Origin of the sequence: Trinickia terrae (genome assembly GCF_005144415.1) — a bacterium.
Classification (GTDB): Bacteria; Pseudomonadota; Gammaproteobacteria; order Burkholderiales; family Burkholderiaceae; genus Trinickia_A; species Trinickia_A terrae.
This window is the reverse complement of sequence record NZ_SWJE01000009.1, coordinates 115,343-173,013: the sequence shown is the minus strand read 5'-3', so window position 1 is coordinate 173,013 and position 57,671 is coordinate 115,343. Positions and strand designations below refer to the sequence as shown.

The following is a 57,671-nucleotide window of genomic DNA, read 5'->3' as shown; positions in this document are numbered from 1 at the left end:
CCCCGGCCTTCATGAAGCCCATGTGGGTGGCGATCAGCCAGTTGTTGTCCTGCTGGTAGTACGGGAAGCCGGCCGGCTGGTTCGCGCTCGGGTTGACCGGGTTCGTGGCGCTGTCCGTGTTCGGCAGGCTGCTGCTCGACAGCTGCTCGATGACATCCTCGGTCGACGTGAAGGTGGACGCGCCGGTGATGCCGATGCGCTGCCCCAGCACCAGCAGGAACACCTTGAAGTAGTCCTCGCTGCGCCCGGGCACCGGGGGCATGTCGGTCACGTCCTGGCCGCCCGGCTTCATCAGGTCGCCGAGCTGGTCGGAGATCGGCGACGACCCGGTGATCTCGAGCGTCACCTTGCCGTCCGTCGTGCGCAGGAAATTCAGGCTTTCGATGACGATGAAGCCGAGGTTGAGCGGACTCGACAGCTGGTAGGACGCCGACAGCCGGTTGGTCACGCCGTCTTCCAGCGACACCTTCAATTGCAGGCCGTCGAGCGAGATCTGGTTCAGCAGGTCCCACGGCGAACCGAGCGTGAAATACGGGTCGCCGAGCGTGCGCACCAGCGCTTGCAGCAGCGAGCCGAGCGTCCAGCCCTTCAGCGAGAACGTGATCTGCTTGTCCTCGCTCGTGTAGTTCGCGGTGAAGCCCTCCCAGATGAGCGTCAGCGTCTGGTTGCCGTCTTTGTCGAACGCGTAGTCGAGCTCCAGCTCCAGGTTGATGGCCGGATAGGTCCAGGTCGACGCGACCGAGCCGGAGAAGTCGCTGCCGTCGTAGGCGAGGCCGATCGTCGCATCGAGCCCGGTGATCACCTGGCCGCCGAGCTTGAGGTCCCACAGGAACGCCACGTCGACGGTGTAGCTCGTGCTGCCCGTCGAGCCCGACGGAATCTTGGCGACGATGCCGAACGACTCGATGGTCAGGTCCGGGGACAGGAAGCTCGGGAATGCGTAGGACTTGCCGTCCGAGAAGAACTGGAAGATCAGGTCGTTCAGCGACAGCGGCTGGCCCAGCGACGCGCTCAGCGTCCACAGCGCGGGCGATGCCGTCCCGTCATAGTCGAGCGACACCAGGGTCTGGAACGGCCCGACGCTCAGCTGCCCGCCGATGCTGCTCTGCCAGGCCGACTCGGTGCCGGAGCCGCTGCCGGCCGGCGTGCTCGCGCCGATGCGGACCGTCCCGTTGGACACCGACAAAATGGGTTCGCTGTCGACGGTCAGGAACGAAAGCGACAGGTCGAACTCGCTCGTGAAGTTGAAGCTTTTGCCGCTGCCGTCGACGGTCAAGGCAACGTTGGACACGCTCGCGGAAATCGACGGCGGCAGCGTCACGAGGTTGCCGCTCAGCGTGTTCAGGAAATCGGTGAGGCTGGCGGTGCCGTCGAACGACGCGTAGAAATTGAGCGCCGAGTCGAACGTGACCGTGAAGAGGCCGTCGCCCTCTCCGTCCGGCCCCTTGAAGACCTCGGGCGCCAGCGTGAACTGGGTCTGGAACTGGAACGTCTGCCGCGACGCGCCGCCGAGCGGGTCGGAGATCGACCAGGCCAGATCGAACGCCTCGATCGTGAAATCGAGCCCCGGCGGCGCATTCGGGATCGGCGTCCAGCTCGTACCGGGCGTGCTGCCGATCAAGATGCTCACCTGGCCGATCTTCGCGGGCGAGATCGTGCCCGACAGCGACAGTCCCAGCAGCCCCACGTCGGCGAGGAACTGCTGGAGCGACGCAGGCACACCCGTGAAATAGCTGCCGGAGGAGCCGCCCACGAGCGCCGCGATGGTGTCGGGCGTCAGCAGCTGGCCGTTGCCGGTCGAGTTCAGGCCGATCGCGTATTGGTTCGATCCGTCCGTCGAGGTCGGCGAGAGCATCACCTGAAGCTCGTACGGAGACTCGTCGGCGGGCGTCGAGCCGACGCTGAGCAGCGCCGACACGGACAGCGCCGCCGCCTGCCCCGACGTGTCGCCGTCGGTCTGCGGCGCGGCGGGAATCGACAGCGTGAGCTGCGGATCGGCGACATTGAGGTAGAACACCGTGAACGCGCCCTGCTCCAGCACCGCGCTCAGCTCGCCCGCCGGCAACAGGACCGTGGACGCGTTGTACTCGGCCATATCGAGCACGCCCCGCAATGCGAGCGTTTGCCCGGTCTGCACCGTCAGTCCGTCGAAGAGCGGTGTCACGGCCTGCGCCGAGGTCGGCATCGGCACACCCGCCGATACGTTCAGCTTCGCCCCGCCGCTCACCGCGAGGCCGCTGCCCGGGCTGCCCCACGGGTACACGCCGTCCGCGGTCGAATACACCATGAGCACGTTGCCCGGCGCCAGCTGGTCGAACGGCCAGCCGTTCATGAACGCGAACGAATCGGTCCAGGTCCAGTCGCTTGGCGCGCTCGCGATCTGCACCACGAGCGACGCGTCCGACACCGCGAACACGAGCGTCGCGGGCACGCTGAGCGGCGCGGTTGCGCCGGGAAACGGCACGATCGCGCTGGTGACCGTGAAGCTGTCGCCGGATACCGGCCCCACGTTGGACGGTGTTACCGAAATGACGAACTGGCTCGCCTGCGCCACCTGGAAGGCCGCGCAGAGCGTCGCGTCGTAGTCGGCGGGCACGCTGACCGAGCTGTCGTTCAGCCCGGCCGACAGGAACGCGGCATCGAGCGCGAACGGGCCGGCGCCGGCGGCGGTGACGATGGCTTGCTGCAGGTTGTCGATTGCACTCAAGACAGGCTCTCCCGATTTTCGTCAACGGTGGCGGCAAGGCGGACGGCTAGATGTCGGCCACGATGGCGAAATGATCGCTGGTGCTTTTCAGATGCCCGTAGTTCGCCCAGCTGGTCAGGTTGTTGCGGTCGCCCTGCGTGTAGCCGGCAGGGGCATTGGGCGCGGGCGGTATCGGTATCGCCACGAAATTCGGCACGGCGCCCGGCACGGGCACGATCAACGCGTTCCAGCCCGCCGGATTGGTCATGGACGACCGGAGGTTCCCGGCCGGCAGCGGACCGCCCGCCGGCGCGCCGGCAGGCGGCGGCGCGACCTCGTTGAACGGCGCGCCGGTCAGCACGTTCATGATGGTCGTGTTGTACGCGCGGTCGACTCTCGGCCAGACCAGAATGTTGTCGACGGATTCGAAATCGGGTGCGAAGTTGCTGCCGATATAGCCGTAGCCCGGGTAGGGCGAGTCCACCTCTTCGCTGGACCACAGGAACAGCGAGTCCACGGTCAAATCGCCGGCCTCGCGGATATGGGTCGCGAAATAACCCTTGAACGCCTCGAGATCGTTTTCGTCAAGGGGGGCGCCCGGCGAGGTCAGCAGCGGCTCGTACGCGTAATTGGGCGGATCGTTCAGGGGGGCGTAGGCGCCGGAGTCCGCGCCGTCCGCGGCCAGCAGCCTCAGGTTGAAATCGCCGCCGATGATCCGTGTCTCGAGCGCCCCTCGTGCGGCCACGACGTCCTGCAGATAGGTCAGATACGTCCGGAACTGCGTGGGCAGGATGCCCTGCGGCGAAGGGTGCACCGCGAAGATCGTCAGGTCGTTGCGCACGTTGCCGAACGCATCCGTCCGAGTGAACGTCACCATGTAGGGCTGCCGGTATTCGCCGAAATCCACGAAATCGTCGCCCGTCACCGCATAGGGAAACCCCGGCACAGGCCGGTAGGCGACGCGGGCCGCCAGCATGTTCTCGTACGCATTCCCGTTGTGCAATGCGTTGGGCGGCACGATTCGCTGCGGAGCGAGCAAGTTGCTGAGATCGGGCGTGACGAGGCCGGCAACCGGGTAGGGATTGATGGGGATGACGACGCCCGGCATCGGCATCACCGAGTGCCCTGCCCACGCGCCTTGCCAGCCGTTGGGACCCGTGAAGTAGAGCAGGTCGCCGTCAGCGAGCGCGCCCCGGTAGAAGACCCCCACCGTCTCGCTGCGCCCGCCCAGCCCGATGCGCAGCGGCGGCACCAGCCGCCACCCGGCGCCGGGAGCCGCGGCGCGCAACCCGTCCAGCAGGTAGAGCAGGCCTTCCATACCGCCGCTATTGCTCGCCAGCGTGTCGGGACTGGTGTCGCCCGATGCGACTTCGATCAGGACGATGATGTCGGGGTTTGCCGCAATGAGGACTCTGGCCACGACCACCCCCCGTTCGTGGCTTGCACGTTGGTCGGTCAAGCCGCCCTGGCCTGGGCTGCGTTCGGTGCTGGGGTCGTTGATCTTGTTGATGCCGAACTTCTGCAGGTTCCAGAACACCACACGGGTCATTCGCGATCTCCTGAGACGGGAGCAAGCAAGGAAGCGGAAAGTGGCAGCCTTTCGAGCGAGGCGTTCGCGTTGTCGCCGGCGCTGTCGTTCGTCACCCAGGCGGCGTACCAGCCGAGGCTGCCGGTATTGCCGGGGTCCCCGAACAGGAAGAACTGGATGGTGGCGTCGGGCGGCAGCTTGGCGATGCCGAGGATCTTGAGGCCGATATCGCTCAGGCGCAGGCAGTAGCCGTAGTCGCTGCTGCCTTCCACCTTCTGGCGGATCAGCGCGATCGAGCCGACCGCCACCTTGAACACCCCTTGCAGGCTGAACAGCTTCGCGCCGGGGCTGGCCCCCGGCAGGCTCAGGCCGATGAAGACCGAATAGGCGCTCTTGCCGGCCGCGGCCGACGCCGACCACGCGAGCAGCAGCTCGGAATCGAAGCCCGCCGCCGACGCCAGCGCGCCGGGGCCGCCCATCGTGACCCGGTACACCACCCCTTGCCAGGAATCGCCGAGCGTGGTCAGGTTCAGCGACGAGCTCGCGGGCAGGAACCCGTAGGTCGCCGGAGTTTCGTTGGGCGCGGACGAGATGAAGCTTTTCAGCTGCAAGCCGAAGTTCGGGAACAGGCTTCCGGCCCGCGCGGTGCTGGACGCGAGGTCGTAGCCGAGATTCGAGGTCGAGACGGCGAAGCTTTGGACGTTCGGCGTGGCGTTGGGCGAGCTGAGCGTGATGGTGAGATTGGAGAAGGCGAGGCCCGCCCCCAATTGCAGCGCGGGCGTGTCCGGCACACTGCCGAACGACAGCACGTCGAACGGGCTGCCGTCGTTTGCGCTCAGCGAGACGAAGTCGAACTTGCCCCAGACGATGAAGCGCGACACGGTGCTCACGCTATCGGACGACAGCGTGTTGAACTGGACGTGATTGAAGGCCACGGCCTGCAACGCGTTGCTGTTGGTCTGAAAGACGGTGGTCTGCGTCTGCTGGAACACGTAGGAGCCCGCGGTCGAATCGCCGCCGCTCTGCGCGACATAGCTGCCGTCGAGCACGATCGCGTTGACGGGCATCGGCGAGCCGCTGGCGACACCCGGGGCCGCGTTGCTGACGGTCTGCGTGACGCTGGAGCCGAACAGCTTCGACACGGACAACTGCACCCGGCTCTGGAAATTCGCGAGCCGGGAATTCACGAACAGCGACTGCAGTTGCAACACCGTGAACTGGAAGTCGCCGCTGACCGACACCGACACCGGCACCTCCGGGTTCACGCCGTTCGCAAGATTCTGCGCGTACGACGGCTGCTCGTAGTCGATCAGGCCGAAGAAGCTCGATTCGCCCTGCATGGACAGCGGCGGCACAGCGGAAGGATCGGCCAGCACGCGGCTGACGGTGAAGCCGAAGTGGTGCGCGGAGAACTCGGAGAAATCGATGCCGGCCGCGAGCCCGGCGATCTCGTCGGGCAGGTCCGATTCCGACAGCGTGGCGTTCAGCACGATCACGCCGTTCCAGCCGGGATCCTGGACCAGGTCCGCGAAGTTGCGGTAGAACGGCGCGGACGAGTCGCCGCTGTCGGCCTTTGCGATCGCAGCGTCCAAATAGGCTTGCAGCCATTGCGCCAGCCCGGCATACGCGATCGACGCGGCGCTTTCCGCAGTGCCGGCCACGAGCGAAAACGACTGCGGCTCGGTCCACAGGTTGGGATTCTTCACCCGCTCCGTCAGCGCGCCGCTGCAAAACTTCAGGATCAGCACGTTGCTGTAGCTCGATGCCGACACCCCCTGCCCCACCGGCGCGCTGAAGGTCCAGCCGGCAATCTCCGACGTGCTGTCGAACGTGCCGAGATTGGCCGGGTTGACCGCGACGAGAAACAGCTGATTGGTCTGGAACGCCGATTCGAGCGGATCGGAGATGGGCTGCGAGAACGAAAACGGCAGATAGCCGCCCGCATCGTCGAGCGATTGCCCCAGCAGCACGTTCAGGTAGGCGCCTGTCGCCGCGTCGCTGGTGACGAGGAAGCCTTGCGGCGACGTCGAGTACTGATACGGTGGCGCGTCGCCATCCTCCGCGGCGAGCCGCGCCCCGCTTCTCACGCTCGCGCGCGCCAGCAGCGTCTCCTGCGCCTGCGCCGTAATGATCTGCTTGCGGGTCGGCGCGACGATCTGGCTTTCGTAGTTCGTCATCGTCTCGGCCGCCGCGGCGGCGTCCGGCGTCAGGCTGTACGGAATGAGCGGAAACGGCGCGCCGGTGCTGCCGGTGAACGGCAGCACCGGCGGCGCGGAAGTCAGGATCGGCGGGGAGGCGTCCTGCTGCGCGCCTGCCGGCACGCCGTAGAGCGGGCTGCCTTCGGGCTCGGCCCGATAGATCGTGGCGGTGCCGCCCGGAGCCAGGACCGTTGCCCAGGCCGTCTCGTACACGCCGGTGAGACGATCGGCCTGTAGCGATCCGCTTCCCGACTGCTGCAAGCTGGCCGGCTGATAAGGAAACGACGGCGCATAGGCGGGTTGCGACGGCACGAAGCACAGCAGGCTGTTCTGCGGCGCCGCGGCCTGATAGCTTGGAAAGACGATCCCTTCCGAGCCGAACAGTCCGCCGAGCAGGCCCAGGTTTGCACCGTCCGGCACGCTCGCGGTCGATACGCCGTAGGTGCCCGCCGGCGCCATATAGACGTTGCGGGAGCCGGGCGCGGAGGCGACCGGCGACAGCGAGGCGCACGCGAAGCCGCCTGCCTGCGCCGGCGGGGTGACGTCGCCCGCGCCGGCGCCGACGGGCGTCAGCGTCACCGCATTGCCCTGCTGCGTCACGTAGCCGCCCGGCAGCGCCGGCTTGCCGCTCAAGACCATGCCGCTGCGCAGACAGCCCGCCGCCAGCGCCGCCGCGTCGAGCACGGTGTTGACCGGGTCGCTCGGGTCCATCGAGAACTGCGTCTCGAGCGTGGCCGGCATGCCTTCTATCGAGAACACGGGAAAGAACAGCGTTTGGTCGGCCGAATCCGCGAGATACGCGTATTGCAGCCCCTGCGGCAGCCCCTTCGGCGCGGCGGCAAAGAAGGTCGCCGTCGACAGCGAAGCGTTGAAGACCCCGCAGCCCGTGCTGGTTCCGGCTACCGGCACCTGCATCCGCACGTTGGTTGCTTGCGCGATGATCGTCGTGCCGGTTTGCAGATTGACGAGCGGGTTCGTGAGCACCGGATAGCTGAGCACCAGCTGGGCGTTGGCCTCGTCGACGGAAAGGTTCAGCGAGTTCTGGACGTTGAAGATCAGGTTGGCGCCAATCACCGCGTTCATATTGGTGTTGACGACCCAGCTATTGAAGTTCTGGCCGAACTGGAAGCCATAGTTGGCGAATGTGCCGAAATACGGCGCCTCGCTGCTCTGAAGCCAGAAGAATGCGCGGTTGGTCGTGATGCTGCTGCGGATGTATGTATTGAGCTGCTGCGCGAAACCGGCGGGGTCGCTGTCCAGAATCGCGGGCCGCTCGACGCAGAAGATGTAGGCGCCGTCATATGGCCCGGTCAGCGAATCCGTCAGCCCGATGGTCGGCGGCAATGAGTCGACGGCCGCGGTGACTAGGTAGCCGGCCCAGCCGACCGATCCCGCTTGCCGCGTTTCGTAGAGCGCCGTCGGGTTCCCTTCGGGGTCGGCGATTTGCAGATACAGCACTGTTGGATCGGTCATCGGGAGCGCACAGACAGAGTGAATGTGGAGTTAACCGAAGCTTCCCGTTCCAAGCTTCATGGCGATGCGCCTCTCGTCCGGGAGGGCAGATAACGCCATGCCACGAGCGTGCCGTCATATCTCACGTCATGATGGTTCGACGACGAGAAGCGTCCCTTCAGTACGATCTCGCCGGTCTGGACCGGTGTCGCGGGCCGCAGGCTCAGCACCATGTTCGGCGCGATGCGAACCGTCGCCACCGATGCGCCCTGGGCGAACCGCGTGAGGTTGGCCCCCTGGGACAGGCTGGTCGTGCGAATCAGCAGCCCGGCTGTCAGGAAATCCATTTCGACGTTCTGATCGGCAGTGAATTGCAAGGTGACCTCGGCGTTCAATTCCGGCGTGATCCAGACTGTCCAATGCTTCAGCGCAACCGGGCTGGGCCATGTCCAGTTGGCGATTTCCAGGCGGTAAGGCACGCTTTCGAGCACGCACGCGCCAGGCGCCTCCCGGCACTGGGAAACGCTGAAGCTGCCCTCCAGCGACGACACCTCGCCCGCCATGCCGAAGCGCGCAAGCAGGCTCCCCTGGACACCGGCCCGGTCGATATGCATGTCGAGCGGATAGACGTTGTCGTAAGGCGTCATGACCTGCTCCCCTACCACATGCCCGTCGAGGAACACCGATACGTTCACCGCCGCAACCTGTTTCTGAACCAGGAAGCGCAATGTCATCGCGCCATAGTGCTGCTCGACGGGAACGCCGGGCTCGACTTGCAGCGAAGCGATTTCCGCGCCGAATGCGGGTGCGCCGGGCAGCGCGATCAGGATCAGCAGGGCGGCCAGCCATGCCGGCGGCATGCCGGCCGCGGCGATCACGCGGCAAACGAGCCCTGCCGCGTAGCGCAGGCACGCATCGCCCCGTCCCTTGGATGCCTGCCGGATCGGCAAAGGCACCCCGTCACCGCAGTCGTCGGCCGTTGCCGCATTGCCGCGCAAATCATCCTCCCGCCTGCCGCGCTTATGCCCGGAGAACGAATGTCAGTCGGACGTGCATCGATCTCGGCGGCCACGCCGGAACAGGTGGCCGCCTGCCGGTCCGATCGATCAGGTTTGCTGGTAGATCACGAGGCCGTTGAAGTTCGACTCGCCCGACATCTTGTCCCTGATCTTGCCCGTCAGCGTCACGTTGTACGCAGTACCGCCCAGCGAATTGAGGTTGACGGTCAAGCCCTTGACGAAGGTGACGGTGTCGTTGCCGACATCCTGCGGCAAGACCTGCGTCGACTGGCCGTTCGCGACGGTCGGCAGCCACCAGACCGTGCTGTTGACCGGCGACATGAAGCGGATCTGCGTCTGCAGGTTCGTGTCGCCGCTGCCGCTGGCGGTGCTGTTCGAATTCACGGTGAGCGGGGTAGTTTGGGAAGCCATGGCGCGTACTCTCCTTTAAGAAACACCTAAAAAAGCCCGGCTCGTGCCGGGCAATACGGCAAGCCGATCAGGCTCGGGGAAAAGACGACGACAGTCCGCCAAGGAAGCGGAGGCAAAACCTTGCGGCCCGGCAGTTTCGGTGTGGACGGCACATATCTGATTCGTTGAATGTCATGCCATTTATCGATGCGGGCGCCGGATTTTGCATAACAGGCACGAATCCCCGTTTCCGGCGCGGTTGCAGAAATCGATCGCAAGGACACGCGATACGAGCGGACTGCATGTGGCGACGACTATGACAGCCGGACATGCCGGGCGTGAAGCTGTCGGTTCTGACAGGATAAAAAAAGCAAACGTTTGCCTTTACAGATTTATTTCCACTACGTGCCGGATTCAGGTAGTTAGTTATATTGAATGTATTTCGTTTCGTAACCCGTGGTTAAACATCAACCCCTTCACTGAGTTCCGACACTCCACACATCTGAGCCGACCGCACCGTCTGTAATTTTTTTAATAATCCAGAAAATCCCCCTTCAGTTTCCCCCCGAACGTGCCGCTTACCAATTATTACCTTTCGTTTGGGTGCCTCCGCTGCCGCGGGCAGCCAGTTCCGCCCGCCCCCCGGAACCCGAACTCGAATGCGCCCGATATGCCACGACCCGTACCACCCGATCAGCGCTCTGCGCGATCCCTGCTCCCGCCGAAGCGTGACGCCGCGCGCGCCTGCCGCGGGCGGCATGGTTCGAAGGCACGCTCGAGCGAAGGCCTCGGCGCGACCAACCCGCCAGAAAGCGGGATGCCCGGATGAATTCGGTCACCTTCCGCCGCACATATGGCGTGCACCGGTTCGGGCGGCACGCAGGATCCATCCCGCGCCTGCTGGCGTTCGCGACCTCCAGGCTGGTGCCGGTTGCCACGGATATCAGCCGGTGACACTTTTAATACGGTCTACGGATTCGGGATACCTTTACGGGAACTTCTCTTCGGTGCTCTGTTGCCACTGTGGTCCCGCCGTGGGCGGTCTCCGTGCTGCGCCTGCGTCACCTTGAGCACGAGCTAACCCTGGACCAAATGGGCGTACGGGCCATCGCTTGATTAAGCTCTCTAAATAGTTAATCGCCCCTGCAGCAATACTATTAACTTAGGGATTGCGTCAAGCAGCAAATTGAATTTCGTCCACAGTTCGACCAGTTCCAACTCTCTGTGAGACATCTCAGCGCGAACCTGAACTACGCTGGGATGAGCTCCGGAAAGTGCGGGACTGGAGACTGCAGGACTGGAGACTGCAGGACTAGAAACCGCAGGACTAGAAACCGCAGGACTAGAAACCGCAGGACTAGAAACTGCGGGACTAGAAACTGCGGGACTAGAAACTGCAGGACTAGAAACCGCGGCGCTGGGAAGTGCGGAGATAGGGTGTGCGCTGGGAAATACGCGAGCCCTATCTAAGGGCAATCCAGAGCGAACCCCAAGTGCGTGAATCACGGAACGGAGTTCTCTCTGAAGCAAACCAAGCATTTCTAGCAAATGGGAACCGCGGATCCCGAGTTGGAAATGTGCTGTATAGTCATTCACTCCGACAGCTTCGGCAGACTCTCGGTCAAATGCTGTGCATTGAGTTTGAAGAGCATCAAATCGTCCGGAGAGAAGCTCATATTGCGGCCTGAAGTCCCGTAACAACATGCCATTGCGATCGACGGTAGGCCCATGGTGCGAGTTAACCAATCGCATCTTTACCCTTTCCTCAAGCGAAAGGAACCCCGCGATCATTCTCATCGTATCAGGGTCCAATTTTCGGTCCAGCGGCATTGCGTCTCTCCCATAACTATGATGCGCCACGATTTAGTCAACTCTGCCGAACGAATCACAGACAGAGCAAAGTCGTCCGTATATACGGCATGGGGGCAATGTGATTGTATTGAGTATGTGGAGCACCGGTCTGTAGCACAAACGCGCTACGTCTTTCAGCTCCCTACGCTACTCAGTCAGGTCTGAATAATCCGGCAAAGCCTTACGTGATGAGGTTCTACGAGCCATCCAACGCGAGCAACAAGCCCGCGAACCTCAGCCCATCATCCAGCGTCGACCAGCCGCAAACGAACCACACTTCGTTTGCCAACTGCGTCTCGACATTGCTTGAGCAACATCATCACCAGCTCGTAAAAAAAGCCGCCCGAAGGCGGCTTTCTAGATATCGGTGCTTCTCACGTTATGACATATCCCACGCATGAGAATCATCATATTTCTCAAGTACAACTGCTGGAAATGCTCCCTCCTCCTGCCTGCCCTTTTCCCCGAACCAGTGACAAAATACTTTGCCGTCAGCCTCGACACGCTCATAAGAGTTTGCGAAGCGATATCCGCGAGATCTTTTTGCTTCAGCCCATGACTTTCGATCCATCTCACACCTTCCGTGCGACCAGCGTATCGAACGCATACGCGCCTTGACCATGTCTGCCAGAGTGAACTACCGAAAACCCGGCCTGCTGTAACGCAGCGACAATCTCGGCCAGCTCGCGCTCAGCAAACCAAATGTCCGTTTCCCGCTCCAAACCGCCGTCTTCCCACATGCGCAACGTAGTTCGATACTGGCGATTTTGGCCGAATACCCAGGTATAACTGTAGAAGTACGTCCGGCCATCGTGCGTCGCTCCCCCTGAATGCGCTGCACCAGCCGCATCAGCGGCTTTCAGTGCGGCCCAATCGCGCAGATTCAGGGCAAGATGCCCTCCATGCCGAAGCACCGCGCTCAGCCCTTGCAGGGAGTCGGCAAGGTAGCCGTCATAATCGCAGCCTCGCCACGGTTGCGTATAGATCGCGTAGTTGACCGTTACCGCGTCCATGCTTTCGCGCCACGCCGACACATCGGGCAGCCCCGCGAATGAAGCGGCGCGGTACCGGCTTTCAGGAATGCCTGCCTTTGTTCCGGTACGCCGCGCGTCAGCAAGCATATCCTCGCTGTAGTCCGCCCCGTACACGACGAACCGCCTTTCATTCCCGCGTGCCGGAAGACCGTTATGCAGCGCCAGCACGTCGAAACCGAGTCCACAGCCGGCATCGAGAATCGATGCGCCGCTTCCCACATTCCGTGCAATCCATTCCGACATGACCGGATCATTCATGTCCTGCCCCGCGACGGCAGCAGGACTATGCATCGAGAGGTAGAGCCGGTTCAAGCCGGCGTAAGCGTCATGCATCGCGCAAATCCTCTATTCCCGTTTTCCTACACTTTCGCGCGCTCAAGGTTACCCTTTTACCGCGCCACTGCTTGAGCGCGACGGCCAGAAAGAGTATGAAGGCAATTCGTCCGCGTTGTCTCGGACCAAGGAATCGCTTGGAGGAATGCTCATAGCGCAAGGTATGAGCGAAGCAGACTTTAAAGGCATTTGGGACCGAGTCGACGAGATTCGTTTGCAAACTCCGTGCAAACCAACGACGCAGCCAAGGCAGCCCTTCGCACGGTATTGCTTCGACCGCAAGCAAGCTAACAGGTCGAGCACTTCGCGACTTGAAACGCCTGCCCATCACTGGAACTCATCGACACGTAGGGCCAACCGGCGCGAAGCCGTGATCGCCATCGCCATGCACCGACGGCGGAAGACGGACCACCGACGCGCGCACCCCGCGCGTCTCGAGCGAGGCGGCCGTCGTTTCCGAAAGCGGATCGCGTCAAATCGCTGATTCGGCAATCGACGCCAGTTCGCTGAGCGCATCGGCAGGCAGATCGAGCGCGGCCGCGGCGAGGTTCTCCCGCAGGTGAGCGACCGACGACGTGCCGGGAATCAGCAGGATGTTGGGCGCCCGGCGCAGCAGCCAGGCGAGCGCGACCTGCATCGGCGTTGTGTCGAGGCGAGCGGCGACATCCGACAACGTCGCGGACTGCAACGGCGTGAAGCCGCCCAGCGGGAAGAACGGCACGTAGGCAATGCCCTCGCGAGCAAGATCGTCGATCAGCGTATCGTCAGCCCGATGTGCGAGGTTGTAGTGGTTCTGCACGCAGACGATCTCGCAGATCCGCTGCCCTTCCTTCACCTGCGCGGCCGTGACGTTGCTCAAGCCGATATGACGAATCAGGCCCTGCCGCTGAAGCTCGGCAAGGACCGTGAGCGGCGCCTCGATCGATCCCTCGGCGGGCCGATGCACGTCGAACATGAGCCGCAGATTGACCACATCGAGCGCGTCCACGCGAAGATTGCGCAAGTTGTCGTGGACTGCCTGGGTCAACGCCTCGGGCGAGAAAGCCGGCAACCACGAGGCGTCTTCACCGCGCCGGGCGCCGACCTTGGTGACGATGACGAGGTCGTCCGGATACGGATGCAGCGCTTCGCGGATCAATTGGTTGGTGACGTGAGGGCCGTAGAAATCGCTGGTGTCGATGTGATCGACCCCGGCCGCGACGGCCTCGCGCAATACCCTCAGCGCTTCTTCGCGATCCTTGGGGGGGCCGAATACGCCGGGGCCGGCGAGCTGCATGGCGCCATAACCGAGCCGCTTGACCGTGCGCTCGCCGAGTTTGAATGTGCCGGATTGGTGGATGCTGGACATGATCGATCTCCTCACTCAAGAAAACGCCGTGGCGTCGATAGGTTGCCAAGCTTAGGCGTTGCATCCTTGCGCGATAAGTCATCATAATTCGCACGGGTTGTACGAAAAGGCGAACAATGCAAGTCGATCTGGCGGATCTGAATGCCTTCGTAGCCGTGGCGCGCGCCAAGGGCTTCCGAGACGGCGCACGGGCCACCGGCGCCAGCGCGTCCGGGCTGAGCGAGGCCGTCCGCCGGCTGGAAACCCAGCTTGGCGTCAGGCTGCTCCACCGCACGACGCGCAGCGTCGTGCCCACCGAAGCCGGCGAGCGCCTGCTCGCACGGCTCACCCCTGCCCTCACCGAAGTGGAAATGGCGCTCGACGAGGTCAATCGCTTTCGCGACAAGCCAGCGGGCACGCTGAAGCTGAACGTGCCGGTCAGCGCGGCGCGGCTGGTGCTCCCATTCATCGTGCCGCGATTTCTCGATGCTTATCCCGAGATACGGCTGGAAGTGGTCGCCGAGGAGAGTTTCGTCGACGTGGTGGCGGCCGGATTCGACGCGGGCATCCGCTACGACGAACGGCTGGAGCAGGACATGATCGCGGTGCCGATCGGTCCCCGCATCCAGCGCTTCGCGACCGCGGCGGCCCCCGCGTATCTCGATCGTCGCGGCCGTCCCGCGCATCCGCGCGAGCTGCTGGGCCACGCCTGCCTGCGCGGCCGTTTCGTCAGCGGCTCGATGCCGCCGTGGGAGTTCGAGCACGATGGCGAAGTGGTGCGAGTCGATCCCGAAGGTCCGCTGCTCGTGCAGATCGGCGGAGCAACCGACCTCATGGTCGACGCCGCGATCGCCGGCGCCGGCATCGTGCATCTCTTCGAAGACTGGCTGCGCCCGCATCTCGAGCGCGGCGCCCTCGAACCCGTGCTCGAGCCCTGGTGGCGGCCGTTTTCGGGGCCATTCCTCTACTACTCCGGGCGACGCCTCGTGCCCGCGCCGCTGCGCGCGTTCATCGATTTCATCAAGGGACTCCGAGACGGCGCCTGATTCGATGCTCGCTTCGAACTCGCCCCTCTCCCCGGATTCGAACAAACCCGAGTCTGTTGGGGAAAGCGCGCTGCACCGCGCAATGGCGTGCTATTGTCAAAGTGTGGGCCACGGGTTCGCATCATCGCGCCCGGGCCCTCGCCCAAGGGACACCAATCACCTTCGCGAGCGTCGCCATGAGTGATGTACGCCAACACCTGAGCCCGACTGACCGTATCGAACTGCTTTGCTGGCTGACCTGCGGCAGTCTCGGGGCCTACTACCTGAACGAGGAATGGCCGCAGGCGTCGTTTCACGTGCAAGCGGCGCACAAGTGGCTCGACCGGCACATGCGCGACGCCGACTGGCTGAGCATTGCCAAGCTGTCCGCGCTTGCCATCGACATCGCCCGCCAGCATGCCGGTTTCGTCAATGCCGACTGGGCCCGTGACGCGGTCGAGGAAATACTCGACACCGATGACCTGAACTTCCAGGCCAGGCTGGTCCAGCAAGTATTGGAAGATTGCCGGCGCGCCCTCACTGACAAGCGCCCGGCAGACTGAGCACCCCTGGCCCCGCCCTCGTCTCCATGCTGCCGCGGGCAGGCCGCCCGCAGCTTTCCTCCCCGCCCGGCTGGGTTTACGCAGGATTTTGCGCTGCATGGCATCGCTCGCGGGAACAAAACGCGATGTGCCGTGGTTTACCTGCGTAAGGTCCGTTGCTTCGCGGGCCGGATGTGACCAGCGCGCTCGACGAACCAGACTGCCGACAAGAACAAGAATCCGACAGCCAGGAATAAAGCCGACGCTCCCCGTGTTCACCAGGATGTAGCAAGCGAAATTGATTCGATCCTCGATATCTACTTAGGAGTTCAAAATGAACAAGCGCCTCGTTGTTGCTCTCTCCATGGCCCTTCTCGCCTCGGCAGGCTTCGCCGTCAACGCGTCCGCTCAAGAGAAGACGCGCGCCGAAGTCCGTCAGGAGCTGATCCAGGCCGAAAACAACGGTCTGCGTCTAGTCACCGATACGTCGTATCCCGAAGTCAATCCGATCTTCGCGAAACAAGCCGCGCAACAAGCGAGCCGCACGGAGCAGGACACGAGCGGCACCGGCGCCGCCATGTCGGCCTCGAGCGCCGCGGGCAAACCGATGACCAAGTCGCACGGTGACAGTTGCGTCGGCCCGGTGAGCTATTGCACGGTCTACTTCGGCAGCTGAACGTGCAGCACAAACCGTTCGAACGAAAGCCCGCGGCGCTTGCCGAACGATGGGCTCGCACCGGAGCATCGCGCGCCCACGTTCTTCAGAGCGCCGGCTTCGCTCCGGCGACAATTTTCTGCGTGGCGCGCTTTCTCTCGCCTGCGCTTCGTACTACGCTTGACGTGTCCAACGATCGCATCCCCTTGCGTGGACATGTGTACGTTACGGAGCGAGGTCCGACATGCAACAACTGCTCACCGTATCCATCTCGAAGCCCGAAACCACTAACTTCATCCTGGGTCAATCGCACTTCATCAAGTCGGTGGAAGACCTTCACGAGGCGCTGGTCGGCACCGTGCCGGGCATCAAGTTCGGCCTGGCGTTTTGCGAAGCTTCCGGCAAGCGCCTCGTGCGGCACTCCGGCACCGACGCCGCCCTGACCGAACTGGCGTGCAAGAACGCCATCGCCATCGGCGCCGGCCACAGCTTCATCGTCGTGCTCGGCGACGGTTATTTTCCGGTGAACGTTCTCAATGCGATCAAGGCCGTACCCGAGGTCTGCCGGATCTACTGCGCGACGGCCAATCCGACGGAAGTCGTCCTCGCCGAAACAGGACAGGGCCGCGCGATCCTCGGCGTCGTCGACGGCTTCCCGCCGCTCGGGATCGAAAACGACGAAGACGTCCTGTGGCGCAAAGAGCTGCTGCGCAAGATCGGCTACAAGGCCTGACGGGAATCTGACCTGACGCGCGAACCGGTTCGCGCGGCGCGAATTGCACCGCAAGACTCGGAGTGCGAGGGCTCGGACGTGTTCGTAGACTGGGGGCATGAACGACGCACCGGACGCCCCCATGAATACCCGCCTCGCCACGCCAACCCCCGCCTCCATTGAACCGGCCGCAACGGCCGACGCAATCGCGCGACGGGTGGACTCGCTCGACTGGCTAAGCATCGAAGACGACCTGAACCGGCACGGTTGCGCCAGCGTGCCGGGTCTGCTGACGAACGCCGAATGCGCCGCTCTGGCGGCGCTCTACCCGCGCGACGACCTTTACCGAAGCCGCGTCCTGATGGCGCGTCATGGCTTCGGACGCGGCGAATACAAGTACTTCACCTATCCGTTGCCGGGCATCGTGAACGCGCTGCGCTCAGCGCTCTATCCCCATCTCGCGCCGGTGGCCAACCGCTGGAACGAGGCGCTGCGCATCGCGACGCGCTATCCGTCGACGCACGACGCGTTCATCCGGCGCTGCCATGCAGCCGGCCAGCAGCGCCCGACTCCGCTGATCCTCGAATACGGCGAGGGCGACTACAACTGTCTGCATCAGGACCTCTACGGCGAACATGTGTTTCCGCTGCAAGCCGCGATCCTGTTGTCGCAGCCGGGCCTTGATTTCACCGGTGGCGAGTTCGTACTCACCGAACAGCGTCCGCGCATGCAGTCGCGCGTCGAGGTCGTGCCGCTCGAGCGCGGCGACGCCGTGATCTTCGCGGTCAACCATCGTCCGGTTCAGGGCTCGCGCGGCGTCTACCGCGTCGCCCTGCGGCATGGCGTAAGCCGGCTGCGCTCGGGGCGGCGGCATACTGCCGGCGTGATTTTTCACGACGCGCTCTGATCGCCGTCGAGCCGGCGCAACGGCGTGGCCGGCCGTGCGCCCTGAAAGCAAGCTGGCAGCCCCGCCGCAAATCGCGCACAATCTGCGTTTTGACAGGCTCGCCGTTCGGGCACAAGAATCCAGGCGGCCCGAGCCGCCATCACGCCGCTCCCGGTCGGCGACCGTCCCTTCGCACCTCATTGGCCATCGCATCGTATGACCGTACACGGAAACACCCCGGGTCACGACATACCGAACCCGCCGCCCGCGCGGTTTGCGCTGCTGTTTCGGCTTCCCGCCTTCGCGGCCTGCGTCACCTTCGTGATTGCGCTCGCCGCCGTGCTTGGCACGTGGCGGATCGTGCACGAGCAGTTGCAGCACGGCGCTCTCGCCCGCTTCGAATGGCGCGCCGCGCAGACCACGGTCGATCTGCGCAACAAGCTCGGCGCGTGCGAGGAGATCCTGCGCGGCGCGAGCGGCCTCATTGCCGTCGCGCAAGCGATGACTCCGCCGCCCGATGCCACCGGAGCGCCGTTGTCCCGGGAAACGTGGCGCAGCTATGTCGCGCACCTCGATCTCGACGCAAAACAGCCCGCCGTGCGCGCCCTGGGCTATGCGACGGCGCAAGCGGCCAGCATGGTCCGCGTCGCGAGCGAGATCAAGGCCGACAGCATGCCGGATGCGAAAGCCGTCACTGGCGGCTCGGCGCCCGAAAGCGCATTGGCGCCGGTCACGCTGATGTACCCGCCCCGCTCCGACGCCGCGCCGCTCGCCTACGATCTCGGCCGCGACCCGTCGCGCCGCGGCGCATTGCTGCGTGCCGCCGACACCGGACAGCCGGCGCTCATCGCCCGCCCGATTGCATTCGATACCCGCGCCGACGCGAATCGCGCGCGCTTCGAGCTGTACCTGCCGGTTTACCGCAGCGCGTCATTGCCTGCGACGAAGGAGGCCCGCCGCGCCGACATCGCGGGCTTCGTCGTCGCGCATCTCGACGCCGACTGGCTGCTTAGCAGCCTGGAAGTCCACGAGCGGAATATCGACCTGCAGGCATATGCCGGATCGCCCGCGAGCTTGCTGTTCACCACCTCGGATGCCGCTGACGGCACGCCGGCGCAAGTCCTGTTCAACCGGACCGAAACGCTGCGCTTCGGCGGCGAGCCGCTCACGCTCATCTATACGACGGGCGACCGTTACCTGGGCGCCGGAGACACGCTCAGCACCTCGGTCATACTCGCGCTCGGCGTGCTCGCGTCGGCTTTCATGGCGGCCCTGGTGTTCCTGATCACGCGAGCGCGCGAGCAATCGTAGACCGCCGTTCGCGCGCGGGCGCCCTCCCCGCTCGCGCCGCTGCGCTTTCCCGCACGGCGGCTACCATAGAGAGACGAGCTTTTCGTCGCGGGGCGCACCATGCTCACTTTGTTCAGAGATCGATCCGAGGCTGGCCGCATGCTCGCGGTCCATTTGCGCAGCGCCGGCGCCGAAGCCGGCGCCGTCGTCCTTGCGCTGCCGCGCGGCGGCGTACCTGTGGGCTACGAAGTCGCGATCGCCCTCGGCGCCGAGCTCGACGTGCTGCCGGTCCGCAAGCTCGGCGTCCCCGGCGAACGCGAGCTCGCGATGGGTGCGATTGCGGAAGGAGGCGCGCTTTACGTCGACCACGGCACGATGCATATCGCACGCGTGACACAAGCGCAGTTCGAGGCGGTGCATGCGGAAGAGCAAATCGAGCTGGCGCGGCGCGCCACGCTCTATCGCGGCGACACCGCGCCGGCCAAAGTCGAAGGACGCGTCGCGATCGTCGTAGACGACGGCATGGCGACGGGCTCCTCGATGCAGGCCGCGGTTCGCGCGCTGCGCAAGCAGCAGCCGGCGCGCGTGATCGTCGGCTTGCCGGTCGCGCCGCTCGGTGCCGAGGCCGATTTCAGCGGCATCGTCGATGCATTCGTCTGCGTGTCCAACCCGCCGAACTTCTACAGCGTCGGCCAATACTACGAGGACTTCGGCGAGACGACCGACGACGAAGTCCGCGAACTCCTGGCCCGCGCACGGGCGCGCCACGCATGACGCGGCAAAGGCGGGCGACGTCCTGCCCGGCCGCCTGCCGGAAATGCCTTGCCGGCTTTACGGCTCGTGCCGCAGATACCCCTCGCGGCTCGGATCGCGCATGCGCCACGACACGAAGCAGGAAATCGCACACATCACCGTGACATACCAATAGAACGCCGATTCATTCCCGATCGATTTCGTCCACAGCGCCACATATTCGGCCGAGCCGCCGAAGACGGCATTCGCCACCGCATAGGAAAGCCCGACGCCCAGCGCGCGCACTTCCGGCGGGAACATTTCGGCTTTGATCAATCCGCTGATCGAGGTGTAGAAGCTGATGATCGCGAGCGCCACGACGACCAGGCCAAACGCCGCATACGGACTCGACACGTCTTTCAACGCATGCATGAGCGGCACCGTGAAGGCCGTGGCGAGCGTGCCGAACCAGAGCATCGACTTGCGCCGCCCGATCTTGTCGGACAGCGTGCCGAACACGGGTTGCAACAGCATGTAGACGAAGAGCGCCGCCGTCATCACGTTGCTTGCCGTCTTCGCATGCATGCCCGCCGTGTTGACGAGGTACTTCTGCATGTAGGTCGTGAACGTATAGAAGATCAGCGAGCCGCCCGCCGTGAAGCCGAGCACGGTCAGGAACGCGCCTTTGTGCTGGAGCAGCCCGCGGATCGTGCCGGCTTCCTTTCTGCTGCGGGTTTCGGCCGTGGCCGTCTCGTCGAGCGACTTGCGCAGATACAGCGAAACGAGCGCCGCCAGCGCGCCAACGACGAACGGGACGCGCCAGCCCCACGCCTTCAGGTCCTCAGTCGAGAGCAGCTGCTGCAGGATGACGAGCACGAGCAGCGCGCACAGCTGGCCGCCGATCAGCGTCACGTACTGGAACGACGCGAAGAAACCGCGCCGCCCTTTGAGCGCGACCTCGCTCATATAGGTCGCGCTCGTCCCGTATTCACCGCCGACCGACAAGCCCTGAAAGAGGCGCGCGATCAACAGCAGCGCGGGCGCAAGCGCACCGATCTGCGCATACGTGGGCAGCGCGGCAATGACGAGCGAGCCGCCGCACATCATCAGCACCGAGATCATCATCGCGGTGCGGCGCCCATGCTTGTCGGCGATGCGGCCGAAGAACCAGCCGCCGATCGGGCGCATCAGGAAGCCGGCTGCGAACACGCCCGCCGTGTTGAGGAGCTGCGTGGTCGGATTTCCGTTTGGAAAGAAAGCGGGTGCGAAATACAGCGCACAAAACGAATAAACGTAGAAATCGAACCACTCGACGAGATTGCCGGACGACGCGCCGACAATCGCCATGACCCGGCGGCGCGTGTCGTTCTGGCTGAGGACGGGGTGATCGGTGGTGACATCGGTCATGTCGTGGCGGCTCCTTGTCGGTCTCTGATGGGTGGGAACGAAAGGCGTGCGATACGTACGCCCTTGCTCTTACGTGTTTATTTCGCGAGGCCACGAATTTTATACAAACGAAAGAATGTGCGTCTGCAAAACGTCAGAATTCTTTCACACGGCGCGCGCAGCAAAACTCGCAGACAAAAAAAGCCAGCCCGAAGGCTGGCTTTGTCGCACATCGATGCCTCGCTGTTGCGCTAGCGCATCAGAGCCGAATCGCCGGCGCCGCGTAGCGGCATTCATAGCGTTTCCTCACCGTGCCGTTCTCGTCGACGCTTTCCAGGTACACGTCGAACTGCCACAGCCGCGCCATATGCTTGAGGACTTCCTCGCTGTCGTTTGCCAGATGGCGGTTGTCGCTCATGAAATGCCGCAGCGTCAGGCTCCGGTCGCCGCGCGTGTTCACCGACCACACTTGAATGTTCGGCTCCCGGTGATGCATGTCGTATTGGCGGGACAGCGCCTGCCGCACGTACTGGTAGCCGCTCTCGTCGTGAATTGCGGAGACTTCGAGCGCATCGCGCATGTCGTCGTCGAGCACCGAGAACAGGCGCATGTCGCGAATCAGATGCGGCGACAAGTATTGCGCGATGAAGCTTTCGTCCTTGAAGTTGCGCATCGCATAGTGCAGTGTCTGCAGCCATGGCGTGCCGGCGATGTCCGGGAACCACTTGCGGTCCTCCTCCGTCGGCGCCTCGCAGATGCGGCGAATGTCGCTCATCATCGAAAAGCCGAGCGCGTACGGATTGATCCCGCTGTAGTACTGCTTCGTCACGGGCGGCTGATAGACGACGTTGCTGTGCGAATGGAGGAACTCCATCATGAAGCCGTCTTCGAGCAGGCCCTGGTGGTAGAGCGTGTTGAGCAGCGTGTAGTGCCAGAACGTCGCCCAGCCTTCGTTCATCACCTGCGTCTGCCGCTGCGGGTAGAAGTATTGCCCGATCTTGCGGACGATGCGAATGACTTCGCGCTCCCACGGTTCGAGCAGCGGTGCGTTCTTCTCCGCGAAATACAGCAGGTTTTCTTGCGGCTCGGGCGGGTAGCGCTCTTCCTCTTCTTCAGCCTCGAACGCTTTCTTGGCCGGCAGCGTGCGCCACAGCTCGTTGACCTGCGACTGCAAGTACGCCTCGCGCTCGCGCCGCATCGCCGATTCCTTGGCGAGCGAAAGCTTTTGCGGCCGCTTGTAGCGGTCGACGCCGTAGTTCATCAGCGCGTGGCACGAATCGAGCAGCTCTTCGACGCGATCGAGGCCGTATCGCTCCTCGCACTCGGCGATGTAGTTCTTGCCGTAGACGAGGTAATCGATGATCGCGTGCGCGTCGGTCCACAAGCGGAACAGGTAGTTGCCCTTGAAGAACGAGTTGTGCCCATAGGCCGCGTGCGCGATCACGAGCGCCTGCATCGTCATCGTGTTCTCTTCCATCAGATACGCGATGCAGGGGTTCGAATTGATGACGATCTCGTACGCGAGGCCCATCTGACCGCGCCGGTAGCTCTTCTCGGTTGAAAGGAAATGCTTGCCGAACGACCAGTGCCGGTAGTTGACCGGCATGCCGACGGACGCATACGCGTCCATCATCTGTTCGGCGCTGATGACTTCGAGCTGGATCGGATACACATCGAGTTCATATTGCTCCGCAACATGGGCGATGTGCGTGTCGTACTCCTCGATGAGTTCGAAGGTCCAGTCGGACGGGCACGGCAGAGGCCGTCGGTCGGCAACGTTCATACGGACTTCCCTTTGCCCCATTTCGGGCGCTTCGGTGTGCCCTCGCGTGTCGGCGCGGGTGCCTGGCTCGCGCTGCGCATGAGAATCACGATGCCCATGCGTCCCTTTTTTGTGGCGATCCGGCTGATAGCCGCGCGCCTCGTTATGCAGGTGCTTCGTCATGCCGCCGCCGCCTGCTTTTCAAACAACTCTCTGAATACCGGATAAATGTCAGCCGCGGTCTCGACTTTCTTCATCGCGAGGTGCGGCTGCGTCCCGGCAAGCTGCGCATATTCAAGCCATAGGTTCTGCTCCTCCGGAGCCACTTGAATATAGGCAAAATAACGGGTCTTCGTCAGGATGTCATCCTGTAGGATCTTGCGGCACTTGGGCGAATCGTCCGTCCAGTTGTCGCCGTCCGAGGCCTGTGCTCCGTAAATATTCCATTCAGTCGGCGAGTAGCGCTCATCCATCACCTTGCGCATCAACTCCAGCGCGCTCGACACCACCGTGCCGCCGCTTTCGGTCGAATGAAAGAACGTGTCTTCGTCGACTTCTTCCGCACGCGTGTGGTGGCGGATGAAGACCACTTCGATCTTTTCGTAGTTCCGTTTCAGGAATAAGTACAACAAGATGAAGAAGCGCTTGGCGAGATCCTTGCGCTGCTCGTCCATCGAGCCCGACACGTCCATCAGGCAGAACATCACCGCCTGGCTCGACGGCTGCGGCTGCTTCACGCGGTTCACGTAGCGCAGGTCGAACGGATCGATGAACGGGATGCGCCAGATGCGCCCGCGCAAATGGTGGATCTCTTCCTCGAGCAGCTTGATCTCTTCGCGCCGGTCGCTCGGATCGTTCTTCATTTCCTCGAGCTGGCGTTCGAGTTCGCGAAGATCGTTGACGAGCGGCGCCCCCAGCGCAATGCGGCGGCCAAGCGCGCTGCGCAGCGAACGCACCACGTCGATGTTGTTCGGCGTGCCCTCGGCGGCCCAGCCCGCGCGGACGCTCTTCCACGTCGGCACAGCGAGCAAATGGGTTTTGACGAGACGCGGCAACTCAAGGTCGTCGAAGAAGTACTGCATGAATTCTTCGCGCGAGAGCTCGAACACGAAATCGTCCTGACCTTCGCCTTCGTTGCTCGCCTGGCTGCCTCCGCCGCCGCTGCCGCCCTGCGGACGAGGAATCTTGTCGCCGCGGACATAGTCGGCGTTGCCGGGATGAACCATTTCGCGCCGCCCGCCCGGGCCATGCCGGAACGACGGCTCCGCAATGTCCTTGCGCGGAATGGTGATGCTTTGCGTGTTTTGGATGTCCTTGATGCTGCGATCACGCACCGCATCCGAAACGGCGCGGCGAATATAGTTCTTCACCCGGCGCAAGAAGCGCTCGCGGTTTGCAATGCTCTTGTTCTTGCCTGCCAGCCTGCGGTCGATGATTTGGTGAAGCACATCCGGTCTCCCGCTTGAAGTTCTCGAACGCGAGACGCGGGCGAAAAGCGCGGACTATCGCTCCGCGCGGCTCACGTCTCGCAAGGGGCTCGCGCGGACGCCCCGCGCGAGCCTTGCACGCTTCGGCTCATGACGACTTCCGAACGCGCAGATACCAGTCGCACAAGAGCCGGACCTGCTTCGGCGTGTAGCCCTTGGTGACCATCCGGTTGACGAAGTCTTCGTGCTTGCGCTGTTCCTCCGCCGATCCTTTCGCATTGAACGAAATGACAGGCAACAGTTCCTCCGTGTTCGAGAACATCTTCTTTTCGATCACGACACGCAGCTTCTCGTAGCTGATCCAAGCCGGATTCTTCCCGCCATTGGCCGCCCGCGCCCTCAGCACGAAATTGACGATCTCGTTGCGGAAGTCCTTCGGGTTGCTGATGCCGGCCGGCTTCTCGATCTTCTCGAGTTCCGCGTTCAACGCGGCGCGATCGAAGCTCTCGCCCGTGTCGTGATCGCGGAACTCCTGATCCTGGATCCAGAAGTCCGCATACGTCACGTAGCGATCGAAGATGTTCTGCCCATACTCGGAATACGACTCCAGATACGCGGTCTGAATCTCCTTGCCGATGAACTCCGCATAGCGCGAAGCGAGCACGTCCTTCACGAAAGACAGGTACTTCTGCTCTGTCTCCGGCGGGAACTGCTCGCGCTCGATCTGCTGTTCGAGCACGTACATCAGGTGCACCGGGTTGGCCGCGACCTCGGTCGAATCGAAGTTGAACACGCGCGACAGGATCTTGAACGCGAAGCGCGTCGATACGCCCGTCATCCCTTCGTCGACGCCCGCGAAATCGCGGTACTCCTGATACGACTTCGCCTTGGGATCGGTGTCCTTCAGGTTCTCGCCGTCGTACACCTGCATCTTCGAGAACAGGCTCGAGTTCTCGGGTTCCTGCAGGCGCGTGAGCACCGAGAATTGCGCCATCATCTTGAGCGTGCCTGGCGCGCAGACCGATTGGCCAAGCGACGAGTTGCGGATGAGCTTCTCGTAGATCTTGATCTCTTCGGAAGAGCGCAGGCAGTACGGCACCTTCACGACGAAGATCCGGTCGAGCAGGGCCTCGTTGTTGCGGTTGTTGCGGAACGCCTTCCACTCCGACTCGTTCGAGTGCGCGAGGATGATGCCGTCGAACGGAATCGCGCCGAAGCCCTCGGTGCCCTTGAAGTTGCCTTCCTGGGTCGCCGTCAGCAGCGGGTGCAGCACCTTGATCGGCGCCTTGAACATTTCGACGAACTCGAGCAAGCCCTGGTTCGCGAGGCACAGGCCGCCGGAGTAGCTGTAGGCGTCGGCGTCGTCCTGTGCGTACTGTTCGAGCTTGCGGATGTCGACCTTGCCCACGAGCGAGGAGATGTCCTGGTTGTTCTCGTCGCCCGGCTCGGTCTTCGCGATGCCGATCTGCCGCAGCACCGAAGGATAGCGGCGCACGACACGGAACTTGCGGATGTCGCCGTTGTATTCGTGCAGCCGCTTGACGGCCCACGGGCTCAAGATGTTCTTCAAATAGCGGCGCGGTATACCGTATTGCTCTTCCAGGATCGGGCCGTCTTCGTCATAGTCGAAGAGCCCCAGAGGCGACTCGTTCACGGGCGAGCCCTTGATCGAGTAGAACGGTACGCGCTCCATCAACTGCTTGAGACGCTCCGCGATTGACGACTTTCCGCCCCCGACAGGCCCGAGCAAATAGAGAATTTGCTTCTTCTCTTCGAGTCCTTGCGCCGCATGCCGGAAGTAGGCGACGACCTGCTCGATCACCTCTTCCATTCCGTAGAACTCACGGAACGCGGGATATACCTTGATGACTTTGTTCGCGAAGATCCTCGACAAGCGAGGGTCGTTGCGAGTGTCGATCTGTTCGGGTTCGCCGATTGCCGTCAGCATGCGTTCGCCAGCTGTAGCGTACGCGGCGGGATTGTCTTTGCAGAGCGCGAGATACTCCTCGAGCGAGAACTCCTCTTCTCGCGTTTTCTCGAAGCGGTTCGCGAAGCTGCTGTAGATATCCATGCTACCTCCTCGCCGAAGTCTGCGATCGATGCCGCGCGCGGCGCGCAAAATCGGAAACGACATCGCTCGAATTCATCCTAATCCCTTTTAAATTTTTTTTCACGAACAACGTTGTGAAAAGCGCTTCACGTCATTCCCGACTTGGAAACGCAGATTCGGTCACCTACAATCTTGTTCCCGAATCTCCAACGCTACAGCTGTTGCTGCCGTTGCCTACGACAAAACGTCTCGTGCGTTAGACGGTGACGCGGTGCAAGAAATTCTCCTGTACGCCAGCGTACTTTCGGCGCACTTCGGGTGCCGCCATACGTCTGCGTTCACACATAATCTCCCTGCTGCCGATGTGCTCTTCATGCCTCACGCGCACATCTTTGCAGCACAGGTTCAGCAAGATGAGTCCGGCTCGCGGGGACGCGCCTCGCCTTACCGACCTATACGCACGACACCCCGTTTCCGATTACACGGTTGGTCGATTCGTTACAGTTTTTTTCGCGCGCCATGCGCGATGACATCGAACGATGCTTGCACGAGCGTCGCTTGCCGGCGCGTGCGCATCGTTCGATACCTCTTTTTCAGTTCGTGGGCGTGAGCGTGAATCGATGCGCATCCAGGCCGGGCAGGAACGCGCTCGCCTCGCCGCGCACCCACGCCATGTGGCCGGCCAGAAAATACGGCGACAGCGGATGTCCCGAAGCGCCGCCGGGCATCTCCAGGGTGCCTTCCTCCTCATGCCCCGGGGAAACCGCGAAGCGCTCCGACGCGCCGAACGACGGGTGCTGCACGCGCGGCATGTCGATGTCGCCGGACATCGCGTCGGCAGGCGCGCCGAGCCAGCCGCGCAACGCCTGCGGCAAGAGCCGCGCGAACGGGTGGTAGAGCGCGAGCCGATTGCGCTCGCCCCAGCGCGCGTCGTCGAGCGTCGCGTGGTGGCGCAGATTGCGCGCGATCGTCGCATCGATGCGATCGAGCACGAACGCGCGCCAGCCCGTGTCGCGCGCCGGCACCCACGCGTGTTGTTGCGCCAGCGCTTCCATCAGCGGCTCGAGCCGCGACGATGCGCGCCCAGCCGTCGGCGCCGCGAGCCACGGCGTCGGCGTCGCTCCAGGCCAGCGTTGCCGCATCCGCGCATCGAGCGGACCGAACCAGGCGTCGTAGAACGATTCGTAGAAATCGCGCACGAGCGTATAGCCTGCGGCGTCGCTGTCCGCGCGTCCGTTCCAGGCGCTCACGATGCGCTTGAACGCCTCGCGCTGCGGATGATCGCGCAGCGCGTCGGCGTCGAGCGTGTCGAGCGCCAGTGCACGCCAATAGCTCACCCATGGCGCGCGGTCGTCGAGCTGGATCGACAGGAGAGCGTGTGCGTCGAAGCGCTCCCGCGCGAACAGGTCGTCGCGGATCTGGGTTGCGCGCGCGCCCATGTCGGCGCCGCCGTCGCCGATCTTGCGCCGGATTTCCGGATCGCCGAACTGGGTATTGTTCGCGGTCCACAAGCGGCCCTGCGGCGGATCGATCAGACGCGGATAGCTCGCGGCGGGCAAGCGCTCGAAACGGGCGGCGGCCGTCGCCTCTTCAGCCGTCGCCGGCAGGCCTTGCGGGTCGAGCGTCGCGGCCGGCAGCGGGCCCGCCAGGGTCCAGCCGATATGGCCGCCGCGATCGGCGGCGACGAGATTCTGCGTGGGCATGCCGCTCGTCTGTCCCACGGCAAGCGCCTGCGGCACATCGTGCGCGTCTTCCATGCGGATCAGGCCAACGTTGACTGCGTCAGGCAAATAGGCGGCCCAGCGCACCGCGTAGGTCCGCGCGGAACCGTCACCGTCCTTGCCGCCACCGGTCTCGAGCATCGGCCCCCAGCGCGTGTCGCGCACCGGCATGCGCACGGCATCCGCGCCCTTGACTGCGATCGTCTCGACATGCTCTTGCGCACGCTCCCAATCGCCGCCCGGCCCGCGATAGCGCAGCGGATCGGCCGGGTCGCGCTCGAGCGGCACGAGGTCGATGAAATGTCCGTAGCTGTTCGTGAAGCCCCACGCCACATCGCCGTTGCTGCCCGCCACCACGAGCGGCGTGCCCGGCAGGCCGACGCCGGACAGGCGCCGTATGCGGGCGCCGTTGCCGGCGCTGCCGTCGGGAAACAGCAGCGTCAGCCGGTACCAGATGTTGGGCAGACGCAGGCCGAGATGCATATCGTTGGCGACGTAGGCGCGTCCCCCCGCTCCATGCGCCGCGTCGACAGCCCAGTTGTTGCTGCCGATCGCCGCAGCCGGCGGCACGAATGCCTCGGCGTGCTCGGACGATGGCGGCGGCAACGGGTCGTCGAGCCAGTCCGGGCGGGTCGGCGGAATGACGAGCGGGCCCGAGACAGTGGGCACGCCGTCGAGTGGCGCATCCCAGCGGCTGCCGGTGGGCGTCAGGAACGCAAACAGATCCGGAGGCACCGCATCGCGCAGCGCGGCGCGCGCGAGGATGCGCGGCACTTCGCCCGCCTGCAGGTCGAGATACATCGCATAGACGACGAGCAGCGTATCGGCGGGCCGCCACGTCTGCGGCGCCACGCGCAGCACCGCGTATTCGAACGGCCGCGCCCGCAGCGCGAGGAGACCGGCGTTGACGCCTTCCGTGTAGCGGCCAAGCATGACGCGCTCGTCCGCGGGCATCGCCGCCACCGCCGCTTCGGCGCGCGCGCGAAAGCGATTCAGACGATTTTGTTCGTCGATCGCGAGCGCGTCGTGGCCGATGAGCGCGGCGAGCTCCCCGGCAGCGACGCGCCGCAATAAATCCATCTGAAAGAAACGATCCTGCGCCTGCGCGAAACCCGTGGCGAACGCAACGTCCGCGCGCGTGGCGCCGCGGATCGTCACGGCCCCCTGCGCGTCGCGCGAAATGTCGACGGGAGCGGAAAGGCCGGCTTCGGGACGCGCGCCGTCGAGCTCGGGCAGGCTTGCGCGCAAGTAGAGCCAGATGCCCGCCGCGCAGAGGAGGATGAGGAGAAGGATCGCTGCGGCGCAGATGCCGGCGATGCGGAGGAAACGGACGATGCGGACGGGACGGCGGGTTTCGGCGCGCAGCAGCATAAGCAGGCATCCCCGGGAAATAGAGTGGCGCAGCGATCAGGCGGCGCTGCGCGCATTCTAACGGGGACTCATGCTACGGCGCCGCCGGTGCGTGGAGGAGCGCTTAAAAGGTCTCCCAGTCGTCGCCGGAGCCGCCGGCCGTCACCGCCGCAGCCTTGGCGGCCTGGGGCGCGGACGCAGCCGGCTTGACAGCGGCCGAGGCTGCGCGCGGCGCTGTCCGTGCCGGCGGCGCGGAGACGGCCGCCGCAGGCGCCATCGGCGCGGCCATCGCCGGCTTCGCGGCGTTGGCCGCGCGCACCGCCGGTTCGACGCGAGCGGCCCGCTTGACGCCTGGCGCCGAGCGCGCGAACGCCGCCGCGCCTGGCCGCGCATGATCGTCCTCGACGCGGAACACGGCCACGGTCGCGCGCAGCTTGCTCGCCTGGTCCTCGAGCGATTGCGCCGCGGCCGCCGCTTCTTCGACGAGCGCCGCGTTCTGCTGCGTCACCTCGTCCATTTGCGTGACAGCGCGCGCCACCTGGTCGATGCCGCTGCTCTGCTCCTCGGAGGCGGCGGCGATCTCGCCCATGATGTCGGTCACGCGCTGCACCGCGCCGATGATCTCCTCCATCGTGCGCCCCGCCTCGTCGACGAGCGACGACCCCGTGCGCACGCGCTCGACCGAGGTATCGATCAGCTCCTTGATCTCCTTGGCCGCCGCCGACGAACGCTGCGCGAGGCTGCGCACTTCGCCCGCGACCACGGCGAAGCCGCGTCCGTCCTCGCCGGCGCGGGCCGCCTCGACCGCCGCGTTGAGCGCGAGGATGTTGGTCTGGAATGCGATGCCCTCGATGATCGCGATGATGTCGGCGATCTTCGCCGAGCTCTGGTTGATGTCGCCCATCGTGCCGACGACCTGCCCGACCACCGCATTGCCCTTGTTGGCGATCTCCGACGCATTCGCCGCGAGCGCGCTCGCCTGCCGCGCGTTCTCCGCGTTCTGTTTCACGGTGCCGGTCAATTGATCCATGCTGGCGGCCGTCTCCTGCAGCGCGGAAGCCTGCTCTTCGGTCCGCGACGAAAGATCGACGTTGCCGGCCGCGATCTGCTTGGTTGCGGACGCAATCGATTCGCTCCCGGCGCGCACCGAACGCACCGTTTCAGTCAGGCTCGTCTGCATCTTCGCGAGCCCTTCGATCAGCATGCCCATCTCGTCGTGCGAGCGCGCAACGATCGGCCGGCGCAGGTCGCCCGCGGCGATCGCCTCGAAATGGCCGAGCGTTTCGTCGAGCGGCCGGGCGATCGCGGCGCGCAGCGCCAGATACGACAGCAGCGCGGCGCCCAGCCCCGCGATCAGCGCAGCGAAGGTGATGAGACGAAAGGTCCCGTATTGCGACTGCGCGTCCTGGTAGCCCGTCTCGGCCTGCTGGAACTGCATGCGGCTCAACGCGTCGTCGGCATTGGCAAGGTCGTTGTAAGCGGGCTGGATGCGGTTCGTCATGTCGACCAGCTTGTCGTGATCGTTGGCCTGGATCACGGGCGCTTCGGCGTCGAGCAGATGATAGAGCGCGTCGCGCTTGGCCGACACGTCCTGCGCGAGCCTGTTCTCTTCCGCGCCGCGCGGCAGGTCGAGGTATTTCTTCCACCACGATTGCGACGTCGTGCGCATGACCTTGGCGCGGTCGAGCGCTGCCGCGGCAGTTGGGGTCCCCGCCTGGAACGCGGCGCGGTCGAGCGCCAGACGTTCGCGGGCCGCAAAAAGCTCGGCGTTGGCGATGTCGACGGCGCTCGGCATCTGGTTTGCGTAGGTGTCCCGATAGGCGTCGTTCGCGCGGCCCATCCCGGACAAGCCCAGAACGCCCAGCGCCAGCAGCAGCGCGGACAGAAACGCCATCGTCAGGCCGATGCGTGCTTTGATCGTGATGCCCTTCATCATGTTGCAGGTCCTCTAGCGCATCGAAGAAAGTGGTGCTGACGCGCGCGCCTGACGGATCGGCGAAATGGGACGCCGCGCTCTAGCTGCGGTTACGGCGAGAGCGCAGAGGAATTGAGTATTTTTTACCGTATGGCGATTGCGGCCGGAGGATTTCCGCAATTTCTACCGAAACGCACGGACAGCCACCCGGGCTAGGCACAGAGCTCGATGCGCGTCGGCTCCGCGAACGCAGCCGTCGATTCGCGCAGCACGAGCCGCGGCGACACCACGCGCCGGCGCGTCGGCCCGTTGCCCGCCGCGCCCGTGATGCGCTCGATCAGCGTGAGCGCCGCGGTCTCGCCGAGCGCGCGCACCGATTGGCCGACCGTCGACAGCGACGGATAGGTATAGGCGCTGAACTCGATATCGTCGAAGCCGATGACCGAGCAGTCCTGCGGCACGCGGATCCCCCGCTCGGCGGCCGCCCGCAGTGCGCCGATGCCCATCATGTCGTTGCACGCGAAAATCGCGCTCGGGCGCACCGTGTCGAACAGCTGGCCTGCCGCCAGATGGCCGCCCGCCCCGGAAAAGTCGCTCTCGACGATCGCGCTCGGCACGATGTCGATGCCGCGTTCGGCCATCGCGCGGATGAAACCGTGCACGCGCATTGCGCTCACGGCCGTTGAAACCGGTCCCGTGATGCAGCCGATTCTGGCGTGGCCGAGTTCGAGCAGATGCCTCGTGGCGAGATAGGCGCCCTTTTCGTGGTCGATCTGCACGAGATCGGCCGCGAGCCCCTCGATATTGCGATCGAGGATCACGAGCGGCTCGCGCGAGTCGGCGAGGCTATCGGCAAGCACGGCGTCATCGCCAGCCGAGGCGATGATCAGCCCGTCGATGCGCTTTTCCTGCAGCACGCGCAAGTAGTTGCGCTGCTTGGCGGGGTCGTCGTCGGAGTTGCAGAAAAACACGCAATAACCCTTGCGCGCGCAACCATCCTCGATGCCGCGCGCGAGCTCGGCGAAGTACGGATTGGTGCTGTTCGGCACGACGAGGCCGATGGTGGCGGTCGCGCGCGCCTTGAGCGAGCGGGCGACCGCCGACGGCACGTAGTTGAGCTGGCTGATCGCCCGCTCGACTTTCGCGCGCACGTCCGCCGACACCGGCCGCGAGTTGTTCACCACATGAGACACCGTAGTGAACGAAACGCCAGCTGCAGCCGCTACATCCTTGATCGTCGCCATAACCCGTTTCTCTCTCGCTTGTTTTTCTCGCCGGCAGGTCAGCCACTCCAGAGCTGCCTTGCGGCACTTCTACACCCGTCTCGTTACATCTCGTCGCGCCGTCGCGCGGCCATGCTGCGTGTCTGGCCTGCGCACCGGAATGGCCCCGTATTCCATCCCGGTATAACGGCATCTTGTATGAACAACTGAACGCCCGAACGGCCAGAAATTTCGCGCCGTCCCGCTCGCCGCTATGCCGAGCGTTTGCGGCGGCTTCGATAGGTATCCAGCACGACCGCCACCACGATCACCGCGCCGGTAATGATCCGCTTGGTCGGCTCGTTCGCGCCGATCTGCGCGAGCCCCGCCGCCAGCACCGAGATGATCAGCACGCCAAAGAACGTGCTGATGACCGAGCCGCGCCCGCCCATCAGGCTCGTGCCGCCGATCACCACCGCCGCGATCACCTGCAGTTCGGCGCCCGCGCCCGCGTTCGGGTCGGCCGCCTCCAGGCGCGAGATCTGGAACAGCGCGGCCAGGCCCGAGAGCGCGCCCATCAGCGCGAACACGACGATCTTGTAAGGCCGCGGATTGACGCCCGCGAGCCGTACGGCCTCCTCGTTGGTCCCGATGCCGACCAGGTAGCGGCCGAACACCGTGCGCGTCAGGACGAGCTGCGCCGCGATCATCACCGCCACCGCGATCAGAAACGCCGGCGAGATGCCGAACGCGATCGGGTTGGACAGGAAATCGAACGCGTCGCCGATGTAGGCCGTGCGCGAGTTGGTCATCTGGTAGGCGAGCCCGCGCGCGGCCTCCAGCACGCCGAGCGACACGATGAACGAGGGAATCCGCCAGCCGACCGTCACCGCGCCCGTCACCGTGCCGGTCAGCGCGGCGGCGGCCAGGCCGAGCAGCGCGGACGGGAACGGCCCCCAGCCCCATTTGAGCGCCGCGACGCTCACCACCGATGCGCCGAGCGCGAGCACCGAGCCCACCGAGAGGTCGATCCCCGCGATGATCAGCACGAAGGTCATGCCGACCGACATCACGACGAGGTCGGGAATCTGGTTGGCGATCGTGCTGAAGGTGTCGTAGGTGAGAAAGTGCGAGCTCAGCACCGAGAAGAGCGCGATCATCGCGGCGAGCGCGCCCGCGAGACCGAGGTAGTTCGAGAAGCCGAGCCGCGTGCCGGCCGGCGCGGCGCGCTCGGCGCCGCCCGTCTCGGCCGCCGCGCGGCTTGCGTCGCCTGCGCCACTTTTCGGCGCCGGTTGGTCCGTCATGTGAGACTCCCTGCTTGATGCGTATCGTGCGCGGCCAGCAACGCGTCGCGGCTGCTGTAACCGGCGAAGGCGGCGGCGAGCAGCGCGTCCTGCGTCCAGTTGTCCCGCGTGAAAATGCCCGTCATCCGTCCCGCCGACATGACGCCGATCCGGTCGCAGATCAGCATCAGCTCGCGCAGGTCGCTCGACACCACGACGAGCGCCCGGCCTTCGCGGGCCAGCGCGCCCATCAGGCCGTAGATGTCGAACTTGGCGCCGACATCGATGCCGCGCGTCGGCTCGTCGAACAGGAGCACCGTGGTCGCGCGGGCCAGCCAGCGCCCGATCACGACCTTCTGCTGATTGCCGCCCGAGAGCTCGCCGACCGGCTGCGCCGGCCCCGCCGCGCGCACGCGCAGCGTGTCGATCTGGGTCTGCGCGAGCGCCGTCTCGCGCCGCGCGTCGACGACGCCGCGCTTGGCGACGCCCCGCAGATTGCCGAGCGAGACGTTCGCCGCGATCGGCTGCGGCAGCAGCAGCCCCTCGCCCTTGCGGTCCTCGGTGATGAGCGCGATGCCGTGCCGCACCGCGTCGGCCGGCGAGGCGATCTTCACGGGCACGGGCGGCCTGCCGACCGACACCGTCCCGCGATCGGCGAGATCGGCACCATAGATGAGCCGCATGAGCTCGGTTCGCCCCGCGCCGATCAGGCCGCTCACGCCGAAGATCTCGCCCTCGCGCACTTCGAGCGACACGTCGCGCACGACCTGGCCGCGGCCAAGCCCGTCGACTTTCAGGAGCGGCGCGCCGATCTTGCGTTCGCCGAGATCGATCCGCTCGCCGATCTCGCGCCCGACCATCAGCGTGACGATGCGCTCGCTCGTCACATTCGCCATCCGGTCCGTGTAAACAAGCCGGCCGTCGCGCAGCACCGCGACGTGATCGGCGATCCGCGCGAGCTCCTCCAGCCGATGCGAGATGTAGACGAGCGCCACGCCGCGATCCTTGAGCCGCTCGATCTGCTCGAACAGCAGGTCGACTTCGCGCGCCGTCAGCATCGCGGTCGGCTCGTCGAGGATCAGCACGCGCGTGTCGCCGATCAGGTTGCGCGCGATCTCGACCATCTGCTGGTGGCCGATGCCGAGCTCGCCGACGAGCGTGTCCGGATCGATCGCGTCGAGCCCGACCTGCGCCATCGCGACGCGCGCGTCTTCGCGCAGGCGCCGCCGGTCGATCCAGCCGAGCGCGGCCGGCCCGCGCCGCGGCAGGTGATTCAGGAACAGGTTCTCGGCGACCGATAGCGTCGGCAAGAGATTCAGCTCCTGCATCACCATCCGCACGCCGAGCGTCTCGGCGGCCGTGCGGCTCGCCGGCGCATAGGGTTCGCCGCCAAGGCGCATCGCGCCCGTGGTCGGCTCGGTCAAGCCGCCGATGATCTTCGACAGCGTGCTCTTGCCCGCGCCGTTCTCGCCCGTCAGCGCCAGCACCTCGCCCGCGAACAGCTCGAGCGCGACGTCGGCGAGCACCGGCTCGGCATAGGTCTTGCCGATACCCGTCACGGACAGCACTGAGGTCACTTCGTCGTGGGTCGAATCCATCTCGAATGGGCAATCCCAATGAGGCCTATCCCGCAATAACGGCAATGGCGCGCGTTTCTTGAGCGTTTGTCGAAGTAGCGCGGCGGCTGGCACGGCGGCCGGGCGTCTCGCGACGCCTGGCCGGTCCATGCATGCCGCCGGACGCCGTTACTTGATGACGAGATCGACCGGCGTCTCCACGACGCCCGACAGCTCCGATTGCTTCTTGTGCTCGGAGATCGCCTTGAGCGCGGTGTCGATGCCGAATACGGCTTGCTTGGCCGCGTACTGATTGGCGGTCGCGAGCACGCGGCCGTCCTTGAGCATGGGCTTGATCGCGTCGATGTCGTCGTAGCCGACCACGTACACCTTGCCTTGCTTGCCGGCCGCGCGCACGGCCGACACTGCGCCGATCGCCATATTGTCGTTGCCGCACAGCAGCGCCTTCAGGTTCGGGTACTCGTTGAGCATCGCGGAGGCAACCGCATTGCCCTTGTCGATCTCCCACTCGCCCGATTGCACCGAATCGATTTTCGCGCCGACCTTCTGCATCGCGTCCTTGAAGCCGGCCGTGCGCTGCTGCGCATTGGTGGTCGTCGACACGCCCTCGAGAATGCCGACCTCGTCGCCCGCCTTGAGCTTTTTCGCGAGGTAGTCGCCAACCTTCTCCGCGCCCTTGCGGTTATCCGGGCCGACGAACGGCACGTTCAGGTCCTTCGACTTGAGCACATCGGGATCGAGCCGGTTGTCGATGTTGACCACGATGATCCCCGCATCGACCGCTTTCTTCACGACCGGCACGAGCGCCTTGGAGTCGGCGGGCGCGAGCACGATCGCATCGACCTTCGAGACGATCATCTGCTCGACGATGCGGATCTGGCTGGCCGTGTCGGTTTCGTCCTTGATGCCGTTCGTGATCAGGTCGAACTGGCCGGCGTTGTGCTTTTGATAGTCCTTCGCGCCGGTTTCCATCGTCAGGAAGAACTCGTTGGCGAGCGATTTCATGACGAGCGCAACCTTGGGCTTCTTCGGCGCCTGGGCGAAGGCCGAAGAAAACGGCAGCGCCGCGCCGGCGGCAAGCACGACGGCGGCGGTCAGCACACGGCGGCGAATACGGTGACTCATGCAAATCTCCTTGGTTATCGGGCTCGGGGAGAGCCGTTTTTGGATGTGCTCGGAATCGCCTATGCTGTACCGTTATTGCAATGCGCGCAAGGATGCGGCCCGTATTTTCGGGTTTGCGAGGGGGAAAAAGCCGGGCGCTCGCGTGCGCCGCAAGTCTTACGGCGCCTCACAAGAAGGAAGGATGCGTGACGGCAGACGGGTCTAGAGCCCCTCGACGGACTGCCCGTCGATCTTGCCGTCGATGATGTCGCGCGCATATTGCACGCCGGTCCTATGCGCGTCGAATTCGCTCGCGAAGGGCTCATGCTCCGGCACGCCGAACATTTCGGATTTGGCGTGCTCGCCAGCGAGCTCACGCGAAATGGTGACGACGATATCGAAGTGCCGCGGCGCGTCGGGCGCTTCGCCGCTTTCCTGCGCGCGCCGCAGCGCCTGGACGGCAATCGCAAAACCTTTGTAGCGCTCCTGCTGAGGGACGGCCGACATCGCGAACTCCCAAACTCGATTTGGCGTGCCTTGCTCGCATGCAAGTCCCGTTCCGCTCGCCTCGGACCATTCCGGCGGCTGCCCCCGCCGCGACAAGACGGCGCGCGCCGCTCGCGCACTCTCAGCTTGTAACCGCCAGGCTCGCCCGCCTCGCAAATTACCGGCAGGCTTGAAGAAATTACGCAGGGCCGGTTGTGGACAGCCGTCTGCATCGGCATGTCTAGCCATGCATCGGCATGCTAGCCATTTTTGGGGCAGCTTTGCCATAATGCGACGGCGCTCAGCCCGCGCAAGCGGCCCAGGGATCGGCCGTGGCGGCCTGCGCGCGATCGCATCGCCTATAACGCCAATCACCCGTTGGGAGTGTGTCAAATGAAGATCCGATCCGCTTTCGCCCTGTCCGCGCTTGCCGCCGTTCTCGCCGGCGCCGCGCTCTGCCCGCCTGCCTTCGCGCAGAACAGCCAGCAATCGAAGATGACGATGTGCAACCAGCAGGCCGGCGACAAGAAAGGCGACGACCGCAAGGCGTTCATGAAGGACTGCCTGTCGAAAAACTCGGCGGCGAGCGCCAAGCCGATGACGCAGCAAGAGAAGATGAGCATGTGCAACAAACAAGCCGGCGACAAGAAGGGCGACGATCGAAAGGCCTTCATGAAGGATTGCCTGAGCAACAAGAGCTGAGGCGCAGCCGTACCGCAGGGCCGGTTCGCGCTGACGGCCGGCCTTCCCTCCCCGATCTCCCGAGCCTTATCCCTTCCTGATGCCGCGCCGCCTTGCGGCCGCAGTCGCCTGAGCCCCTTCGTTCGGCCAGCCCCGCTCGCGCAATCGGCGACACGGCGGTCTGTCATGTTTTCTTCTATGATGGCTGCGAAGACGGCCCGCTCCCTCAATACGACAATGCGCCATCGGGCCGCCGTCTCGTCGTGAATGCGTCAAGCATTGCGGAGGCTGGAATGGCATGGAGACAAAACCGCTGGTTCAGGCGGTGGCTGATCGTGATCGTCTTCTGGCTGGTGCCGGTGATGATCGTCGCGGTGCGCGAAATCCGGGAGGAGATGGCCTATAACAGGGTCGACCTCGACAACGCGCTGACGACCTGGAATTTCACCGACGCGCAACGGGCCGCGGGCGCTCCGGCGCGCTGTCACGGCAAGCCGGACGAAGCGCGTGCGGCCGGCTGCCCGGCCGACGTCCTCGCCGCCAACGCCGCCCGGCAACAAGAGGCCATCGACGAATACGCCATCAGGAAAGCCACGCTTGCCGGTTATCTATGGCACGCGTTCGTCGGCTACTGGGTAGTGCCGGCGGCGTTTCTCTTTGCCGTCGGCCTGGTGATCGCGGGCATCCGCCGCGCCTTGCGGCGGCCGCCGGCCGTGAAGAGTCCGGCGAATCATTGACTTCAGGATTCTTACAATAGTTACACTTCTTCTACGATAGCCGTGCCGATGCGGCGGCACGGCTTCGTTCGAGCCAGGCACGCGTCATGCATGCCGACTCGGTAAACCATCGTTTTCAAAGCATTTCAGGCGGACGAATGTTGCATGAAATGCAACGATTTCAAAGTCGGTCAAAATTACCAAAACAACCATTGACCGCTCGCAAACGCTTGTCTATAAAGGGTTTTCAAGATAGCCTCGAGACCCCTGAACTTGTCTCTGTGTTATAACGCTTCATACAAACCTCTCATTTCGTGAGGCTTTGGACTGAAGATCCTCGACGGAGAAAAAGATGCAAAAACGCAATTTCATGCTGAAGGCAGCAGCCGCGCTCGTCGCCGGCAGCCTCGCACTCACCGGCTGCACGACCACCCCAAACAAGCCGGATACCAGCGCGACGAACGCGTCCAAGCGCCAGTCGATCAACGCGAGCGTGGACGCCACGATGTCGCGCCTCTACGCGACGGTGCCGGGCTCGCGTGAGCTCGTCGGCAAAGCCCGCGGCGTGCTGGTGTTCCCGTCGGTCATTCAGGCTGGCCTGATCGTCGGCGGCCAGTACGGCGAAGGCGCGCTGCGCGTGGGCGGCAGCACGGTCGGCTACTACAGCACGGCTTCCGGCTCGCTCGGCCTGCAAGCCGGCGCGCAGTCGAAGGCGATCGTCTTCCTGTTCATGACGCAGGAAGCCCTCGACAAATTCCGCAGCACGGATGGCTGGTCGGCCGGCGGCGACGCATCGGTCGCGCTCGTGAAGATGGGCGCCAACGGCGCGATCGACACCAACACGGCCACCGCGCCGGTCGAAGTGTTCGTGCTGACGAACGCCGGCCTCATGGGCGACCTGTCGCTGCAAGGCACGAAGGTCTCGCGCCTCGGTATCTAAGCGGCGCGGCGCCGGAACCTGGCCAGGGCAGCCCGGCGCACAGCCCAAAACAGAAACGGCGATGCACTGCGCATCGCCGTTTCCTTTTCCGACAGCCGATTCAGCCGGCTCGTTCAGCTCGACGTCGTATCGATCACCTTGAAGCGCGAGCGTTTTTGCGCGCGGATCACGGCCTGATAGGCCTCCAGGTATTGCTTCGCCATCCGGTGCGAGGTGAAGCGCTCCTCGAAGCGCTGCCGCACGCGCTTGCGCGGCACCAGATGCAGGCGATTCACCGCCGCCACCGCGCTGATCTCGTCTTCGACGATGAAGCCCGAGATGCCCTCGTCGATCACCTCCTGCACCGAGCCGCGATTGAACGCAATGATAGGCGTGCCGCAAGCCATCGCCTCGACCATCACGAGGCCGAACGGCTCCGGCCAGTCGATCGGGAACAGGAGCGCGTGCGCGCCCGACAGGAATTCAGCCTTCTGATGATCGGCGATCTCGCCGACGTATTCGACGTGCGGCAAATCGAAGAGCGGCTTGATGTCGCGTTCGAAATATTCGCGGTCGGCGGCGTCGATCTTCGCCGCGATGCGAATCGGCAGCCCGCATTTCGCCGCGATGCGGATGGCCGTATCGACGCGCTTTTCCGGCGAGATCCGGCCGAGAAACGCGAGGTACTTCTGCTCCACCGGCTGCGGTGTGTACAGGTTCTCGGGCAGGCCGTGGTAGACGGTCGTGAGCCATTTGGCCTGCGGCAGCGGCGCGCGCTGCGAGTCCGAGATCGAGATCACGGGCGCGGTATTGAACGTGTCGAACACCGGCTGCTGCTCGGGCAGGTCGAGGCGGCCGTGCAGCGTGGTGACAAAGGCCGTGTCCTGCCGCTTGAACAGCGAGAACGAGTAATAGTCCATGTGGAAATGCAGCACGTCGAACTCTTCGGCCTGACGCCGCACCATCTCCATCAACAGCATGTGGGGCGCGATCCGGTCGCGAATCGCCGGATCCAGGCGCAGCGCGCGCGGCCATACCGCTTCGAGCTTTGCACTCGTCTGCGAGTCGCCGCTCGCAAACAGTGTCACATCATGGCCGAGATCGACCAGTGCCTCCGTGATATACGACACGACGCGCTCCGTTCCGCCATAAAGCTTCGGGGGCACCGACTCGGTCAGAGGGGCGATCTGCGCAATCTTCATCTTTCTGGCTCTCCTTGGCTGGACGGGCTTGGCCGCCGCAGGCAGCGGCGCTAGTGCGCCGCTCGGTTCCGGGGTGTTGGCGCAGCACCGCGCCGGCTGCTGCTCACCCGCTTTTTCGCGGTTGATATTGGCTCGATTATCGCGGATCGAGCGCGGCAAAACCGGAAGTATTGCACTTCCTCGGTCCTGTTACAGTCGAGAAACATCCGCCGCTCGGCCCGCCGCGCGTGAAGCATGCGCCGCACATGCGCCTCACGCTACCGCGACGGCCACTTCCAGGGCGGCAGATCGAGGTCGTCCGCGCCGGCAATCCGGGTTTCGCCGAGCACCTTTTCCAGCACGATCGATTGGCTGCCGGACTCCCGCTCGAGCGCCGCGATGAGCCGCGACGCGTGCGAGACGACCAGCACCTGCGAGCGCTCCGACGCCGCGCCGATCAGCCGGCCGAGCGCCGGCAGCAAGTCGGGATGCAGGCTCGTTTCCGGCTCGTTGAGCACGACGAGAGCAGGCGGCCTCGGCGTCAGCAGCGCTGCAACGAGCAGCAGGTAGCGCAGCGTGCCGTCCGACAGCTCCGCCGCCTTCAGCGGGCGCAGCAGGCCGTGCTGCCGCATCGTCACTTCGAAGCGCCCGTCGCGGTTCTCGATCGACACGCTGGAGCCGGGGAACGCATCGTCGACGGCTCGCTCGAGCGCGCGCGCATCCCCGATCTCGCGGACGGTCTGCAGCGCCGCCGCGAGGTCCGCGCCATCGTCGGCGAGCCGCGGCGTGTGCGTGCCGATCTGCGGCTGGCGCGCGGGCGCTTCGGCGTCGGTGCGAAAGTGGTCGTAGAAGCGCCACGAGCGGATCTGCTCGCGCAGCGCGATCATTTCCGGCGCGCTTCGCGGATCGGAGAACTCGGTCATCATGCTGTCGAAGCTCGCGACCGGCTGCGGAATCGTCGACCATTCGCCGTCCTCGCCGCGCGCACGCAGCGACACTCCTTGCCGGTCGACAAGCAGCGCCGACGGCCGCAGGAGCGGCCCGCTCCAGATGCACTCGCGCTTGATCTCGGGATCGAGCGAAAACTCGGACGTGCCGTCGGGGAGCGGCAGCCCAAGGTCGATCGCGTAGCCGAACTCGTCGCTGGCAAAGCCGAGCTTGAGGCTCACGGGCTCCTTGCGGGCCGTCCCCTGCACGGGCGCCTCCCCGGCCAGCATCGCGCGCGAAAAGCGCTCGGGGCCGGCCCAGAGCGTCGATTGCAAGCCGCCTTCGCGCGCGAGCGACGGAATCACGCCGCCCTGAGCGGTTTGAGCAAGCAGGCGCAGCGCCCGGTACACGCTCGATTTCCCGCTGCCGTTCGGCCCGGTCACGACGTTCAGGCGAGCCAGCGGCACCAGCAGCTGGCGCAGCGAGCGGTAGTTGGCGATGGCGAGCGTGGTCAGCATCGTGCGGCCGGCCGTCAGCGCGCGTCGGGCTCGCCGCCTTCGCCTGGCGCATCCGCTGCGCTAGGCGAAGGCGTGCCGCGCAGATCGGCGAGGAACGCATCGCGCCAGACGCCGAGGTTGTTCTTGCGCAGCACGGCCATATTGGCCTCGTGACGCCGCTTGCGCTCGGCAAGCGGCATCGACAACGCACGCTGCAGCGCCTCGGACATGCCCGTGAGGTCGTGCGGATTGACGAGCAGCGCGGCGGTGAGCTCGTCGGCCGCGCCCGCGAAGCACGACAGCACGAGCACGCCGGGATCGTCCGGATTCTGCGCCGCCACGTACTCCTTGGCGACGAGGTTCATGCCGTCGCGCAGCGGCGTGACGAAACCGACTTGCGACTCGCGAAAGAGCGACATCAGCTTGAGGCGGTCGTAGCGCTGGTTCAGATAGCGGATCGCCGTGTAGTCGAGCCCCGAGTAGCGGCCGTTGATCCGCCCGGCTTCGTACTCGAGGTTCTGGCGGATCTGCTGGTAGGTGTCGACGTCCGAGCGGGTCGGCGGCGCGATCTGGACGAGCGTGACGTTGCCGCGCCACTCGGGCGCTTTTTCGAGCAGCTGCTCGAAGGCCCGGAAGCGCTCGACGAGGCCCTTCGAATAGTCGAGCCGGTCGACGCTCATGATGAGCTTGCGTCCCTCGAGGCTCTCCTTGAGCTCCAGCACGTGCTGGCGGCTTTCGTAGCGCTCGGCTTGCGCCGCGATCTCGTCGGGAAACACGCCGATCCGGTAGACGCCCGTGCGCAGCGTGCGGCCGAAGGCCCGAACCTGCCCGGCCGGCTCCACGGCGCCATGCGCGCAGCGGACGATGTAGTCGTGAAACGCGGTCCGGTCGGTTTCCGTCTGAAAGCCGAGCAAGTCATAGCAGCAGAGCGACTTCGCCAGCTCTTCGTGCGGCGGCACGTTGAGCAGGACCTGCGGCGATGGAAACGGAATATGCAGGAAGAACCCGATGCGGTTGCCGATGCCCTCCTGGCGAAGCGCTTCGGCAAACGGAATCAGGTGGTAGTCGTGGACCCAGACGATGTCGTCGGGCTCGAGCAGCTTGATGAGCTTGTGGGCAAGCCACGCATTCACGCGCCGGTAGCCCGCGTACTCGTCGCGCTCGTAGACGGCCAGATCGTTGCGATAGTGGAACACAGGCCACAGCATCGCATTCGAAAAGCCGCGGTAATACTGGTCGTAGTCGCGCTTGGGCAGGCCGACGGTGGCGAAGGTCACGGCGCCGTCCACTTCCAGCGTCGGCCCGGCGTTCGCGACCGTCTCGCTGACGACGTCACCGCTCCAGCCGAACCAGACGCCGCCCATGTCCTTCAGCGCACCGAACACCGCGACCGCAAGCCCCCCCGCCGAGCCCTTGGTTTCCGTGGGCGTCGCGACGCGGTTGGAGACCACGACCAGGCGGCCCATGGCGCGTCAGCCCGTCGGAGTCAGAAAACGCGGTGAGCGCGAGGGCCGTTCCATATCGGTCTCAATCGCCTGACTTGCAGGGAAACGCCTTGCCGAGCCCAAGCGCGATCACCGTGCTCGCGTTGTAGTTCACCGAGTTCGGATTCTCGGCGACATACTTGCGCACGGCGTCCGTCATCTGCTGCGTGCGCGTGTCCGCCGGCAGGCAGAAGTATTGGCCGACGCGCGGCCCTGTGGTGCCGCCGATCGCGTCGATCGTGTTGTATACGCCGTCCGCGGCGCCCTCGATATAGGCTGCGCACGCGCTGCGCGAAGCAACGTCGGTCCGTGTGCACAGCTTGTTGAGGTCGCCGCCCGTGAACGCGGCTGCCGTCAGTGGCACGGCCAGCGCGCCGGCGCATATCAAAGCCCGCAGCATGGTTTTCCTTTCATTTGAGCGGTATATCGCGGTGAGAAGATCGGTCTTTAGGCCGATTCGACGAGCGCGGCGAGCGCCGCGCTGCAACTTCGTCATTTTGCACTGTTTTGTGACGCGGCAGGCGCCGCGGCGGGCACTTGTTGCGCGTTCTGCATGCGCGCCTCGAGGCCTTCGGTCACGTCCTTCGCGTGATATTGCTTCGCGAAATCGAGCGCGGTCAGGCCGAGCTGGTTCTTGACCGAGAGGTCCGCGCCCGCGTCGAGCAGCAGCTTGACCGTCGTGATGTGATTGCCGCGCGCGGCCATCATCAGCGGCGTCGTGCCGTTGGGCGAGCCCGCGTCGATGTAGGCCGAGTGATCGATCAGGAGTTGCGCGACCTCGTCCTGGCCGTTGGCCGCCGCGTAGTGCAGCGGCGTCCAGCCTTTCTTGTTGACCTCGGCGTCCTTGCCGATCAGGAGCTTGACGAGGTCGGCGTCGCCATTGAGCGCGGCCAGCATCATCGCGTTCTCGCCGGCGGCGTCGAGCTTTTCGAGGTCCGTCTTCGGGTTCGCGGCGAGCGCGGCCGCCACCTGGTCGGACTTCTCGCGCGCTGCAATGACGAGGATCGGCGTGCCGTCCTTGTCGGTCATGTTCGGGTCCATGCCGTTCGCGAGCTGCTTGTTCACTTCCTTCACGTCATCGAACTTCACGGCCTTGATCATCGTGTCGGCAGGCGACGCATGCGCGGCCGGGGCGGCGAAGGCCGCGCACATCAAGCCTCCGGCAAGCGCCAGGGAAAGGCGGCCGGCACCGCGGCGCCAGACGCCCGGGCGGGCCGCGGAGGTTGCCAAAGCGATAGCCGAAGCTTGCGATTCAATCATGGTATTTTTCATGTTCAACATTAATTTCCCCTCCCAATACGTTGATAGCAATGGGATTTTCGATCATTCCGCGACGGGCGCCGCGTCTTTGAAGAGGCGGAAGAAGTTCTGCGTCGTGGCCGCCGCCAGCTCCGCTTCCGGCATCTCGCGCTGCTGCGCGATGAAGCGTCCGACATAACTTACGTACGCAGGTTCATTGGGCTTGCCGCGATACGGCACGGGCGCGAGGTACGGCGAGTCGGTTTCGATCAGGAGCCGCTCGAGCGGCACGCGCCGCGCGACGTCCTGCACGTCGGCCGCGCTCTTGAACGTGACGATGCCCGACAGCGAAATGTAAAAATTCTGTGCGAGCGCGCGCTCGGCGATGGGCCACGGCTCCGTGAAGCAGTGCATCACGCCGCCCGGCACGCCGGCGCGCTCCTCTTCCATGATGCGCAGCGTGTCGTCAGCCGCGGCGCGTGTGTGGACGATGAGCGGCTTCATCGTCGCGTGCGCCGCGCGGATGTGGGTGCGGAAGCGTTCGCGCTGCCACTCCATGTCGTCGATCGAGCGGCCTTCGAGGCGGTAATAGTCGAGGCCGGTCTCGCCGATCGCGACGACCTTCGGGTGCGCGGCCAGCTCCACGAGCTCCGCGACGCTCGGCTCCTTCGCGTCCTCGTGGTCCGGATGCACGCCGACCGATGCGTACACGTTCTCGTAAGCGCGCGCGATCTCCAGCACCGACGGCAGCGTCTCGAGATCGACTGAGACACACAGCGCATGCGTGACATCGTGCTCGCGCATGTTTTCGAGCACTTGGGGCAGCCGGTCGCCGAGGCCTTCGAAGTTGATATGGCAGTGTGAGTCGACAAACATCGTGAGTTTCCTTCTGGCCCCATGCGGTGAATGTGAAGCGTGATTTTCCCGCGTTAGACGAACAGCGCGCGATAGCCGATGAACAACTCCTCGAAAACCAGCCGTGCGTTGAGCGGGTGGTTCTCGACCGCGCGCTGGCGCGCGACCATCCTCATGAAACGCGCGAACGCGTTGGCGTCGATCTGCGCGGAGCAGCGCGCGAGCGCGCCCGACGCCGCCGGGAAATAGCGCGGCGCGCCTGCGGTGCGCTCGGCGAGCAGGTCGTACAGCCAGCGCTGCATCCAGCCGAGCACGACGGGCACTGGCAGCTTCTGCAGCGTCTCACCGCACGCGAAGGCGTCGCAATCGGCGCCGGCAGCGAGCTGCTTGAGCGTCCAGTCGCGCAGCACGCGGTTCTCGTCGACGGCGAGCGCGAGCGCCGCGAGCGGCGCGCCCCCCGCTTCGGCGAGCAGCGCCGGGGCGTCGTCGACGCCCTCTTTCGCGAGCCATTGCGCCGCGGCGCCGGCAGCCGGCGTCGGCATCGGCCATTGGCGGCAGCGGCTCACGATGGTCGGCAACAGACGGTCGACGCGCGCCGACACCAGCAGGAACACCACGCCGGCCGGCGGCTCTTCGAGTGTTTTCAAGAGCGCATTGGCCGCCGCGACGTTGAGCGCCTCGGCCGGATACATCACGACGACGCGCGCCCCGCCGCGATGCGACCCCACGCCGACAAAGTCGAGCAGCCCGCGCACCTGCTCGATCTTGATCTCCTTGCTCGGCGTGCGCGTCTTCTTGCCGTCGTCGGCATCGGCCTTTTCCTCGGCGGCAGCGGCGGCCGCCGCCGTGCCGGCCTCGGCGGCCAGCGCCTCGGGCAGCACGATGCGGTAGTCGGGGTGATTGCCTTGCACGAACCAGTTGCAGGCCGCGCAGGCGCCGCAGGGTTCGCCGTTCTCGAGCGGCGCTTCGCACAGCAGCCCTTGCGCGAGATGTTGTGCGAAGCGCAGCTTGCCGATGCCGGCCTGGCCATACAGCAGGAGCGCATGCGGCCATTGCGGGCGCAATTGCTGCAGGCGGTTCCAGTCGTCGGTTTGCCACGGATAGATCATGTTCGACTTTGGTTCGCTTGAGGGGGGTCAGACAGCGAGGCTCGCGATGATGCTTTCGAGCGTTTCCTGGATGCGGGGAATGCTTTGCGTCGCGTCGACGATCGCGAAGCGGTGCGGCGCCTCTTCCGCGCGCCGCAGGTATTCGGCGCGGGTGCGCGCGAAAAACGCTTCCGTTTCGCTCTCGAACTTGTCGGGCGCGCGCGCCGCGCCGCGCCGCTCGCTCGCGGTTTCGGTCGGTACGTCGAACAGCACCGTCAAATCAGGCCCGAAGCCGCCCTGCACCCAGCGCTCGAGCGCCTCGAGCTTGTCGCGCGGCAAGCCGCGGCCGCCGCCCTGATAGGCGAACGTCGCGTCGGTGAAACGGTCGGAGAGCACCCAGTCGCCGCGCGCGAGCGCCGGCTCGATCACCTGCGCGAGATGCTCGCTGCGCGCCGCGAACATCAGGAGCGCCTCGGTTTCCAGGTTCATCGGCTGATGCAGCAGGATCTCGCGCAGCGCTTCGCCGAGCGGCGTGCCGCCCGGCTCGCGCGTGACGACCACCGCGCGCCCCGACGGCGCGAGCAGCGTCTCGAGGCGCTCGCGAAACCAGGCGAGGTGCGTGGTCTTGCCCGCGCCGTCGATGCCTTCGAACGTAATGAATTTCCCCCGCGCCATCGTTTATTGACCTCGAATGTATTTGTCGACGGCCTTGTTGTGGTCGCCGAGCGTGTCTGAGAACTGGCTGCTGCCGTCGCCGCGCGACACGAAGTAGAGCGCGCTGCTCGACGCCGGGTTCATGGCCGCCTGCAACGACGCGGCGCCCGGCAGCGCGATCGGCGTCGGAGGCAGGCCGGTCCGCGTGTAGGTATTGTAGGGAGTGTCGGTTTGCAGATCGCGCTTCTTCAAATGTCCCACGTAGGCGTCGCCCATCCCGTAGATGACCGTCGGGTCGGTCTGCAGCGGCATGCCCGCCCTGAGCCGGTTGTCGAACACCGCCGCGACGAGCGGCCGGTCGCTCGCGAGGCCGGTTTCCTTCTCGATCAGCGAGGCCATGATCAGCGCTTCGTAAGGCGATTTGTAAGGCAGGCCCGGCGCGCGCGCCGTCCATGCCTCGGTGAGCCGCAGCTTCATGAGCTTGTAGGCGCGGCGGTAGATATCGAGGTCGCTCGTGTCCTTGTCGAACAGGTAGGTGTCCGGGAAGAACAGCCCCTCGGCGTTCGCCGCGTTCGTCTCGGCCGCGCCGATCGCCTTCAGCAGATCGGCGTCGCTCATGCCGGCCGTGTCGTGCTTGACGGCGGGGTTCGCGTCGAGCTCCGCGCGCATGCGCTTGAAGGTCCAGCCTTCGATGATCGTCGCCACGTATTCGTTGACGTCGCCGCGCACCATCTTCTGCAGCAGGTCGTACGGCGTGATGCCGTCCTTGAATTCGTAGTTGCCCGATTTGAGCTGGCTTTGCAGGCCCAGCGCGCGCGTCATCACGATGAAGAGCTCCGGCTCGACGGGCACGCCGCCGCGGTTGAGCTGCTGCATGACGCTGCGCACCGTGCTGCGCGGCTTGATCGTGACGTCGAGCGTGGGCTGCGCGAGCGTGAGCGGGCTCACCGCCCAGTGATAGCCGCCGGCGGCGGCCCCGGCGGCGAGCACAACAACGACTGCCCCGAGGACGAGGCATTTCTTCAGAAGGGACATGCGGAACAAGGCTCAGAGGGACCTCATATAATAACTGCTCGCCTACGCCAAAGTCAGGATTGACTGCAGACCAAATCCATGAATGTCCCGAACGCTTCAGCGACTCCAGCCCCGATTGCCGCAACGCCTGGCGCAACTGTCGCGCCCCCTGCGCCCGCCGCCGCTCCCCTGCCGCTCCTGCCCCGGCCTGCCGCCGCCGAATTCGAGGCGGCCCTCGAACGCGGCGCCTACATGCCGCTCACGCAGTTCGGCGTGATCGACGTACACGGCGACGATGCCGCCAGCTTCCTGCACAGCCAGCTCACCAACGATGTCCAGCATCTCGACGCCGCCACCGCGCGCCTCACCGGCTATTGCTCGCCGAAGGGCCGCCTGCTCGCGTCTTTCCTCAGCTGGCGCACGGGCGACACGATTCGCCTGCTGATCTCGAAGGACATTCAGGCGGCGGTGCAAAAGCGGCTGTCGATGTTCGTGCTGCGCGCGAAGGCGAAGCTCGCGGATGCGAGCGCCCAGCTTGCGGTGGTCGGTTTCGCCGGGGATGTGAGGAAGGCGCTGTCGCAAGTCTTCGACGCGCTGCCCGACGCCGTGCACGTCCAGGTCGACGGCCCCGCGGGCTCGCTGATCCGCGTGCCGGATGCCGCGGGGCGCCTGCGCTACCTGTGGATCGGGCCGCAGGCGGAAGTCGCCGCGCGGCGGCCCTTGCTCGAGGGCGCGCTCGCGCAGGTGTCGCCGGCCGTGTGGGACTGGCTCGACATCCGAGCCGGCGAGCCGCGCATCACGCAGCCGGCCGTTGAGCAGTTCGTGCCGCAGATGGTCAACTTCGACGTGCTCGACGGCGTGAATTTCCGCAAGGGCTGCTATCCGGGCCAGGAGGTCGTCGCGCGCAGCCAGTACCGGGGGACGATCAAGCGGCGCATGGCGCTCGCGCACGCCGCGCTCGAACTCGCCGACGTCCGGGCCGGCAGCGAGCTCTTTCATTCGGACGACCCGGGCCAGCCCTGCGGCCAGATCGTCAATGCGGCGTCGGCGCCGGAAGGCGGGGTCGATGCGCTCGTCGAGATCAAGCTTGCCGCGCTCGAAAACGGCGCGGTGCATCTGGGCAGCGCCGACGGTCCCGCGCTGCGCTTCATGCCGTTGCCGTACGCTTTGCCGGCCGAAGCCTGAAGCCGCCGATGTTGCTTCAGACACGTCTCATCCCTGAACCATGTGCCTGATCGTTTTCGACTGGCGGCCCGCGGCCGGGCACGGCCCGTTCTTCACGCTGTCGGCCAACCGCGACGAGTACTTCCGCCGCACGGCGGAACCGCTCGGCTGGTGGGCCGATGCGCCCGGCCTCCTCGCAGGCCGGGACCTGGCCGGGGGCGGCACGTGGCTCGGCGTGTCGCGAGACGGACGCTTCGCCGCGCTGACCAACTACCGCGCCCCGCACGACATGCGGCCCGACGCGCCGACACGCGGCACGCTCGTGTCCGCGTATCTGCAGGGCGCTCCGCTTGCGCCGCTCGACTATCTGCATCGGATCGCCGAAACCGGCGCGGTCTATAACGGCTTCAATCTGCTGATCGGCGACTTCAAGCGGCGCGAGCTGGGCTGGTATTGCAATCGCTCGTCGGCGGCGCCGATCCTGCTCGATGCGGGCGCGCACGCGATCTCGAACGCCGTGCTCGATACGCCGTGGCCCAAGCTCGTGCGCAAGCGCGACGAGATGCGCCAGTTGCTGGAACACGATCCCGCCCCGCCGCTCGCCGCACTGATCGAGCTGATGCGTGACCCGCGCGTGGCGCGCGATGACGAGTTGCCAGCGACGGGCCTCACACTCGAGCGCGAGCGCGCGCTGTCGGCCGCTTTCATCGAAACGCCGGACTACGGCACGCGCGGCACGACCGCCTTGCGCGTGAACGCCCTGGCTTCAGGCTTGCAGTTGGAAATCGCCGAACGCAGCGACGACGACGGTACGCATCGGCTCATGCGGCCCGGCAACTTCGAGCGATCGTTCTCGTTCGACGTGGAGCGAGCGAGCCAACCAGGCTGACCTCTTCGCGACATGCAAATCAACCGCCGGCTTCCGGCCCGCGCAGCACGCGCACCATCTGCACATGTGGAATGCCGGCCTCCTCGACTTCGTCGCCGATGATCGCGAAGCCATGCCGCAGGTAAAACGGCACCGCGGTGCGCTGCGCGTAGAGCTCGACGTGCGCGTCGCCGCGCTGCTCGGCATGGCCGATCAGCGTTTCGAGCACGCGCGAGCCGATGCCGCCGCGCCGCGCCTCGCGCAGCACCGCCATCCGCCCGATCGCCCCCGTCTCCAATAGCCGCCCCGTGCCGACCGGATGACGCTCGCCGAACCGCTCGCTGTACGCCACGGCATGCAACGCATCGTTGTCGGCTTCGTCCCATTCGAGGGCCGCCGGGATCTGCTGCTCGCGCACGAAGACCGCATCGCGCACGCGCGCGGCATCGAGACCGAGCGTCGCCCAGTCGCCTACGTGCAGGATGATCCTGTTCATCGACATCTCCCCGGCGCGCACGCGATTTGCGCGATGCCGCCGTGTTTGTCAGCCGTATTCGACAGACCTTAGTCCGCCTCGAACGCGATGCGCAGCGCCGCTGCCGCCTCGGCATGCGCGCGCGCCACCTCCGGCACGAAGCCGCCCATCTTGAAGAATTCGTGAATCATGCCCGCATAGGGCTTGAGCGTCACCACGTTGCCCGCGGCCGAGAGCTTCTCCGCGTACGCGGCTCCTTCGTCGGAAAGCGGGTCGTATTCGGCCGTCGCGATCCATGCAGGGGCGACGCCGCGAAATGATGGCGCCCCGGACGGCGCCCCGCGCTTGCCGTCGAGCGGCGCGAAGCGCCAGTCGTCGCGATCCGCCGCGTCGCGCAGATACTGCTCGAAAAACCATTGGATCGTCTCGCCGGACAATAAAAAGCCGTCGCCCAGGCGCGCGTGGGAATCGGTTTGCTGATGCCCGGTCGTGCCGGGATAGATCAGCAGCTGCAACGCGAGCTTCAAGCCGGCGTCGCGCGCCAGCACCGCGCAGACCGTCGCGAGCGTGCCTCCCGCGCTGTCGCCGCCGACCGCGAGACGCGCCGCATCGACGCCATAGGTCAGCGCATGTTGCGTGAGCCATGTGAGCGCGTCGAACGCGTCGTCGACGGCGGTCGGAAACTTGTGTTCGGGCGCGAGGCGATAGTCGACGGACAGCACGGCGCAGCGCGCGTCGCGCGCGAACATCCGGCACAGCGCGTCGTGCGTGTCGACACTGCCGACCGTGAAACCGCCGCCGTGGTAGTACACGAGCGCGGGCAGCGGCTCGGCCCAGCTCGGCTCCGACGGTTGATAGAGCCGCGCGCGGATGTACGCGCCGTCGCGCGTCGGCACGTCGAGATCTTCGACGGAGAACATCCGCGCCGACGCGACCTCGAGTATCGGCGCGCTCTTTTCATAGGCAGCGCGCGCGGCCTGCGGTGTCAGCTCGTGATAGGCGGGACGCTTCGCCCGCGCGATCATGTCGAGCACCTGCTCGACCTTCGGATTCAACGGCATCGTGAAAGACGGTGTTGCGCGGCAACGTGCGCCGCGCGTGAATGGAAATCAGCCGGCCTCTATCGAGCGCCGATCATGCCACGAAGAAAAATCACCGCGCAGAAGAAAAATCCGTGCGCATGCGAAGAAAAATCGGCCCGCACGCGGCGCGCATCGATGATCGTTCACGCGCCACCCTTCACCTCCGGTTTCAACGCGTATGGGTCGGTCGGCGCGCGCATCTGCTCGATGTCTTCGTGCCGCACCCGCACGCTCTCCATGATGCTCGGGTGAGTCACGATGTAAAAGCGCCGCTCGCGAACGGCATCGAACGTCAGGTCAGCAACATCCGCCGCCGTGAGCTTGCCCGCGCGCACCGCCTTGTTCAATTGCCGGGCGGCGAGGACCTGCGACGGCGTCAGCGCAGCGCCGTTGCGCAGCTCGTCCGGCCGTGCGCGCTCGGCATCGGCGATGCCGGTCGGCACGAAGGCCGGGCACAGCAGCGAGCAGCCCACCTGGCCGCCGGCATTGCGCAGGTCGTGAAAGAGCGTCTCGGTCAACGCGACGACCGCGTGCTTGGACGCGTTGTAGATGCCCATCGACGGCGGCGACAGCAAGCCCGCCACCGACGCCGTATTGACGATGTGCGCCGGTTCGTTCTGCCGCAGCATGATCGGCGCAAACACGCGCACGCCGTGCGCGACGCCCATCACGTTGACGCCGAACACCCAGGCCCAGTCGTTTGCGCTGCTCTCCCACAGGAAGCCGCCCGCGCCGACGCCCGCGTTGTTGAAGAGCAGATGCGCCTTGCCATAAGCGTCGAGCGTGCGTTGCGCGAGCGCTTCGACCGCTTCGCCGTTCGACACGTCGGTGGGCACGCCGATCGCGTCCGCGCCCTGGGCGGCGAGCGCTTCGACGGCGGCGGCAAGCGCGCTCGCATCGACATCGGCCAGCACGAGCCTCATGCCGAGCGCCGCGCCTTTCTCCGCGAATGCACGGCCGAAACCGCTCGCTGCGCCGGTGATGACCGCGACCTTGCCTGCGAAATGCTCCATCTCGTCTCCAACGGTCAATTGGGGTGGGGAGGAGTGTAAGGGGTGGCTTTGAGAATCGACAATTTTTTCACTGTCGGCGCTTTGTTTCAGCCCTTGAAATCAAGGATATCCAGCCACATCCCGCCATCCGGCCAAAATGAATTGCATGCCATGCATGTGCGCTCAATGCTGCTATTCTCGGCTCGCGTCACGATTGGAATTCGAAGACCTGCGCATCAAATCAGCTTGACGAGCTGCTTGCCGAAGTTCTTCCCCTTCAAGAGCCCGATGAACGCCTCCGGCGCGTTCTCGAGCCCCTGCGCGATCGTCTCGCGATACTGCAGCTTCCCTTGCGCGACGAGCCCGCCGAGTTCGCGCAACGCCTGCGGCCAGACGTCCATGTGCTCGGTGACGATGAAACCCTGCATGAGCAGGCGCGAACGCAGGATGATGGACGGTTGCGCGAGCGGCACAGGCTGCCCGTCATAGCCCGCGATCATCCCGCAGAGCGCGATGCGGCCGAATGCGTTCATCCGCGCGAGCGTCGCATCGAGCCCCTCCCCGCCGACGTTTTCGAAACAGCCGTCGACGCCGCCGGGCGTTGCCGACTTCAGGTCCTCGTAGAGGTTGCCCGCCTTGTAGTCGACGCACGCGTCGAAGCCGAGCGTCTCGACCACGTAGCGGCACTTGTCGGGGCCGCCGGCGATGCCGACCGCGCGGCAGCCCGCAAGCTTCGCCAGTTGCCCGACGACGCTGCCCACCGCCCCGCTCGCCGCGCTCACGACTATCGTCTGGCCCGCGCGCGGCGCGATGATCGTGTTCAAGCCGTACCAGGCCGTGACGCCCGGCATGCCGACCGCGCCGAGATAGGCCGACAGCGGAACGTGCGTGTCGTCGACCTTGTGCAGGCCGGCGCCGTCCGAGGTGCCGTACTCCTGCCAGCCGAACATGCCGGCCACCTTGTCGCCGACGGCGAACGCCGCATGGTTCGACTCGACCACCTCGCCGGCCGTGGCGCCGATCATCACTTCGTCGAGCGGCTGCGGCTCGGCATACGACTTGGCGTCGCTCATGCGCCCTCGCATATAAGGATCGAGCGAGAGATAGTGGTTGCGCACGCGGACCTGGCCTTGCCCGAGCGGCGCGAGCGGCGTTTCGACGAGCTTGAAGTTGTCCGGCGTCACGGCCGCTTGCGGGCGCGACGCGAGCAGAATCTGGCGATTGAACAGCGTCATGGAGAGGCTCCTCGGTGGGGTTGTCAGCCGTCGCTCGGACCGGGCTTGACCGGCGGCGCGCGGCGCTTGCGTTGCTCGACGATATCGCGGCCCACGGCGAGCCGGCGCATGTACTTGAACGTGCCGAGCGCCTTTGCGACGAAATGGCCTTCGCTGTCGCGCACTTCGCCTTCGCAATAAGCCATCGTGGTCGAGCGGTGCAGCACCCGGCCGAACGCGCGCAGCTCGCCGCGCCCCGGCTGCATGAAGTTGACCTTCATTTCGACGGTGACGACGCCGACGCCCTCGTCCGCGAGGCTGCGCGCCGCGGTGGCGAGCGCGACGTCGGCGAGCGTCATCGTGATCCCGCCGTGCGCGACGCTCCAGGTGTTCAGGTGTTCGGAGGCGAGCGGCAGCACGAGCTCGCTCGCGCCGTTGACCGCCGTCACGAGACGCACGCCGAGATGATCGACAAACGGACTTTCGATCGCGGGCGGCGCCAGCTGCCCCGGCTCGCCCGAGGGATGTTGCGAATCGCTCATCACGCTGTGTCGAATCACTCTGTTCACCTTGTGCCGTGCGGTTTGAACGAACAACGCCGCAGATGATAACCGCATCCCGGATGGCGCGAATGCAGGCTCGCTCAGTCCATCCCCAGATGGGCGCGGATCGCCGGCATCATCCGCTCGACGGCCGCGCGCCCCTCGGCGATCGCCGGCTCCGCGCGATGAAAATCGAAGATGCTCATGCCGGAGAGGCGCGGCTGGATCAGGATGTCGGCCGGCTCGCCCGCGAGCCGGCTGCGCGTGATGCGCACCTGCATGATGTCGATGCTCTGCGCCATCGAGCTCAGCATCGACGGCACCCGCGCGCTCGGCATCGGCGCGGCGCGCACGTCGTCCTCGGCGAAAGCAGGATTCGGCTGCAGCCACTTCGGCCACGGCTTGCCGTTGCGCCTCACGCTGCCGGGCGGCGGCGCATCGGGGGCGTGCACGGGCGGCTCGGCGACGAACCCGCCCAGGTCGCGGCCGTTCAGCAAATCGTTGGTCAGATCGATCGCGATGACGAAGTCGGCGCGCATCGCGCGCGCGGCCGACACCGGGACCGGATTGGAAAGGCCGCCGTCGACGAGCCAGACGCCCTCGTGCCAGACCGGCGTGAAGAGCCCTGGAATCGCGATCGAAGCACGCACGGCCTCTACCACGCGGCCGTCCTGCAGCCAGATCTCGCGCCCCGTGTCGAGCTCGGTCGCCACCGCCGCGTAGGGTATCTTCAGCGCGCCGATCTCGCAGCCGTTGAAGCGCTTCGCGAAGAGCTGGATCACCTTCTTGCCGCCCAGGAGGCCGCCGGAGATCTGTAGATCCAGGAGCCGCACCACCGTCTGCCAGGTGAGCAGCGAAACCCATTCCTCGAGCCAGTCGAGGTCGCCATTCGCGTACACCGCGCCGACCAGCGCGCCGATCGACGTGCCGCAGACGACGTCCGGCACGATGCCGGCCTCGTGCAGCGCGCGAATCGCGCCGATGTGCGCCCAGCCCCGCGCGGCGCCGCCGCCCAGGACCAGTCCGATGCGGGGTTTGCGGGCGAGGCGCCTCGCGATGCCTCCCTCCGTGTGCTCGTCGGCTCGATGCCGGGGTAAAAAGTGCATGGCAGATTCAAATATCTTCGTTACGTTCACATTGTGACGCGATGCGCCGCTGCCCGCAGACGCGCGGCGCCGTCATGCGATGCCTCACGCACATATAGCACGAGCACGCGAGCGCGCGGCGCCGGCACTCTTTCAAACCGTCAGCTTCGGGGCATCGGGTATCGCCGACTGGCAAGCCTTACCGAACTGCCCTACATTCCGCTGCAAAACCAGAGGAGCCCGCCATGGCCGCGTTCGGCAAGATGTGGCAGTTGATCGTCGGTAAACCGCTCGACCCGCTCGACCCCCGCACCCGTCACGCGATCGCGGTCACGCCGATCCTCGCCTGGGTCGGGCTCGGCGCCGACGGCCTCTCGTCGTCGTGCTACGGCCCCGAGGAGGCGTTCCTCGCGCTCGGCCATCACACGCCGCTTGCGCTCTTTCTCGCGGTCGCCACTGCGGCGACGGTCTTCATCATCGCGCTCGGCTACAACCAGGTCATCGAGCTGTTCCCCACGGGCGGCGGCGGCTATCGCGTCGCGACGGCCCTGCTCGGGCCGCGTCCCGGGCTCGTGTCGGGTGCGGCGCTCCTCGTCGATTACGTGCTCACCATCGCGACCTCGCTCGCGAGCGGCGTCGACGCATTCTTCAGCCTATTGCCGGTCAGCGCCCAGGCTTTCAAGCTCGCCACAGAGCTGATCCTCATCGTGCTGATGACAGGGCTCAACTTCCGCGGCATGAAGGAATCGATCCTCGTGCTGCTGCCGATCTTCATGGGCTTCGTCGTGCTGCATCTCGGCCTGATCGTCTACGGCGTGGCGGTGCACGGCAACCACCTGGCCGGCGTCGTGCCGGGCGCGTTCAGCGAAGCGCACGGCATGTCGCAATCGCTCGGGCCGCTCGTGGTCATGGCGCTCTTGATGCGGGCGTTCTCGCTCGGCGGCGGGACCTATACCGGTCTCGAAGCCGTCTCGAACAACGTCAACATGCTGGCCGAGCCGCGCGTGCCGAACGGCAAGTGGACCATGTTCTACATGGCGACCTCGCTCGCCTTCACGGCGGGCGGCATCATCCTGCTCTACATGCTCTGGAATGCGCAGCCCGTCGAAGGGCAGACGCTCAATGCGGTCGTGTTCGGCAGCGTGATCGACAACCTGGGGCTCGGCTCGCCGTTCGCGCGGCATGCGCTGCTCGCCGCGGTGCTGGCGTTCGAGGCGGGGCTGCTGCTCGTCGGCGCGCAAACGGGCTTTCTCGACGGGCCCGCGGTGCTGTCCAACATGGCGTCCGATTCATGGGTGCCGCGCCATTTCCGCGACCTGTCGACGCGCCTCGTGCGCCAGAACGGCATCGTCGTGATGGGCGTGGCGAGCCTCCTGATCCTGGGCTGGACGCACGGCAACGTGGACGTGCTCGTCGTGCTGTACAGCATCAACGTGTTCCTCACGTTCAGCCTGTCGCTGCTGGGCTTGTGCACGTATTGGTGGCGCAAGCGCCACGAAGGCAACTGGCTCGTGCATTTCGCGCTGTCGGCGCTGGGTCTCTCGGTGACGGCCACGGTGCTCGTGATCACGCTGATCGAGAAGCTCACCTCGGGCGGCTGGCTGACGGTGCTCGTGACCAGCGCGGTCGTCGCGCTGTGCTTCATCATCAAGCGCCATTACGGCGATACGCGCGCGCAGCTCGCGAAGGAAGATGCGCTCTTCGCCGGCGCGGCGCCCACGGTCGACGAACCCGGGCCGGGCAAGCCGGACCCGTCGCAGCCGACCGCGATCCTGCTCGTCGGCAAGCATCGCGGCGCGAGCATGCATGCGCTGCTATGGGTGAACCGGCTCTTTCCAGGGCACTTCAAGAACGTGATTTTCCTGGCGGTCGGCGAAGTCGACGCGAAGGCATACGAAGGAGCCGAGCATCTCGATCGCCTGAAAAAGACGATCTCCACGGCGCTCGAGTATTACGTGGCGCACTGCCGCCGCAACGGCATGGCGTCCGACTACCGCATCGCGTTCGGCACGCATCCGATCGGCGAATTCATGAAGCTCGCCGAGTCCACCATGGACGAGTATCCGAATAG

46 protein-coding genes and 2 pseudogenes (2 of these 48 running past the window's edge) are annotated in these 57,671 nt (G+C 65.4%); 14 read left to right on the top strand and 34 right to left on the bottom strand.

Features of this window, described 5'->3' with window-relative positions; translation table 11 throughout:
- The 5 genes from FAZ69_RS18240 to FAZ69_RS18220 form a co-directional block, all read right to left on the bottom strand.
- Positions 1-2,707 carry the beginning of a LysM peptidoglycan-binding domain-containing protein gene (locus FAZ69_RS18240; protein ID WP_136896481.1) on the bottom strand. 7,598 nt of this gene lie to the left of the window's left edge, so only the first 2,707 of its 10,305 coding nucleotides appear in the window; its start codon is at positions 2,705-2,707; its stop codon lies off the left edge, out of view.
- 46 nt (positions 2,708-2,753) lie between these two features.
- Positions 2,754-4,235: a hypothetical protein gene (locus tag FAZ69_RS18235; RefSeq protein ID WP_136896480.1), complete on the bottom strand. Its 1,482-nt coding sequence runs from the start codon at positions 4,233-4,235 to the stop codon at positions 2,754-2,756.
- Positions 4,232-7,885: a hypothetical protein gene (locus FAZ69_RS18230; RefSeq protein ID WP_136896479.1), complete on the bottom strand. Its 3,654-nt coding sequence runs from the start codon at positions 7,883-7,885 to the stop codon at positions 4,232-4,234. The genes FAZ69_RS18235 and FAZ69_RS18230 overlap by 4 nt, the downstream gene beginning before the upstream one ends.
- 56 nt (positions 7,886-7,941) lie before the next feature.
- Positions 7,942-8,862 carry a hypothetical protein gene (locus FAZ69_RS18225; protein WP_136896478.1) on the bottom strand — a complete coding sequence of 307 codons (921 nt, stop codon included), beginning with the start codon at positions 8,860-8,862 and terminating at the stop codon, positions 7,942-7,944.
- A 108-nt stretch (positions 8,863-8,970) separates the two neighbouring features.
- Positions 8,971-9,294: a hypothetical protein gene (locus FAZ69_RS18220; protein WP_136896477.1), complete on the bottom strand. Its 324-nt coding sequence runs from the start codon at positions 9,292-9,294 to the stop codon at positions 8,971-8,973.
- Positions 9,295-10,098: 804 nt separating this feature from the next.
- On the opposite strand from FAZ69_RS18220, the gene FAZ69_RS34240 reads away from it, so the two are divergent.
- Positions 10,099-10,227 (top strand): hypothetical protein, encoded by a 129-nt coding sequence (locus FAZ69_RS34240; RefSeq protein ID WP_255451548.1) that lies wholly within the window; start codon positions 10,099-10,101, stop codon positions 10,225-10,227.
- A 1,469-nt stretch (positions 10,228-11,696) separates the two neighbouring features.
- On the opposite strand, the gene FAZ69_RS18215 is transcribed toward FAZ69_RS34240, so the two are convergent.
- The 3 genes and pseudogenes from FAZ69_RS18215 to FAZ69_RS18205 form a co-directional block, all read right to left on the bottom strand.
- A complete protein-coding gene (locus tag FAZ69_RS18215) occupies positions 11,697-12,491 on the bottom strand; it encodes a class I SAM-dependent methyltransferase (RefSeq protein ID WP_136896476.1) in 795 nt (264 codons plus the stop codon).
- 358 nt (positions 12,492-12,849) lie between these two features.
- Positions 12,850-12,951 (bottom strand): annotated as a pseudogene (locus tag FAZ69_RS33980) (3-beta hydroxysteroid dehydrogenase); the annotation flags it as partial.
- Positions 12,952-12,963: 12 nt separating this feature from the next.
- Positions 12,964-13,839, bottom strand: coding sequence for an aldo/keto reductase family oxidoreductase (locus tag FAZ69_RS18205; protein WP_136896475.1), 876 nt, complete (start codon positions 13,837-13,839; stop codon positions 12,964-12,966).
- A 116-nt stretch (positions 13,840-13,955) separates the two neighbouring features.
- Here FAZ69_RS18205 and FAZ69_RS18200 point away from each other — a divergent pair, with 116 nt between their 5' ends.
- The 7 genes from FAZ69_RS18200 (at position 13,956) to FAZ69_RS18170 (ending at position 19,702) form a co-directional block, all read left to right on the top strand.
- Positions 13,956-14,864, top strand: coding sequence for a LysR family transcriptional regulator (locus FAZ69_RS18200; RefSeq protein ID WP_136896474.1), 909 nt, complete (start codon positions 13,956-13,958; stop codon positions 14,862-14,864).
- A gap of 176 nt (positions 14,865-15,040) precedes the next feature.
- Positions 15,041-15,406, top strand: a complete 366-nt coding sequence (locus FAZ69_RS18195; RefSeq protein ID WP_136896473.1) for a hypothetical protein — start codon at positions 15,041-15,043, stop codon at positions 15,404-15,406.
- Between the two features lie 313 nt (positions 15,407-15,719).
- Positions 15,720-16,061, top strand: coding sequence for a DUF4148 domain-containing protein (locus FAZ69_RS18190; RefSeq protein WP_136896472.1), 342 nt, complete (start codon positions 15,720-15,722; stop codon positions 16,059-16,061).
- A gap of 223 nt (positions 16,062-16,284) precedes the next feature.
- Complete coding sequence (locus FAZ69_RS18185; RefSeq protein WP_136896471.1) at positions 16,285-16,773, top strand: adenosine-specific kinase; 489 nt, start codon at positions 16,285-16,287, stop codon at positions 16,771-16,773.
- A 121-nt stretch (positions 16,774-16,894) separates the two neighbouring features.
- A complete protein-coding gene (locus FAZ69_RS18180) occupies positions 16,895-17,659 on the top strand; it encodes a 2OG-Fe(II) oxygenase (protein WP_136896470.1) in 765 nt (254 codons plus the stop codon).
- A gap of 195 nt (positions 17,660-17,854) precedes the next feature.
- A complete protein-coding gene (locus tag FAZ69_RS18175; RefSeq protein WP_136896469.1) occupies positions 17,855-18,949 on the top strand; it encodes a CHASE domain-containing protein in 1,095 nt (364 codons plus the stop codon).
- Positions 18,950-19,087: 138 nt separating this feature from the next.
- Complete coding sequence (locus tag FAZ69_RS18170) at positions 19,088-19,702, top strand: phosphoribosyltransferase (RefSeq protein WP_240702314.1); 615 nt, start codon at positions 19,088-19,090, stop codon at positions 19,700-19,702.
- Positions 19,703-19,759: 57 nt separating this feature from the next.
- Here FAZ69_RS18170 and FAZ69_RS18165 read toward each other — a convergent pair whose 3' ends face one another.
- From FAZ69_RS18165 to FAZ69_RS18115, 11 genes and pseudogenes are all read right to left on the bottom strand, one after another.
- Positions 19,760-21,067, bottom strand: coding sequence for an MFS family transporter (locus FAZ69_RS18165; RefSeq protein ID WP_136896467.1), 1,308 nt, complete (start codon positions 21,065-21,067; stop codon positions 19,760-19,762).
- A 238-nt stretch (positions 21,068-21,305) separates the two neighbouring features.
- Positions 21,306-22,868: pseudogene (locus FAZ69_RS18160) on the bottom strand (SpoVR family protein); the annotation flags it as partial.
- Between the two features lie 119 nt (positions 22,869-22,987).
- Positions 22,988-24,256, bottom strand: coding sequence for a YeaH/YhbH family protein (locus tag FAZ69_RS18155; RefSeq protein WP_136896465.1), 1,269 nt, complete (start codon positions 24,254-24,256; stop codon positions 22,988-22,990).
- A gap of 127 nt (positions 24,257-24,383) precedes the next feature.
- Positions 24,384-26,306, bottom strand: coding sequence for a PrkA family serine protein kinase (locus tag FAZ69_RS18150; RefSeq protein ID WP_136896464.1), 1,923 nt, complete (start codon positions 26,304-26,306; stop codon positions 24,384-24,386).
- Between the two features lie 572 nt (positions 26,307-26,878).
- Complete coding sequence (locus tag FAZ69_RS18145) at positions 26,879-29,377, bottom strand: penicillin acylase family protein (protein WP_136896463.1); 2,499 nt, start codon at positions 29,375-29,377, stop codon at positions 26,879-26,881.
- A 103-nt stretch (positions 29,378-29,480) separates the two neighbouring features.
- On the bottom strand, positions 29,481-31,292 hold the full coding sequence (locus FAZ69_RS18140; RefSeq protein WP_136896462.1) for a methyl-accepting chemotaxis protein: 1,812 nt from the start codon (positions 31,290-31,292) through the stop codon (positions 29,481-29,483).
- 191 nt (positions 31,293-31,483) lie between these two features.
- Positions 31,484-32,515, bottom strand: coding sequence for a LacI family DNA-binding transcriptional regulator (locus tag FAZ69_RS18135; protein WP_136896461.1), 1,032 nt, complete (start codon positions 32,513-32,515; stop codon positions 31,484-31,486).
- A 230-nt stretch (positions 32,516-32,745) separates the two neighbouring features.
- The gene (locus FAZ69_RS18130; RefSeq protein ID WP_136896460.1) at positions 32,746-33,777 is read right to left on the bottom strand and encodes an ABC transporter permease; all 1,032 of its coding nucleotides are present in this window, start codon (positions 33,775-33,777) and stop codon (positions 32,746-32,748) included.
- On the bottom strand, positions 33,774-35,354 hold the full coding sequence (locus FAZ69_RS18125) for a sugar ABC transporter ATP-binding protein (protein WP_136896459.1): 1,581 nt from the start codon (positions 35,352-35,354) through the stop codon (positions 33,774-33,776). The genes FAZ69_RS18130 and FAZ69_RS18125 overlap by 4 nt, the downstream gene beginning before the upstream one ends.
- A 147-nt stretch (positions 35,355-35,501) precedes the next feature.
- Complete coding sequence (locus FAZ69_RS18120) at positions 35,502-36,458, bottom strand: sugar ABC transporter substrate-binding protein (RefSeq protein WP_136896458.1); 957 nt, start codon at positions 36,456-36,458, stop codon at positions 35,502-35,504.
- A gap of 201 nt (positions 36,459-36,659) precedes the next feature.
- Positions 36,660-36,944, bottom strand: coding sequence for a hypothetical protein (locus FAZ69_RS18115; protein ID WP_136896457.1), 285 nt, complete (start codon positions 36,942-36,944; stop codon positions 36,660-36,662).
- Positions 36,945-37,316: 372 nt separating this feature from the next.
- Here FAZ69_RS18115 and FAZ69_RS18110 point away from each other — a divergent pair, with 372 nt between their 5' ends.
- The 3 genes from FAZ69_RS18110 (at position 37,317) to FAZ69_RS18100 (ending at position 39,260) form a co-directional block, all read left to right on the top strand.
- A complete protein-coding gene (locus FAZ69_RS18110) occupies positions 37,317-37,625 on the top strand; it encodes a PsiF family protein (protein ID WP_136896456.1) in 309 nt (102 codons plus the stop codon).
- Between the two features lie 272 nt (positions 37,626-37,897).
- Complete coding sequence (locus FAZ69_RS18105; RefSeq protein WP_136896455.1) at positions 37,898-38,341, top strand: hypothetical protein; 444 nt, start codon at positions 37,898-37,900, stop codon at positions 38,339-38,341.
- A gap of 331 nt (positions 38,342-38,672) precedes the next feature.
- Positions 38,673-39,260: a BPSL1445 family SYLF domain-containing lipoprotein gene (locus FAZ69_RS18100; protein ID WP_136896454.1), complete on the top strand. Its 588-nt coding sequence runs from the start codon at positions 38,673-38,675 to the stop codon at positions 39,258-39,260.
- 113 nt (positions 39,261-39,373) lie between these two features.
- On the opposite strand, the gene FAZ69_RS18095 is transcribed toward FAZ69_RS18100, so the two are convergent.
- From FAZ69_RS18095 to mltG, 9 genes are all read right to left on the bottom strand, one after another.
- Entirely contained in the window at positions 39,374-40,441 is a 1,068-nt protein-coding gene (locus FAZ69_RS18095; protein ID WP_136896453.1) for a glycosyltransferase family 4 protein, read from the bottom strand.
- 257 nt (positions 40,442-40,698) lie between these two features.
- The gene (locus tag FAZ69_RS18090) at positions 40,699-41,865 is read right to left on the bottom strand and encodes an AAA family ATPase (RefSeq protein ID WP_136896452.1); all 1,167 of its coding nucleotides are present in this window, start codon (positions 41,863-41,865) and stop codon (positions 40,699-40,701) included.
- A 14-nt stretch (positions 41,866-41,879) separates the two neighbouring features.
- Positions 41,880-43,310, bottom strand: coding sequence for an alpha,alpha-trehalose-phosphate synthase (UDP-forming) (gene otsA / locus FAZ69_RS18085; protein WP_136896451.1), 1,431 nt, complete (start codon positions 43,308-43,310; stop codon positions 41,880-41,882).
- 61 nt (positions 43,311-43,371) lie between these two features.
- On the bottom strand, positions 43,372-43,728 hold the full coding sequence (locus tag FAZ69_RS18080) for a Rap1a/Tai family immunity protein (protein ID WP_136896450.1): 357 nt from the start codon (positions 43,726-43,728) through the stop codon (positions 43,372-43,374).
- A 92-nt stretch (positions 43,729-43,820) separates the two neighbouring features.
- Complete coding sequence (locus FAZ69_RS18075; protein WP_136896449.1) at positions 43,821-44,600, bottom strand: ankyrin repeat domain-containing protein; 780 nt, start codon at positions 44,598-44,600, stop codon at positions 43,821-43,823.
- Positions 44,601-44,651: 51 nt separating this feature from the next.
- Complete coding sequence (locus FAZ69_RS18070) at positions 44,652-45,443, bottom strand: TatD family hydrolase (RefSeq protein ID WP_136896448.1); 792 nt, start codon at positions 45,441-45,443, stop codon at positions 44,652-44,654.
- Between the two features lie 53 nt (positions 45,444-45,496).
- Positions 45,497-46,531 carry a DNA polymerase III subunit delta' gene (locus tag FAZ69_RS18065; RefSeq protein ID WP_136896447.1) on the bottom strand — a complete coding sequence of 345 codons (1,035 nt, stop codon included), beginning with the start codon at positions 46,529-46,531 and terminating at the stop codon, positions 45,497-45,499.
- A gap of 27 nt (positions 46,532-46,558) precedes the next feature.
- Positions 46,559-47,185 carry a dTMP kinase gene (gene tmk, locus FAZ69_RS18060; RefSeq protein ID WP_136896446.1) on the bottom strand — a complete coding sequence of 209 codons (627 nt, stop codon included), beginning with the start codon at positions 47,183-47,185 and terminating at the stop codon, positions 46,559-46,561.
- A gap of 3 nt (positions 47,186-47,188) precedes the next feature.
- Complete coding sequence (mltG, locus tag FAZ69_RS18055; protein ID WP_136896445.1) at positions 47,189-48,199, bottom strand: endolytic transglycosylase MltG; 1,011 nt, start codon at positions 48,197-48,199, stop codon at positions 47,189-47,191.
- Positions 48,200-48,277: 78 nt separating this feature from the next.
- On the opposite strand from mltG, the gene ygfZ reads away from it, so the two are divergent.
- Both ygfZ and FAZ69_RS18045 read left to right on the top strand, forming a co-directional pair.
- Complete coding sequence (ygfZ, locus tag FAZ69_RS18050; protein ID WP_136896444.1) at positions 48,278-49,363, top strand: CAF17-like 4Fe-4S cluster assembly/insertion protein YgfZ; 1,086 nt, start codon at positions 48,278-48,280, stop codon at positions 49,361-49,363.
- A gap of 40 nt (positions 49,364-49,403) precedes the next feature.
- Positions 49,404-50,231, top strand: a complete 828-nt coding sequence (locus tag FAZ69_RS18045) for an NRDE family protein (RefSeq protein WP_136896443.1) — start codon at positions 49,404-49,406, stop codon at positions 50,229-50,231.
- Between the two features lie 19 nt (positions 50,232-50,250).
- Here the strand turns inward: FAZ69_RS18045 and FAZ69_RS18040 are convergent, their stop codons facing one another.
- The 6 genes from FAZ69_RS18040 to FAZ69_RS18015 all read right to left on the bottom strand — a co-directional run bounded on the left by FAZ69_RS18040 (position 50,251) and on the right by FAZ69_RS18015 (position 55,621).
- Positions 50,251-50,706: a GNAT family N-acetyltransferase gene (locus FAZ69_RS18040; RefSeq protein WP_136896442.1), complete on the bottom strand. Its 456-nt coding sequence runs from the start codon at positions 50,704-50,706 to the stop codon at positions 50,251-50,253.
- Positions 50,707-50,774: 68 nt separating this feature from the next.
- On the bottom strand, positions 50,775-51,746 hold the full coding sequence (locus FAZ69_RS18035) for an alpha/beta hydrolase (RefSeq protein WP_136896441.1): 972 nt from the start codon (positions 51,744-51,746) through the stop codon (positions 50,775-50,777).
- A 164-nt stretch (positions 51,747-51,910) separates the two neighbouring features.
- Positions 51,911-52,780 carry an SDR family oxidoreductase gene (locus FAZ69_RS18030; RefSeq protein WP_136896440.1) on the bottom strand — a complete coding sequence of 290 codons (870 nt, stop codon included), beginning with the start codon at positions 52,778-52,780 and terminating at the stop codon, positions 51,911-51,913.
- Positions 52,781-52,995: 215 nt separating this feature from the next.
- Positions 52,996-53,994: an NADP-dependent oxidoreductase gene (locus FAZ69_RS18025; protein WP_136896439.1), complete on the bottom strand. Its 999-nt coding sequence runs from the start codon at positions 53,992-53,994 to the stop codon at positions 52,996-52,998.
- A gap of 23 nt (positions 53,995-54,017) precedes the next feature.
- Positions 54,018-54,515, bottom strand: a complete 498-nt coding sequence (locus FAZ69_RS18020) for a PaaI family thioesterase (protein ID WP_136896438.1) — start codon at positions 54,513-54,515, stop codon at positions 54,018-54,020.
- A 101-nt stretch (positions 54,516-54,616) separates the two neighbouring features.
- Positions 54,617-55,621, bottom strand: a complete 1,005-nt coding sequence (locus FAZ69_RS18015) for a patatin-like phospholipase family protein (RefSeq protein WP_136896437.1) — start codon at positions 55,619-55,621, stop codon at positions 54,617-54,619.
- 224 nt (positions 55,622-55,845) lie between these two features.
- Here FAZ69_RS18015 and FAZ69_RS18010 point away from each other — a divergent pair, with 224 nt between their 5' ends.
- Positions 55,846-57,671: the 5' portion of an APC family permease gene (locus FAZ69_RS18010; protein ID WP_136896436.1), read on the top strand. 142 nt of this gene lie beyond the right edge of the window; 1,826 of the gene's 1,968 nt are visible here — the first part of the coding sequence; the start codon lies at positions 55,846-55,848; the stop codon falls past the right edge of the window.

Coding starts and splice junctions, on each gene's coding strand:
- FAZ69_RS18235 (WP_136896480.1), bottom strand. CDS start 4,235: ATGACCCGTGTGGTGTTCTGGAACCTGCAGAAGTTCGGCATCAACAAG.
- FAZ69_RS18230 (WP_136896479.1), bottom strand. CDS start 7,885: ATGACCGATCCAACAGTGCTGTATCTGCAAATCGCCGACCCCGAAGGG.
- FAZ69_RS18220 (WP_136896477.1), bottom strand. CDS start 9,294: ATGGCTTCCCAAACTACCCCGCTCACCGTGAATTCGAACAGCACCGCC.
- FAZ69_RS34240 (WP_255451548.1), top strand. CDS start 10,099: ATGAATTCGGTCACCTTCCGCCGCACATATGGCGTGCACCGGTTCGGG.
- FAZ69_RS18215 (WP_136896476.1), bottom strand. CDS start 12,491: ATGCATGACGCTTACGCCGGCTTGAACCGGCTCTACCTCTCGATGCAT.
- FAZ69_RS18205 (WP_136896475.1), bottom strand. CDS start 13,839: ATGTCCAGCATCCACCAATCCGGCACATTCAAACTCGGCGAGCGCACG.
- FAZ69_RS18200 (WP_136896474.1), top strand. CDS start 13,956: ATGCAAGTCGATCTGGCGGATCTGAATGCCTTCGTAGCCGTGGCGCGC.
- FAZ69_RS18195 (WP_136896473.1), top strand. CDS start 15,041: ATGAGTGATGTACGCCAACACCTGAGCCCGACTGACCGTATCGAACTG.
- FAZ69_RS18190 (WP_136896472.1), top strand. CDS start 15,720: ATGAACAAGCGCCTCGTTGTTGCTCTCTCCATGGCCCTTCTCGCCTCG.
- FAZ69_RS18185 (WP_136896471.1), top strand. CDS start 16,285: ATGCAACAACTGCTCACCGTATCCATCTCGAAGCCCGAAACCACTAAC.
- FAZ69_RS18180 (WP_136896470.1), top strand. CDS start 16,895: ATGAATACCCGCCTCGCCACGCCAACCCCCGCCTCCATTGAACCGGCC.
- FAZ69_RS18175 (WP_136896469.1), top strand. CDS start 17,855: ATGACCGTACACGGAAACACCCCGGGTCACGACATACCGAACCCGCCG.
- FAZ69_RS18170 (WP_240702314.1), top strand. CDS start 19,088: ATGCTCGCGGTCCATTTGCGCAGCGCCGGCGCCGAAGCCGGCGCCGTC.
- FAZ69_RS18165 (WP_136896467.1), bottom strand. CDS start 21,067: ATGACCGATGTCACCACCGATCACCCCGTCCTCAGCCAGAACGACACG.
- FAZ69_RS18150 (WP_136896464.1), bottom strand. CDS start 26,306: ATGGATATCTACAGCAGCTTCGCGAACCGCTTCGAGAAAACGCGAGAA.
- FAZ69_RS18145 (WP_136896463.1), bottom strand. CDS start 29,377: ATGCTGCTGCGCGCCGAAACCCGCCGTCCCGTCCGCATCGTCCGTTTC.
- FAZ69_RS18140 (WP_136896462.1), bottom strand. CDS start 31,292: ATGATGAAGGGCATCACGATCAAAGCACGCATCGGCCTGACGATGGCG.
- FAZ69_RS18135 (WP_136896461.1), bottom strand. CDS start 32,515: ATGGCGACGATCAAGGATGTAGCGGCTGCAGCTGGCGTTTCGTTCACT.
- FAZ69_RS18130 (WP_136896460.1), bottom strand. CDS start 33,777: ATGACGGACCAACCGGCGCCGAAAAGTGGCGCAGGCGACGCAAGCCGC.
- FAZ69_RS18125 (WP_136896459.1), bottom strand. CDS start 35,354: ATGGATTCGACCCACGACGAAGTGACCTCAGTGCTGTCCGTGACGGGT.
- FAZ69_RS18120 (WP_136896458.1), bottom strand. CDS start 36,458: ATGAGTCACCGTATTCGCCGCCGTGTGCTGACCGCCGCCGTCGTGCTT.
- FAZ69_RS18115 (WP_136896457.1), bottom strand. CDS start 36,944: ATGTCGGCCGTCCCTCAGCAGGAGCGCTACAAAGGTTTTGCGATTGCC.
- FAZ69_RS18110 (WP_136896456.1), top strand. CDS start 37,317: ATGAAGATCCGATCCGCTTTCGCCCTGTCCGCGCTTGCCGCCGTTCTC.
- FAZ69_RS18105 (WP_136896455.1), top strand. CDS start 37,898: ATGGCATGGAGACAAAACCGCTGGTTCAGGCGGTGGCTGATCGTGATC.
- FAZ69_RS18100 (WP_136896454.1), top strand. CDS start 38,673: ATGCAAAAACGCAATTTCATGCTGAAGGCAGCAGCCGCGCTCGTCGCC.
- FAZ69_RS18095 (WP_136896453.1), bottom strand. CDS start 40,441: ATGAAGATTGCGCAGATCGCCCCTCTGACCGAGTCGGTGCCCCCGAAG.
- FAZ69_RS18090 (WP_136896452.1), bottom strand. CDS start 41,865: ATGCTGACCACGCTCGCCATCGCCAACTACCGCTCGCTGCGCCAGCTG.
- otsA (WP_136896451.1), bottom strand. CDS start 43,310: ATGGGCCGCCTGGTCGTGGTCTCCAACCGCGTCGCGACGCCCACGGAA.
- FAZ69_RS18080 (WP_136896450.1), bottom strand. CDS start 43,728: ATGCTGCGGGCTTTGATATGCGCCGGCGCGCTGGCCGTGCCACTGACG.
- FAZ69_RS18075 (WP_136896449.1), bottom strand. CDS start 44,600: ATGAAAAATACCATGATTGAATCGCAAGCTTCGGCTATCGCTTTGGCA.
- FAZ69_RS18070 (WP_136896448.1), bottom strand. CDS start 45,443: ATGTTTGTCGACTCACACTGCCATATCAACTTCGAAGGCCTCGGCGAC.
- FAZ69_RS18065 (WP_136896447.1), bottom strand. CDS start 46,531: ATGATCTATCCGTGGCAAACCGACGACTGGAACCGCCTGCAGCAATTG.
- tmk (WP_136896446.1), bottom strand. CDS start 47,185: ATGGCGCGGGGGAAATTCATTACGTTCGAAGGCATCGACGGCGCGGGC.
- mltG (WP_136896445.1), bottom strand. CDS start 48,199: ATGTCCCTTCTGAAGAAATGCCTCGTCCTCGGGGCAGTCGTTGTTGTG.
- ygfZ (WP_136896444.1), top strand. CDS start 48,278: ATGAATGTCCCGAACGCTTCAGCGACTCCAGCCCCGATTGCCGCAACG.
- FAZ69_RS18045 (WP_136896443.1), top strand. CDS start 49,404: ATGTGCCTGATCGTTTTCGACTGGCGGCCCGCGGCCGGGCACGGCCCG.
- FAZ69_RS18040 (WP_136896442.1), bottom strand. CDS start 50,706: ATGAACAGGATCATCCTGCACGTAGGCGACTGGGCGACGCTCGGTCTC.
- FAZ69_RS18035 (WP_136896441.1), bottom strand. CDS start 51,746: ATGCCGTTGAATCCGAAGGTCGAGCAGGTGCTCGACATGATCGCGCGG.
- FAZ69_RS18030 (WP_136896440.1), bottom strand. CDS start 52,780: ATGGAGCATTTCGCAGGCAAGGTCGCGGTCATCACCGGCGCAGCGAGC.
- FAZ69_RS18025 (WP_136896439.1), bottom strand. CDS start 53,994: ATGACGCTGTTCAATCGCCAGATTCTGCTCGCGTCGCGCCCGCAAGCG.
- FAZ69_RS18020 (WP_136896438.1), bottom strand. CDS start 54,515: ATGAGCGATTCGCAACATCCCTCGGGCGAGCCGGGGCAGCTGGCGCCG.
- FAZ69_RS18015 (WP_136896437.1), bottom strand. CDS start 55,621: ATGCACTTTTTACCCCGGCATCGAGCCGACGAGCACACGGAGGGAGGC.